General features: G+C 71.5%; 44 protein-coding genes (2 of these 44 only partly in view). 30 read left to right on the top strand and 14 right to left on the bottom strand.

Going from position 1 to position 57,671, the window contains the following annotated elements; translation table 11 throughout:
• A protein-coding gene (gene dinB / locus ACWD3H_RS14100) for a DNA polymerase IV (RefSeq protein ID WP_355550973.1) crosses the window boundary here: on the top strand, positions 1 to 353 show its end. It extends 868 nt beyond the left edge of the window; only the last 353 of its 1,221 coding nucleotides appear in the window; its start codon lies beyond the left edge, outside the window; the stop codon is at positions 351 to 353.
• Positions 354 to 500: 147 nt separating this feature from the next.
• The gene (locus ACWD3H_RS14095; RefSeq protein ID WP_030909878.1) at positions 501 to 902 is read left to right on the top strand and encodes a DUF3040 domain-containing protein; all 402 of its coding nucleotides are present in this window, start codon (positions 501 to 503) and stop codon (positions 900 to 902) included.
• 109 nt (positions 903 to 1,011) lie between these two features.
• On the opposite strand, the gene ACWD3H_RS14090 is transcribed toward ACWD3H_RS14095, so the two are convergent.
• From ACWD3H_RS14090 to ACWD3H_RS14080, 3 genes are read right to left on the bottom strand one after another with little or no spacing between them, the layout of a single operon-like run.
• Entirely contained in the window at positions 1,012 to 3,426 is a 2,415-nt protein-coding gene (locus tag ACWD3H_RS14090; protein ID WP_451955216.1) for a transglutaminase TgpA family protein, read from the bottom strand.
• Complete coding sequence (locus tag ACWD3H_RS14085; protein ID WP_451955215.1) at positions 3,423 to 4,679, bottom strand: DUF58 domain-containing protein; 1,257 nt, start codon at positions 4,677 to 4,679, stop codon at positions 3,423 to 3,425. The genes ACWD3H_RS14090 and ACWD3H_RS14085 overlap by 4 nt, the downstream gene beginning before the upstream one ends.
• On the bottom strand, positions 4,676 to 5,653 hold the full coding sequence (locus tag ACWD3H_RS14080) for an AAA family ATPase (protein ID WP_350924511.1): 978 nt from the start codon (positions 5,651 to 5,653) through the stop codon (positions 4,676 to 4,678). Before ACWD3H_RS14080 ends, ACWD3H_RS14085 begins: the two co-directional genes overlap by 4 nt.
• A gap of 491 nt (positions 5,654 to 6,144) precedes the next feature.
• Here ACWD3H_RS14080 and mraZ point away from each other — a divergent pair, with 491 nt between their 5' ends.
• The 18 genes from mraZ to ACWD3H_RS13990 all read left to right on the top strand — a co-directional run bounded on the left by mraZ (position 6,145) and on the right by ACWD3H_RS13990 (position 27,547).
• Positions 6,145 to 6,576 carry a division/cell wall cluster transcriptional repressor MraZ gene (gene mraZ, locus ACWD3H_RS14075; RefSeq protein ID WP_350924513.1) on the top strand — a complete coding sequence of 144 codons (432 nt, stop codon included), beginning with the start codon at positions 6,145 to 6,147 and terminating at the stop codon, positions 6,574 to 6,576.
• A 226-nt stretch (positions 6,577 to 6,802) separates the two neighbouring features.
• Complete coding sequence (gene rsmH / locus ACWD3H_RS14070; RefSeq protein WP_350924515.1) at positions 6,803 to 7,795, top strand: 16S rRNA (cytosine(1402)-N(4))-methyltransferase RsmH; 993 nt, start codon at positions 6,803 to 6,805, stop codon at positions 7,793 to 7,795.
• A gap of 58 nt (positions 7,796 to 7,853) precedes the next feature.
• Positions 7,854 to 8,297 carry a hypothetical protein gene (locus ACWD3H_RS14065; protein WP_355550944.1) on the top strand — a complete coding sequence of 148 codons (444 nt, stop codon included), beginning with the start codon at positions 7,854 to 7,856 and terminating at the stop codon, positions 8,295 to 8,297.
• Positions 8,298 to 9,397: 1,100 nt separating this feature from the next.
• Complete coding sequence (locus tag ACWD3H_RS14060; RefSeq protein ID WP_451955227.1) at positions 9,398 to 11,128, top strand: peptidoglycan D,D-transpeptidase FtsI family protein; 1,731 nt, start codon at positions 9,398 to 9,400, stop codon at positions 11,126 to 11,128.
• A gap of 40 nt (positions 11,129 to 11,168) precedes the next feature.
• The gene (locus tag ACWD3H_RS14055; protein WP_355550940.1) at positions 11,169 to 12,713 is read left to right on the top strand and encodes a UDP-N-acetylmuramoyl-L-alanyl-D-glutamate--2,6-diaminopimelate ligase; all 1,545 of its coding nucleotides are present in this window, start codon (positions 11,169 to 11,171) and stop codon (positions 12,711 to 12,713) included.
• Between the two features lie 12 nt (positions 12,714 to 12,725).
• Positions 12,726 to 14,297 carry a UDP-N-acetylmuramoyl-tripeptide--D-alanyl-D-alanine ligase gene (locus ACWD3H_RS14050; RefSeq protein ID WP_451955214.1) on the top strand — a complete coding sequence of 524 codons (1,572 nt, stop codon included), beginning with the start codon at positions 12,726 to 12,728 and terminating at the stop codon, positions 14,295 to 14,297.
• Positions 14,294 to 15,352, top strand: a complete 1,059-nt coding sequence (mraY, locus tag ACWD3H_RS14045; RefSeq protein ID WP_030909848.1) for a phospho-N-acetylmuramoyl-pentapeptide-transferase — start codon at positions 14,294 to 14,296, stop codon at positions 15,350 to 15,352. Before ACWD3H_RS14050 ends, mraY begins: the two co-directional genes overlap by 4 nt.
• Positions 15,334 to 16,755, top strand: coding sequence for a UDP-N-acetylmuramoyl-L-alanine--D-glutamate ligase (gene murD, locus ACWD3H_RS14040; RefSeq protein WP_451955213.1), 1,422 nt, complete (start codon positions 15,334 to 15,336; stop codon positions 16,753 to 16,755). Before mraY ends, murD begins: the two co-directional genes overlap by 19 nt.
• Positions 16,752 to 18,032 carry a putative lipid II flippase FtsW gene (gene ftsW / locus ACWD3H_RS14035; RefSeq protein ID WP_355619184.1) on the top strand — a complete coding sequence of 427 codons (1,281 nt, stop codon included), beginning with the start codon at positions 16,752 to 16,754 and terminating at the stop codon, positions 18,030 to 18,032. The genes murD and ftsW overlap by 4 nt, the downstream gene beginning before the upstream one ends.
• 14 nt (positions 18,033 to 18,046) lie before the next feature.
• Positions 18,047 to 19,135, top strand: a complete 1,089-nt coding sequence (gene murG, locus ACWD3H_RS14030; RefSeq protein ID WP_451955212.1) for an undecaprenyldiphospho-muramoylpentapeptide beta-N-acetylglucosaminyltransferase — start codon at positions 18,047 to 18,049, stop codon at positions 19,133 to 19,135.
• A 116-nt stretch (positions 19,136 to 19,251) separates the two neighbouring features.
• The gene (murC, locus tag ACWD3H_RS14025) at positions 19,252 to 20,658 is read left to right on the top strand and encodes a UDP-N-acetylmuramate--L-alanine ligase (RefSeq protein ID WP_355619190.1); all 1,407 of its coding nucleotides are present in this window, start codon (positions 19,252 to 19,254) and stop codon (positions 20,656 to 20,658) included.
• A 34-nt stretch (positions 20,659 to 20,692) separates the two neighbouring features.
• The gene (locus ACWD3H_RS14020; RefSeq protein WP_451955211.1) at positions 20,693 to 21,367 is read left to right on the top strand and encodes a cell division protein FtsQ/DivIB; all 675 of its coding nucleotides are present in this window, start codon (positions 20,693 to 20,695) and stop codon (positions 21,365 to 21,367) included.
• 225 nt (positions 21,368 to 21,592) lie between these two features.
• Positions 21,593 to 22,966 (top strand): cell division protein FtsZ, encoded by a 1,374-nt coding sequence (gene ftsZ / locus ACWD3H_RS14015; protein ID WP_350924537.1) that lies wholly within the window; start codon positions 21,593 to 21,595, stop codon positions 22,964 to 22,966.
• A 91-nt stretch (positions 22,967 to 23,057) separates the two neighbouring features.
• Positions 23,058 to 23,762 carry a YggS family pyridoxal phosphate-dependent enzyme gene (locus ACWD3H_RS14010; protein ID WP_451955210.1) on the top strand — a complete coding sequence of 235 codons (705 nt, stop codon included), beginning with the start codon at positions 23,058 to 23,060 and terminating at the stop codon, positions 23,760 to 23,762.
• A 119-nt stretch (positions 23,763 to 23,881) separates the two neighbouring features.
• Entirely contained in the window at positions 23,882 to 24,385 is a 504-nt protein-coding gene (locus tag ACWD3H_RS14005; protein WP_350924541.1) for a cell division protein SepF, read from the top strand.
• An 82-nt stretch (positions 24,386 to 24,467) separates the two neighbouring features.
• Positions 24,468 to 24,755 carry a YggT family protein gene (locus ACWD3H_RS14000; protein WP_030909817.1) on the top strand — a complete coding sequence of 96 codons (288 nt, stop codon included), beginning with the start codon at positions 24,468 to 24,470 and terminating at the stop codon, positions 24,753 to 24,755.
• Between the two features lie 49 nt (positions 24,756 to 24,804).
• On the top strand, positions 24,805 to 25,662 hold the full coding sequence (locus ACWD3H_RS13995) for a DivIVA domain-containing protein (protein ID WP_343980728.1): 858 nt from the start codon (positions 24,805 to 24,807) through the stop codon (positions 25,660 to 25,662).
• 43 nt (positions 25,663 to 25,705) lie between these two features.
• Positions 25,706 to 27,547 (top strand): hypothetical protein, encoded by a 1,842-nt coding sequence (locus ACWD3H_RS13990; RefSeq protein ID WP_451955209.1) that lies wholly within the window; start codon positions 25,706 to 25,708, stop codon positions 27,545 to 27,547.
• Positions 27,548 to 27,843: 296 nt separating this feature from the next.
• Here ACWD3H_RS13990 and ileS read toward each other — a convergent pair whose 3' ends face one another.
• A complete protein-coding gene (gene ileS / locus ACWD3H_RS13985; protein WP_451955208.1) occupies positions 27,844 to 31,002 on the bottom strand; it encodes an isoleucine--tRNA ligase in 3,159 nt (1,052 codons plus the stop codon).
• A 470-nt stretch (positions 31,003 to 31,472) separates the two neighbouring features.
• On the opposite strand from ileS, the gene ACWD3H_RS13980 reads away from it, so the two are divergent.
• From ACWD3H_RS13980 to ACWD3H_RS13970, 3 genes are read left to right on the top strand one after another with little or no spacing between them, the layout of a single operon-like run.
• Positions 31,473 to 31,880, top strand: coding sequence for a TraR/DksA family transcriptional regulator (locus ACWD3H_RS13980; RefSeq protein WP_386274343.1), 408 nt, complete (start codon positions 31,473 to 31,475; stop codon positions 31,878 to 31,880).
• Positions 31,844 to 32,470: a signal peptidase II gene (locus ACWD3H_RS13975; RefSeq protein WP_355550916.1), complete on the top strand. Its 627-nt coding sequence runs from the start codon at positions 31,844 to 31,846 to the stop codon at positions 32,468 to 32,470. The genes ACWD3H_RS13980 and ACWD3H_RS13975 overlap by 37 nt, the downstream gene beginning before the upstream one ends.
• A complete protein-coding gene (locus tag ACWD3H_RS13970) occupies positions 32,463 to 33,392 on the top strand; it encodes an RluA family pseudouridine synthase (RefSeq protein WP_350924550.1) in 930 nt (309 codons plus the stop codon). The genes ACWD3H_RS13975 and ACWD3H_RS13970 overlap by 8 nt, the downstream gene beginning before the upstream one ends.
• 95 nt (positions 33,393 to 33,487) lie before the next feature.
• On the opposite strand, the gene ACWD3H_RS13965 is transcribed toward ACWD3H_RS13970, so the two are convergent.
• The 6 genes from ACWD3H_RS13965 to ACWD3H_RS13940 are packed head-to-tail and all read right to left on the bottom strand — an operon-like array spanning position 33,488 to position 41,110.
• The gene (locus ACWD3H_RS13965) at positions 33,488 to 34,978 is read right to left on the bottom strand and encodes a protein kinase domain-containing protein (protein ID WP_451955207.1); all 1,491 of its coding nucleotides are present in this window, start codon (positions 34,976 to 34,978) and stop codon (positions 33,488 to 33,490) included.
• A 60-nt stretch (positions 34,979 to 35,038) separates the two neighbouring features.
• Positions 35,039 to 35,350 carry an AzlD domain-containing protein gene (locus tag ACWD3H_RS13960; RefSeq protein ID WP_350924554.1) on the bottom strand — a complete coding sequence of 104 codons (312 nt, stop codon included), beginning with the start codon at positions 35,348 to 35,350 and terminating at the stop codon, positions 35,039 to 35,041.
• Positions 35,347 to 36,027: an AzlC family ABC transporter permease gene (locus ACWD3H_RS13955; RefSeq protein ID WP_355550911.1), complete on the bottom strand. Its 681-nt coding sequence runs from the start codon at positions 36,025 to 36,027 to the stop codon at positions 35,347 to 35,349. Before ACWD3H_RS13955 ends, ACWD3H_RS13960 begins: the two co-directional genes overlap by 4 nt.
• A gap of 23 nt (positions 36,028 to 36,050) precedes the next feature.
• Positions 36,051 to 36,884 (bottom strand): AraC family ligand binding domain-containing protein, encoded by an 834-nt coding sequence (locus ACWD3H_RS13950; RefSeq protein WP_451955206.1) that lies wholly within the window; start codon positions 36,882 to 36,884, stop codon positions 36,051 to 36,053.
• On the bottom strand, positions 36,881 to 38,785 hold the full coding sequence (locus ACWD3H_RS13945; protein WP_451955205.1) for a protein kinase domain-containing protein: 1,905 nt from the start codon (positions 38,783 to 38,785) through the stop codon (positions 36,881 to 36,883). The genes ACWD3H_RS13950 and ACWD3H_RS13945 overlap by 4 nt, the downstream gene beginning before the upstream one ends.
• A gap of 51 nt (positions 38,786 to 38,836) precedes the next feature.
• Positions 38,837 to 41,110: a protein kinase domain-containing protein gene (locus ACWD3H_RS13940; RefSeq protein ID WP_451955204.1), complete on the bottom strand. Its 2,274-nt coding sequence runs from the start codon at positions 41,108 to 41,110 to the stop codon at positions 38,837 to 38,839.
• 461 nt (positions 41,111 to 41,571) lie between these two features.
• Between ACWD3H_RS13940 and ACWD3H_RS13935 the strand changes: the two genes are divergently transcribed.
• The 5 genes from ACWD3H_RS13935 (at position 41,572) to ACWD3H_RS13915 (ending at position 50,035) form a co-directional block, all read left to right on the top strand.
• The gene (locus ACWD3H_RS13935) at positions 41,572 to 42,504 is read left to right on the top strand and encodes a chorismate mutase (RefSeq protein ID WP_451955203.1); all 933 of its coding nucleotides are present in this window, start codon (positions 41,572 to 41,574) and stop codon (positions 42,502 to 42,504) included.
• Between the two features lie 97 nt (positions 42,505 to 42,601).
• Entirely contained in the window at positions 42,602 to 46,123 is a 3,522-nt protein-coding gene (gene dnaE / locus ACWD3H_RS13930; RefSeq protein WP_451955202.1) for a DNA polymerase III subunit alpha, read from the top strand.
• Between the two features lie 304 nt (positions 46,124 to 46,427).
• Positions 46,428 to 47,798 carry a galactose-binding domain-containing protein gene (locus tag ACWD3H_RS13925; protein ID WP_451955201.1) on the top strand — a complete coding sequence of 457 codons (1,371 nt, stop codon included), beginning with the start codon at positions 46,428 to 46,430 and terminating at the stop codon, positions 47,796 to 47,798.
• Positions 47,799 to 49,073 (top strand): MFS transporter, encoded by a 1,275-nt coding sequence (locus ACWD3H_RS13920; RefSeq protein ID WP_451955200.1) that lies wholly within the window; start codon positions 47,799 to 47,801, stop codon positions 49,071 to 49,073.
• A complete protein-coding gene (locus ACWD3H_RS13915) occupies positions 49,070 to 50,035 on the top strand; it encodes a TolB family protein (RefSeq protein ID WP_451955199.1) in 966 nt (321 codons plus the stop codon). Before ACWD3H_RS13920 ends, ACWD3H_RS13915 begins: the two co-directional genes overlap by 4 nt.
• A gap of 56 nt (positions 50,036 to 50,091) precedes the next feature.
• Here the strand turns inward: ACWD3H_RS13915 and ACWD3H_RS13910 are convergent, their stop codons facing one another.
• Both ACWD3H_RS13910 and murA read right to left on the bottom strand, forming a co-directional pair.
• Positions 50,092 to 52,374: a transglycosylase domain-containing protein gene (locus ACWD3H_RS13910; RefSeq protein ID WP_451955198.1), complete on the bottom strand. Its 2,283-nt coding sequence runs from the start codon at positions 52,372 to 52,374 to the stop codon at positions 50,092 to 50,094.
• 70 nt (positions 52,375 to 52,444) lie between these two features.
• Entirely contained in the window at positions 52,445 to 53,761 is a 1,317-nt protein-coding gene (murA, locus tag ACWD3H_RS13905) for a UDP-N-acetylglucosamine 1-carboxyvinyltransferase (RefSeq protein ID WP_355550895.1), read from the bottom strand.
• 99 nt (positions 53,762 to 53,860) lie between these two features.
• On the opposite strand from murA, the gene ACWD3H_RS13900 reads away from it, so the two are divergent.
• A complete protein-coding gene (locus tag ACWD3H_RS13900; protein ID WP_451955197.1) occupies positions 53,861 to 54,415 on the top strand; it encodes a hypothetical protein in 555 nt (184 codons plus the stop codon).
• Between the two features lie 15 nt (positions 54,416 to 54,430).
• On the opposite strand, the gene ACWD3H_RS13895 is transcribed toward ACWD3H_RS13900, so the two are convergent.
• On the bottom strand, positions 54,431 to 55,819 hold the full coding sequence (locus ACWD3H_RS13895) for an amidase (protein ID WP_451955196.1): 1,389 nt from the start codon (positions 55,817 to 55,819) through the stop codon (positions 54,431 to 54,433).
• A 157-nt stretch (positions 55,820 to 55,976) separates the two neighbouring features.
• Positions 55,977 to 56,477 carry a Cys-tRNA(Pro) deacylase gene (gene ybaK / locus ACWD3H_RS13890; protein WP_030919497.1) on the bottom strand — a complete coding sequence of 167 codons (501 nt, stop codon included), beginning with the start codon at positions 56,475 to 56,477 and terminating at the stop codon, positions 55,977 to 55,979.
• A 99-nt stretch (positions 56,478 to 56,576) separates the two neighbouring features.
• Here ybaK and hisD point away from each other — a divergent pair, with 99 nt between their 5' ends.
• A protein-coding gene (gene hisD / locus ACWD3H_RS13885; protein ID WP_355550888.1) for a histidinol dehydrogenase crosses the window boundary here: on the top strand, positions 56,577 to 57,671 show its 5' portion. It continues 213 nt past the right edge of the window; the window shows 1,095 of its 1,308 coding nt (coding positions 1-1,095); it begins with the start codon at positions 56,577 to 56,579; its stop codon lies off the right edge, out of view.

Below are 57,671 nucleotides of genomic sequence, written 5' to 3'. Positions count from 1 at the left end.
GGGGCAGCGTCGGCCGCACGGTCAGCGTCAAGCTCCGCCGCGCCGACTTCACCACCCTGTCCCGCTCCCGGAGCCTGCGCGAGCCCACAGACGTGGCCAAGATCCTGTACGACGTCGCCTGCGCCCTCTACACCGCCTCCGGCCTGGAGAACGTCCAGCTGAGGCTGGTCGGAGTCCGGGTGGAGAACCTCAGCCCGGCCGACGGGGCGAGCAGGCAGCTCGGCCTCGGAGAGCGTGAGACGGGCTGGCGGGAAGCCGAGCAGGCGATGGACAGGGCCGCCCGCAGATTCGGTCACAATGCGGTGCTCCCGGCCTCCCTTGTTCGCCCGCCGTTTGATGGAATAGAACCATGACGCGGCCTCCGGTTTGGACTACGTTGGACGTTTTCTTTCGTCTACGTCTACAGCCTCGTATTCTGGGGATAACCGACCGCGAGGTTCGGACACCCCGTGTCGTCCGTCACCGTCTTCCCCGTCCTGGGGCTGTCCTTGGGAGGCGCCGTGCCGCTCTCTGAGCACGAGCAGCGCTTGCTCGACCAGATCGAGCAGGCACTCTACGCCGAGGACCCGAAGTGGGCCAATACCGTCAGGATCAGTGATCCCCGCAGCCACTACAGGCGCCGCCTGGTGAAGGCCTCCATCGGCTTCATCCTGGGTGTCGTCCTGCTGATGGTCGGCGTTGTGATCATCAACATCCCGCTCGGCGTCGGCGGTTTCGTGGTCATGCTCGCCGCGTGTCTGTGGGGTCTGTCCAGCTGGAAGCGGATGAACGGGTTCGGTGAGGCCGGCGCGGCCGTACCGTCCGATCAGCCGCGAGGCAAGGGGGGACGCCGCAGTGGCTCCCGCCAGAGCTTCATGGAACGCATGGAGGAGCGCTGGCGCCGTCGTAACGACGAGCACTAGCCGCCGGGCTCGCCGCCGTTCGCGGCGGCGGATCTCCTCCCCGACCCCCTGACGACGAGGGCCGCTCCCGACTGGAAGCGGCCCCTGCCATCCGGTGAACCCGCCCTGCTCAGGCGCCCTTCCTGGCCGGCCTGCGGAGCCGGATGTTCTCCAGCCGGTCGAAGCCGTCCAGCACCCGCCCGCCGAGCCCCCGCATCCGCAGGAGCGTGGAGGGCGGCAGCAGCACAGCCCTGATCCGCCTGCCACGGGTCACGGTGGCGGCCAGCGCCCGCCGTACACTTCGCAGGTCCGCACGGAGCGTGCCGGTCTCACCCGGGGTCCTGGCGTAGAGCGTCCGCTCCACCGCCGAGGTGATCCTCCCCAGCGCGGCGGCGGCCTCCGGTTCGAACCCGTACTGCTCCGTCAGCCGCCTGGCCAGCGCGCGCGGGCTCTCACTCGGCTGCCGTGACATCCCGTAGTCGCACAGCGCGTCATCGAGTTCGGCCCAGGACGCCCTCACCGCCGACTCCCGCCGCTTGACCCTGAGTGCCGTGGCGCCGGTCGGATCCTCGTCGTCGGGGTCCCTGACCTGCCGGGTGTAGTACCTGCCGCGGCGGGCCCGCAGCTGCCAGCGGATCATCGCCGGAATCAGCGCGACCAGCAGAGCGATCACGACTCCGATGCCGATTCGCGCGGCCGGCGGCATGCCCTCGTCCAGTGCGATCGGCAGGCCGCCGGAGTCGAGGTCGAGCGTCCGGTCACGGCGGCCGGCCGCCGCCCCGCCGGTGGGGTCGGAGTCGCCGGGGTCCGCCGACGGGGCCGTGATCGGCTCGTCGGGGGTGGCCGACGTCACCTCGGGCCGGGTGTAGGAGGGCACCGTCGCGCTGCCCTGGCCCGCCCCGCCCGTCGGTGTGGGCTCGAAACGGAGCCATCCGGTTCCCTCGAAGTACAGCTCGGGCCAGGCGTGCGAGTCATGGGTGCGCACCTGCCACTGCCCGGACAGGTTGCCGCCTCCGGTGTAGCCGATGGCGACCCGGGAGGGGATGCCCAGGACGCGCGCCAGCACCGCCATGGAGGCGGCGAACTGCTCGCAGTAGCCGGTCCTGTTGCGGATCAGGAACTCCGTCAGCGCCGGGCCGTCGTGCCCCTGAGTGGACAGGTCGTAGGTGAACCCGCCCTTTTCCGTGAAGAACTCCTGCAGCTGGATCGCCTGCTCGTACTGGCTGGAGTCGCGCTTGGTCACCCGGGTGGCCAGTTCCCTGATCTCCCCGGGAAGGCTCTCCGGCAGTCCCAGGTACCGTTCCTTGATCGCCGGGGCCGCCGGATCCGCCGCCCTGAGCTTCTCCGCCGTGGGCTCGGGCTCGGCGGTGACCACCTGGTAGGTCAGGCCCTCGGCGGTGTTCCTGGTGGAGAAGACCATGAGCGTGTCGCGGTCGGGCCGCCAGTCGCCCTCCACCGTGACCCTGGACGCGGGGTAGGGCAGTGGCAGGAAACTCAGCCTCCTGACCTGCTCGCTCACCGTGATGTCGAGGGTCGCCGGCGTGACGGGCACGTCCACGTCCTGGCCGGGGGGCGGTGGCATGGGTGAGTCGGAGGTCCGGTCCTCGGGGCGGCCCCTGGGCTCCGACATCGTCCACTGCTCGCCGTCGAAGACGTCGAGGGAGTACATCCGCAGGTAGCGCGCCGCGCCGTCGCTGGCCGTGTAGGTCAGCACCGTGGAGTTCTCCGGCAGCGACAGCTGGCCGCGCAGGTTGACGATGGGGTTCGGGATGCTGATCGAGTTGCCGCCACCCTTGCCGTTGCCCACCCCGAACGAGAACAGCGGGTTGGGCTCCAGCGGAGGGAGCAGCAAGGGCAGCAGGACGGCCAGCACGATCGCGGTGAAACCGATGCGCCTGCCGGACAGCCGTAGCGTCCCGGCATCGGAGGAGGGCCGCGTGACGGTGAAGGAGGACGTCCGGCGCACCAGCACCGCCCGGCCCCAGTGGCTGACCCGCTCCCGTCCGTCGGCGACGAGCACGCCGAGATAGCCCAGGGCACCGATGATGAACGCCGGCCAGCTGATCGGCTCGGCGATCACCGCCGCCGGGACGGTGAACAGCGCCAGCAGCGGCAGCCCGGTGAGGGCCGCCCTGCGCAGCCGCGCGGCCAGCAGGTCGACGGTGATCGCGATCAGGCCGACGCCGCCGCAGGTGAGCAGGACGATTCCGTCGCTGTCCGGCACGGGGGCGGCGAACCGCTGGATGTCGGCGAAGCCCGTCGCCAGCAGCTCGGCCAGTGCCAGGACCGACTCCTTCGTGGGCACCACCCTCGCCCACGCCTCGTCGCCGGTGAACACCGTGGTCAGGTAGATCCAGACCGCGAGCACCTGGGCGGGCGGCACCAGCCAGCCGGGCAGCCTGTAGTGGCCGGCCAGCACGCCGATCCCGGTCACGACCAGGATCGCGCCGAGGCTGGTCCAGAACCAGGCGCCGCCCTGGAAGAGGGGATAGAGCGCGATCGCGACCGCTCCCGTGGCCACGCCCGACGCGATGGGAAGTCTCATGCGTTGCCCCTGCTCGCCAAGGATCGCCCGCGCTGCGCGGCGTCCTGCCACACGCTCGCGACGGAGGCGCCGGCGGCCAGTCGCACGACGCGCCAGCCCGTCCCCGTCAACACCGCCCGCGCCGCCTGGAAGTCCTCGTTCTCGCCGAGTTCGGGATGCTCCCATCCCGCCACGTCCAGCATCACGGCCACGCCGGTCATGTTGCCGTGCCTGACCCTGGCCAGCTCCTGGGCCTGGTCGAGGTCCATCTTGCCGAGCACGGCCACGATCAGCCCGTCGCCGCCGCCCTGGCGCAGCGCGCCGACGCCGTACTCCAGCGACCGCGCCGGGCTGGCCCGTACCATGGCCAGGGTGTCCAGCAGCGACAGGCTCAGCCCGCTGTCGGTGAGGTGCTCGGCCCCCTGGTCGGTGACCAGGCGCAGGCCGAGACCCTCATGGGCCAGGTGCACGCCGATGGAGGCGGCGGCCGAGACCGCGGTCTCGAACGACGAGCGCGGGCCCTCACCCCGGTGGGCGTACCGCCGGGTGTCCAGCAGCAGCGCACCTCTGCTCTGCCACTGCTGCTCCTCGCGCCGGACCATCAGCTCGCCGTGCCTGGCGGTCGAGCGCCAGTGCACCCGCCGCAGGTCGTCGCCCTGCCGGTACTCGCGCGGGGCGACGTCGTCGTCCCCCGCCGCCGCGACGCTTCTGGTACGGCTGTCACCGCCGCCCGTCCACTCGCCGACCAGACGGACCTGGGGCAGCGCCACCACCTGGGGCGTCACCATCAGCGTGTCGCTGATGGTGAACGACCTGGTCAGCTCGACCAGGCCGAAGGGATCGCTGATCCGGATGGAGAGCGGGCCGATGGTGAAGCGGCCGCGCAGGTCGGAGCGGACCCGGTAGTCGATCTCCCGGATACCCTGCGGCTCCACCCGGTCCAGCACGAACCTGGGCCGGGCGCCGAGGGCGTAGGGAACGGTGTCCTCGACCATCAGCAGACCGGTCGGCAGCCGGGTGACGTTCTCCAGCCGCAGCGTCACGGTGGCCTCGCTGCCCACCTCGGTCCTGGGCGGATCCAGACGGCGCGCGCAGCTCAGCCGGTAGCGGGTGCGGGCGACCACCATGGCCGCCAGCAGCGGCAGCGAGACGATCAGCACGCCGATCCTGAGCAGGTCGTGCTCGCCGAGGAGGAAGGCGCACAGCAGCGCCGCGACGCCGGACGCGATGAAGGACCGGCCGCGGGCGGTGAGCGCCTTGAGGCCGGAGGTCACCGGGCCTGGGCCTCGGGAACGGGAACCCGGCGGACCAGGTCGGCGATCACCTGCTCGGGCGGGCGGCGCTGCCCCTGAGCCTCGATGCTGGGCAGCAGCCGGTGCGCCAGCACGGGGATGGACAGCTCCTGCAGGTCGTCGGGAATGACGTAGTCGCGGCCGGCGAGCGCCGCGTGCGCCCGCGAGGCCCTGACCAGTTGCAGGGTCGAGCGAGGAGAGGCGCCCAGCCTCAGGTCGGGGGACTGGCGGGTGGCGGTCACCAGGTCGATCGCGTACTTCTTGATCGGCTGGGAGACGTAGACCCCGCGCACCGCCTCGATCAGCGCCCGCACCTCTTCGGTGGTGGCCACCGGCTCCAGCTTGTCCAGCGGGGAGGCGGCGCCGTGCACGTCGAGCATCTCCAGCTCCGCGGAGGGGGCCGGGTAGCCCATCGCGATCCTGGCGGTGAACCGGTCGCGCTGAGCCTCGGGCAGGGGGTAGGTGCCCTCCATCTCGATCGGGTTCTGTGTCGCGATCACCATGAAGGGGGAGTCCAGCCGGTAGGTCGCCCCGTCGACCGTGACCTGCTGCTCCTCCATGCACTCCAGCAGCGCCGACTGGGTCTTCGGGGAGGCACGGTTGATCTCGTCGCCCACCACGATGTTGGCGAAGACCGGGCCCGGCTTGAACTCGAACTCCCTGGTCTGCTGGTTGTAGGCGCTCACCCCGGTGATGTCGCTCGGCAACAGGTCGGGGGTGAACTGCACGCGGCGCACCGGGCAGTCGATGGAGCGCGCCAATGCCTTGGCGAGCATGGTCTTGCCGACTCCGGGCACGTCCTCGATGAGCAGGTGGCCCTCGGCGAGTAGTACGGTCAAGGTCAGGCGGATGACGTCACTTTTGCCTTCGATCACCGATTCGATCGACTGGCGGATCCGGTGCGCGGTGACAACAAGATCATCGAGCTGAGGTGAGACGTCATGAGTTACTGCCACCAGGCCTCCATGAGGATGCGGCGGTTGTGCGCCGGGGGTTGCCGTTGCGGAATCTTTGCGATCCCGTTACTCATTCTGTTTACGACCCTACGGCGCCGCGCGTTCCAACGGCGACCTTATGTGGTCATCAAGGATGATTTCGGGTGATCAGCCACAGTGTGCGCCATGATCGTCGCGTTCCTGTGCGAGTGACGTGTCGATCCTGTGACGGGCATGGTGCTGTTTCACCTTCCATCATTCTTCACCGCCTTACAGTCCATTTCATGATCTTTGGACTATTTGGCAATCTTCCCGACACGCCCATGACGTATGACGGGCCGCTTACCCCCTCCACTCCGCACCACCCCATTTGAACTGGGGAAATGTCGACGAAACCTGCCGTGAAGAGGCGCGGAATCAGTTGACGGTGGAGAGAAGTGGAGTATGGTGGTGCGCAGTGGAGGGCAAGGCCGCGACGCCTGGTTTTCCGCTGGGCACGGGAGGTGGAGCCGATGTTCCTCGGCACTCACCACCCGCGTCTCGATGAGAAGGGACGGCTGTTCCTGCCGGCGAAGTACCGTGAGGAGCTGGCGGAGGGTCTGGTGATCACCAAAGGCCAGGAGCGTTGCCTCTACGTCTTTCCCGTAGAGGAGTTCCAGCGCATAACCGAGGCTCTGCGCAACGCGCCGGTGACCGCCAAGGCGGTCCGTGACTACAGTCGTGTCCTCTTCGCCAGCGCATCCGACGAGGTCGCCGACAAGCAGGGACGGATCACCGTTCCGCAGGCTCTGCGCGAATACGCCAGCCTGCGCCGTGACTGCGTGGTCATCGGAGCCAACACCCGGCTGGAGATCTGGGACGCGCACGCCTGGAGCGCCTATCTGGCCGACCAAGAGCAGGCTTTCGCCGATCTGTCGGAGGAGGTGCTGCCAGGGATTTTGTGACTCCACGGTCGACTCATCGGTAAAACGTCGTTCGGCGAGGTCTCCACCCGCAACCACCTGCCCGTCAGCTGATGCACCTTCCCCGGTGTCAGGTGACGGACGGATACGCGGGTGCGGATGGGGACCTGGCCGGACGGCCCCGGGGGTGGGGGCCAGTTTCAAGACACCGGTGAGCGTCCGCCGCGCGTCCATGGGACGGGGCGGGAAATAAGGAGGGTTGCGCTTCATGCGCGCCGAGAACCACAGCCATGATCTCCAGGCGCCGGGGGGACACGTCCCGGTCATGCTCGACCGGGTGCTGGAGTTGCTCGCTCCGGCGCTGGCCCGCCCCGCCCCGGTGCTCGTCGACGCCAACCTCGGACTCGGCGGCCATGCCGAGGCGCTGCTCGCCGCACACCCCTCGCTCCACCTGATCGGGATCGACCGCGACCCCACCGCCATCGAGCGCTCCACGGCCAGGCTCGCGCCGTACGCGAACCGGATCACGCTGGTGCGCGCGGTCTCCGACGAGCTCTCCGAGGTGCTGGCCGACGCCGGCCACCCCCGGGTCGACGCGGCCCTGTTCGACCTGGGGGTCTCCTCCCCGCAACTGGACGAGGCCGAGCGTGGTTTCGCCTACTCCTACGACGCGCCGCTGGACATGCGGATGGACCGTGACGAGGAGCTCACGGCCGAGATCGTGGTCAACACCTATCCGGCCGCCGAGCTGATCCGGATCCTGCGGGATTACGGAGAAGAACGATTCGCCCCGCGTGTCGCGCATCTAATCCTCAAGGAAAGGGCCAGGGAGGCCATAACGTCTACCAAGCGGCTTGCGGAGATCGTCCGGACGGCGATCCCCGCCGCTACGCGCAGGACCGGGGGCAACCCCGCTAAAAGGACTTTTCAGGCGTTGCGGATCGAGGTGAACGCGGAGTTGACGGCGCTGGAACGCGCGCTCCCAGCCGCGCTCGACGCATTGACGCTGGGCGGGCGCGTCGTCGTGCTCGCGTACCACTCCCTCGAGGACCGGCTGACAAAGCAGGTCATCACCGCGCGGACCAGGGACACCGGCCCTGTTGGCCTCCCTGTCCCGCTGCCGGCTCACCAGCCGCGGTTCGCGCTCCTGACGAGGGGAGCCGAGCTTCCGAGCGAAGAGGAGGTGGCCCGCAACCCGCGGGCGGCCTCTGCCCGGTGTCGGGCGGCAGAGAGGATCCGTGAGGCAGTTGACGAGGAGTGAGACAGACGTCCGACGTGCCGCGCCCAGCCGTGCCGTGCCCGGTCGCGGCGCGCGTCCCGTGCGTGTCCCCCGCGCGATGCCGCAGGGGCGCCGCAGCGGTCCGGTCAGGCCCGTCTCCGGTCCGGCCGCGCCGGCCCAGGCGGCTCCCGCGGCCCGTCGCGCGCGGGCGCCGAGGGCTCCCTTCCTGCTGCTCGTGGTCGGCCTGCTCTGCGGCGGCCTGGTCAGCCTGCTGCTGCTGAACGCCGTGCTCGCCAAGGACTCCTTCCGGGCCAACGGGCTGCGCAAGGAGATCAGTGGGCTGCGCATCGAGAAAGAGGCGAAGCAGAGCGAGAACATGCGGAGGGAGATGCCCGACGCGGTCGCGAAGAACAACGAGTACCAGGGGCTTGGGCCCGACTGGGACACCGCGCGCGTCATCACCCCCGACAAACCCGCCAGCAGTGCCGCCAGCGACGGTCAGACGCCCGCAGGGCAGGAGCGAGTGCCGGGCACGGGCCGGTGAGAGAGAGCGGCGGACGAGGGCCCGGACAGGGCCGCGGCGGCTCCTCGGGCGGATCGGCGGGAAACTCCGGCCGCCGGTCTCCCGGCGGCCCCGGCCGGACGGGCGGTCCCGGCGGAGCCTCGGACGTCCCCGGCAAGCCCGGTTCCGACGGCACCGGGCCTTCCGGGCCTTCCGGTGCTCCCGGTGTCCCCGACAGCCCCGGCGGGCCCGCCTCCCCGGGCAGGCCCCCGGCGTCCGGCAGGTCCGGCTCGTCGAGATCGTCCGGTTCCGCTGGTGCCGGCCGTGCGGGTTCCGCCGGCCGGGGGCAGGGCGTCGACGGGCCGGGTAGGCCCGGTTCCTCGGGCAGGTCGTCCGGTTCCGGTCGCGCGGGCTCTTCGGGCAGACCGTCCACCACGGGCTCCGGCCGGGCGGGTTCTCCGGCCAGGGGACAGGGAGACGAGAAGGCGTCCGGTGCGGCCAGGGGGCGATCCTCCGCCGAAGGACCCGGTAAGGGCCAGGGGGCAGGGCGGACCGGCAGGTCGGGCTCCGCCGCGAGGCCGTCCGCCTCGGGCGGCTCCGGCCGGGCCTCCACCTCCGGCGGTCCCGGCAGGACGGGCTCGCCCGGCAGGCCGGCGGCCTCGGAGGGCACCGGCAGACCTGGCGGATCCGATAAATCTGATAAATCCGATAGGCCCGCCAGGTCCGGCTCTCCGGCGAGGCCGCCGGCCGCGGGCACGTCCGGCAGATCCGGCTCTCCGGGGCGGCAGGGTGCCACCGGCAGGCAGGGGCCCGGTGCGAGGCCGCCCGTCCCCGGCGCGCCCGGCCGGCCGGGCGCGCGTCCGGGCAGGGGCGCCTCCGGGGCCCCGGACGTCCCCTCCGCGCTCCGGGCGACGGGTGGCTCCGGCAGGCCCGGCGGCCCCTCGGCGCCGCGCAGGCCCACCGGTTCCGAGACCGCGCGTGGACCGGTGCGGTCCGCACGACCCCAGGAGTCACCGGGCCCGCCGGGCCGGGCGAGGCCCGCGCCGAGGCGCGGGGACGAGCGGCCCCAGGAGCAGGAGTACACGCGCGCGATGGGACGCGGTGGCGGCAGGCCACCGCGGCCTCCGGCGCGCCCGTCCGCGGTGCTGCGCCTGGGCAACCCCCGCAGGCGGATCGGCATCGGCCTGATGGCGATGACCTTCGTGCTGTCCATCTTCGCGGGGCGGCTCATCCAGCTTCAGGGCCTCGACTCGAAGGTCTACACCGCCGAGGCGGCCAAGCAGCGCGTACAGGGTGAGAAGCTGCCCGCGAGAAGGGGCTCGATCACCGACGTCAACGGACACGAGCTCGCGCTGACCCTGGAGGCGCGCGAGATCTTCGTGGACCCCTCTCAGGTGGTCGCCGCGCAGCGCGACCGGGTGGCCACGGTCCTGGCCAAGGAGTTGAACGAGGCCAAGGATCCGATCGCCGCCAAGCTGGCCGACGGCACCAGCCACTACGAGCAGATCGCCGCTGCCGTCGATCCCGCGCTCGCCCAGCGGATCATGGCGTACGAGTTCAAGGGCGTCGGCAGCAAGCACCGCTACCGGCGTGACTACCCGGGCGGTGACCTGGCGGGCAGCCTGCTGGGTTTCGTCGGTACCGACGGCACAGGACTGGCCGGGCTGGAGAGCACCTACGACAAGCTGCTCGCGGGCCGGGACGGCGAGCAGATCATCGAGACGGGCGCCAAGGGGCAGCGCATCCCGATGACCCGCAGCACCCTGCGGGCGCCGGTCGAGGGCAGGGACGTGCGGCTGACCATCAACCGCGACGTCCAGTGGGCCGCGCAGAAGGCGATCAGCGAGCAGGTCAAGGCCACCGGGTCGCGCACCGGCAGCGCCATCGTGATGGACGTGCAGACCGGTCAGTTGATCGCCATGGCGAACGCGCCGGAGCTCGACCTGAGGAACTGGAAGGACTCCCCGGTGGAGGACCGGGTCAACCGGTCGGTCACGGACGTGTTCGAACCGGGCAGCACCAACAAGGTCATCACCGCCGCGGCGGCGCTGGAGTCGGGGGCCGTGCGGCCGGACACCCTGTTCACCGTCCCCGACCAGATCAGGTGTGCCGACCGGGTGCTGAAGGACTCCCACCCGCACGCCACCGAGCGCCTGACCTTCTCGGGCGTCGTGGCGACCTCCAGCAACGTGGGCACGATCCTGGCCACCCAGAAGATCGGCGACGAGAAGCTCCACTCGATGCTCCAGCGCTTCGGTTTCGGCGCGAAACCCGGCACCGGGCTGCCGGGGGAGGAGGCGGGGCTCCTGCCCGACTGGAAGGACTGGTCGGGCAGCCAGCGCTGCACGATCGCCTACGGCCAGGGCATCTCGGTGACCGCGATCCAGACGGCGAGCGTCTACCAGACCATCGCCAACGGCGGGGTGCGCGTCACCCCGCAGATCGTGGCCGGTACGACCGGCGAGAACGGCGCGTTCACGCCGTCCGCGCCGGGTGAGCGGACCCGGGTGGTCGGTGAGCGTACGGCGCGGGAGATCGCCGCCATGCTGGAGGCCGCCGTGAGCGAGGAGGGCACCGGCAACCTCGCCGCGATCGACGGCTACCGGGTGGCGGGCAAGACGGGCACCGCGATGCGCTATGACACCAGATGCCAGGGCTACTGCGGATATACCGCGACGTTCGTTGGTTTTGCTCCCGTGGACAAGCCCCGCCTGGTCGTCCTGGCGGTGCTCCAGGATCCCCAGCAGGGCCACTACGGTGGGGAGATCGCCGCCCCGGTCTTCAAGCAGCTGATGACGTTCGCGTTGAAGAGCGGGAAGATTCCCCCGACCGGAACCCGGCCCTCCCCGGTGCGGATACGCGCAGGGAGGTGACGAGTGAAGGTACGCTCTCGCCGTGCATCCCCCGTCGTCCATGCGACCCTCAACCAGTTCACCCCGTCCGCTCTCCGGGCTGGCGAGCCTCATCGGCGCGCCCTCGGGCACGTCACGAGCGCCGCTGGCCGCGGTGTCCGGGATCACCATCGACTCGCGCCAGGTGTGTCGTGGAGATCTCTACGTCGCGCTGCCGGGGGCCACGGCCCACGGGGCCGACTTCTCCGCGCAGGCCCTCGCCGCGGGTGCCGCCGCGATCCTGACCGACGAGGCGGGCAGGCAGGCCGCGGTCGCGACCGGCCTGCCGGTCCTCGTAGTGCCCAACCCGCGCCGCCTGCTGGGACAGGTCTCCGCCTGGGTGTACGGCAATCCCGCGGCGGACGTGATGGTCATCGGCGTCACCGGCACCAGTGGCAAGTCCACCACCACTTTCCTGCTGGAGGCCGGACTACGGGCCGCAGGACACCGGCCGGGGCTGATCGGGGGCGTGGAGATCCACGTCGGTGAGCTGCGTTTCGCGCCGAAGCTCACCACGCCGGAGGCCAGCGACCTGCAGGGCCTGTTCGCCCTGATGCGCGAGCAGGGCGTCACCGCCGCGGCCATGGAGGTCTCCAGCCACGCGCTGGCGCTGGGCCGGGTCGACGAGGTGTCCTACGACGTGGCGCTGTTCACCAACCTGTCGCAGGACCACCTCGACTTCCACCGGGATCTCGACGACTACTTCGCGACGAAGGCCCGGTTGTTCACCCCCGAGATGAGCAGGGTGGGCGTCGTCAACATCGACGACGCCCACGGGCGGGAGCTCCTCGGCACCGCGAAGATCCCGATGACCACCTTCTCCGCCGAGGGCGCCGTGGAGGCCGACTGGCGGGCCGTGGACGTGCGGCTGGGACCCGAGGGCAGCAGTTTCAAGATCGTGGGCCCCGGCGGCGTCGAGGAGGCCGCGACGATCGCCCTGCCCGGCCCCTTCAACGTGGCCAACGCCCTGGGCGCCGTCGTCGCACTGGTGGAGGCCGGTGTGCCGCTGCGAACCGCGGTGGCGGGCATAGGTACGCTGGCAGGAGTTCCGGGCCGGATGGAGCGGGTTCCCGGCGGGGAGGACTTCCAGGCCATCGTCGACTACTCGCACAAGCCCGGCGCGGTCGAGTCGGTCCTGTGCTCGCTGCGCGAGGTCACCGCGGGCAGGCTCATTGTGGTCCTTGGCTGCGGGGGTGACCGTGACCGTGGTAAACGCCCAATGATGGGAGAAGCCGCCGCAAGGCTGGCAGATGTGGCTATTCTCACCAGCGACAACCCCCGCTCTGAGGATCCCCTGCGGATCCTCGCGGAGATGATGGACGGAGTTCTCGGTGTGTCCCAGGACGGACGCGCACATGTGATCATTGAGCCTGATCGTGCCGCGGCCATCGACCTGGCCATTGGCCGGGCGGGTTTCGGTGACGTCGTCGTCGTGGCCGGCAAGGGTCACGAGCAGGGCCAGTACATCGGCGACCAGGTGCTTCCTTTCGATGACAGGCAGGTCGTGGCCGACGCGATCGTCAGGCGCCGGAACCGCACCGGGCGCCGAAGCACGTATGGAGAGTAGGGAAGACGCATCATGATCCCGTTGCCGCTGGCCAGAATCGCCGAGATCACCTCGGGGGCCCTCGCGGGCATGGCCGACCCACGCGCGGTGGTGCGCGGCCCGGTCGTCATCGACTCCCGCGCCGTCGAACCGGGGTCGCTGTTCGTCGCGATCAAGGGTGACCGGGTCGACGGGCACGACTTCGCCGCCCAGGCCATCGAGGCCGGGGCGGTCGCCGTGCTGGCCTCCCGGCCAGTCGACGTCCCCGCCGTCATCGTCGGCGACACCGTGACGGCCATGACCGGCCTGGCCACCGCCGTCTGCGCCGAACTGCCGGCGACCACGGTCATCGGCATCACCGGCTCGGCGGGCAAGACCACCACCAAGGACCTGCTGGCCAGGCTCACCGCCAGGATCGGTCCAACGGTCGCCCCCGTCGAATCGTTCAACAACGAGATCGGCCACCCGCTGACCGTGCTGAAGGCCGACGAGGACACCCGCTACCTGGTGCTCGAGCTCAGCGCGCGCGAAGCCGGGCACATCACCCACCTGACTCGTATCGCCCCGCCGAGGATCGGCGTGGTCCTCAACGTCGGCACCGCCCACCTGGGCGTCTTCGGGGGCAAGGAGGAGATCGCCAGGGCCAAGGGCGAACTGGTCGAGGCGCTGCCCGCCGACGGCGTGGCCGTGCTCAACATCGACGACCCGCTGGTGGCCGCCATGGCCGGACGCACCGGTGCCCGCGTCACCTGGTACGGCCGGGCCTCCGGCGCCGACGTGCGGGCCGAGAACGTGACCGTCGACGACCGGGGGCGCGCCTCCTTCACGCTGCGCACCCCGTCCGGCGCCGCCCCGGTCGGCCTCCGCCTGTACGGCGAGCACGCGGTGGAGAACGCGCTGGCGGCCGCGGCGGCCGCCTACGAGCTCGGCCTGCCGGTCGCCACCATCGCCGAGGAGCTGTCGGAGGCCGAGCCCCGCAGCCGCTGGCGGATGGAGGTCACCGACCGCGAGGACGGGGTGACCGTGATCAACGACGCCTACAACGCCAACCCCGACTCCATGCGCGCCGCCTTCGGCGCCCTGGACGCGCTCGCGGGCGATCGCCGCCGCTTCGCGGTCATCGCCTCCCTGCGCGAGCTGGGCGAGGACGGTCCCGCGCTCAACGAGGAGCTGGGCCGGCTGGCCGGGGGCGCGGGTCTCGCCGGCCTGTTCGTCGTCGGCCCCGACGCCGACCCGATCCTGGCCGGGGCGGAGGCCGCCGTACGGGAGGCCGCGGGCCGCGTACCGGCGGCCGGCGCCCCGGCCGCGTATGCCGGACCGACCTCGCACGCGGAGGCCTCGCGCGCCGTGGGCGGCCCGCCGGGCGCGGGAGAGCCGCCGGGCACCGGCTCGGCGGCCCGCCTCTCGCCCGTCGTCGCCTTCGGTGACACCCCGGCGGCCGGGGTCCAGGGCGCCATCCGGGTCTCGCACGCCGCCGACGCGGCACAGGCGGGCGCGGAGCTGTCGGCGCTGCTGGCCCCCGGTGACGTCGTGCTCGTCAAGGGACCGCGCGCCGCGGGCCTCGAGCGGGTGGCCGCGGCGCTGCTCGGGGGTGATCGCCGATGAGGGAGATCCTCGTCGCGGCGGCGATCAGCCTGCTGCTGTCCATGCTGGGCACGCCGCTGGCGATCCGGCTGTTCTCCCGGCGCGGCTACGGGCAGAGCATCAGGGAGGAGGGCCCCTCCGGCCACCACGACAAGCGCGGCACCCCCACCATGGGCGGCACCGTGATCGTGATCGCCGCGCTGGTCGGCTTCGCCTGCGCCCACCTCTACAGCTTCACGCCGCCCACGGTCTCCGCGGTCCTGGTGCTGTTCCTGATGACGGGCCTGGGCGCGGTCGGCTTCCTGGACGACTTCATCAAGATCTACAAGCAGCGCAGCCTGGGCCTGCGCAGCGGTGCCAAGGCGCTGGGCCAGCTCATCGTCGGCGCGGTCTTCGCGGTCCTGGTGACCCGTTTCCCCAACGCCTACCTGATCACCCCGGCCGAGACGCGCCTGTCGTTCCTGAGGGACTTCGGCCCCTCCATCGGGCTCATCGGGTTCATCATCTGGGTGCTAATCATGATCGTGGGCTTCTCCAACGCGGTGAACCTCACCGACGGTCTCGACGGCCTGGCCAGCGGTGCCACCGGTGTGGTGCTGGCCTCGTACGTGCTGATCGGCAACTGGCAGCTGCGCAACAGCTGCACCACCCAGCTCGGGCCCAACTGCTACTGGGTCCGCGACCCGCTGGACCTGGCCGTGGTCGCCGCGGCGGTGCTCGGCGCGCTGGTCGGCTTCCTGTGGTGGAACGCCCCACCCGCGAAGATCTTCATGGGTGACACCGGCTCGCTGGCCCTGGGCGGCGTGCTCGCCGGGTTGGCCATCACCACCAGGACCCAGCTCCTGCTGATCATCCTCGCCGGGATGTGCGTGCTGATCACCATGTCGGTGATCATCCAGGTGGGCTCCTTCAAGATGACCGGTAAACGGGTCTTCAGGATGGCCCCGCTCCAGCACCACTTCGAGCTGAAGGGCTGGGCCGAGACGACCATCGTGGTCCGCTTCTGGCTGATCGCCGCCCTGTGCGCGGCCGCCGGGCTGGGGATCTTCTACGTGGAATGGATGCCCAGGCTGTGAGTGGGAAAGGCCATGTGATCTGCGTCGCCGGGCTGGGGGTCTCGGGCACGGCCGTGGCCCGCACGATGGCCGCGAGGGGCGAGAAGGTGGTCGTCCTGGAGGGCAGGGACGGCGAGCGGGCCAGGGCGCTCGCGGGCGAGCTCGCCGAGCTCGGTGTCGAGGTCCGCTTCGGTGAGCCCGCGGAGCCCCCGGAGGGCACCTCGCTGATCGTCACCACGGGCTGGCCGCCGCACCACCCGCTGCTCGCCGCGGCCGCGGCGGCGGGGATCGAGGTGATCGGCGAGGTCGAGCTGGCCTGGCGGCTCCGCCCGGGCGGAGCCGCTCCCTGGCTGGCGCTGACCGGTACCAACGGCAAGACCACCGTGGTCCGGATGCTCACCTCGATGCTCCTGGCCGCCGGGCACCGGGCGCTCGCCGTCGGCAACGTCGGCACCCCGGTGGTGGAGGCGGTCGCCGGAGCCGGCGACGTGCTGGCGGTGGAGTTGTCCAGCTTCCAGCTGCACCGCTCGCCCAGCATCGTCCCGTACGCGGCCGCGGTGCTCAACGTGGCGCCGGACCACCTCGACTGGCACGGCTCCATGGAGGAGTACGCCCGGGTCAAGGGGGAGATCTTCGCCAGGGCCGGGATCGTCGTGTACAACGCCGATGACGAGTGGGCGACCCGTCTCGCCGCGCCGTACGAGGGCACGGCGGTACGCAGCGTGGGCTTCACCCTCGGCGTGCCCTCACCGGGCCGGCTCGGCGTGGTCGAGGACCTGCTGGTGGACCGGGCGTTCGTGGCCGATCCCGCGGCCAACGCGGAGGAACTCGCCTCGTTCGACGACGTCCGCCCGTTCGCGCCGCACAACGTGGCCAACGCGCTCGCCGCCGCGGCACTGGCCAGGGCCTACGGGGTTAGCGCCGCCGCGGTGCGCGAGGGCCTGCTGGCCTTCGTGCCCGACCCCCACCGGATCGCGCACGTGGCCAGGGTCGCCGAGGTCGACTACGTGGACGACTCCAAGGCCACCAACCCGCACGCCGCCGCCGCCTCGCTGGCCGCCTACCCGTCGATCGTCTGGGTGGCGGGCGGGCAGCTCAAGGGCGCGGACGTCGGCGAGCTGGTACGTTGCGCCGCGCCCCGCCTGCGCGGTGCGGTCCTCCTGGGCGCCGACCGCGAACGAATTCGCGAGGCTCTGGCGCGACACGCCGGGAATGTTCCGGTGGTGGAGGTGGCCGGGCAAGACACTGGGGTCATGGACCGTGTCGTCACCGAAGCCGCCAGGCTCGCCGCCCCCGGAGACACCGTGCTGCTGGCCCCGGCCGGCGCCTCCTGGGACATGTTCTCCGGTTATCCCGCACGAGGGGAGGCGTTCGCCCGAGCCGTGCACCGTCTCGCCGCAGGGCACGACGGGGGACGGGCGTGAGCGCGACGGCGCAGGAGAGCGCCCCCCGGGGGCAGGACGGCTTCCGTGAGCACCTGCTCGCCTTCCGCGAGCTGCTCAACCGGCCGTTGACCTCGTACTACCTGATCCTGGGGTGCAGCGCCCTGCTGCTCGTCCTCGGCCTGATGATGGTGCTGTCGGCATCCAGCATCGAGGCGCTGCAGGAGAAGGGAGATCCCTTCTACTGGTTCTTCAAGCAGTCGGTCTCGGCCGGGATCGCCCTTCCGCTGATGTGGATCTGCGCCCAGCTGCCGCCCCGGTTCTTCAGGCTCGCCGGCTACCCGCTGATGGCGCTGTCGATCCTCGGGCTGGTGCTGGTGCTGTTCGTCGGCACCTCCCAGCTCGGCGCCCAGCGCTGGATCGACCTCGGCCCCATCTACCTGCAGCCGTCCGAGCCCGCCAAGCTCGGGCTGACGATCTGGGGGGCCGACCTGCTGGCCCGCAGGGCGCGCAACGGCCTGATCGAGTGGCGCAGCCTGTTCATCCCGCTGATGCCGGGCACCGCGATCCTGGCCGTCATGGTCATGATGGGGCGCGACCTCGGCACCACGCTGGTGCTGATGATGATCTTCCTGTCGCTGCTCTGGGTGGTGGGCGCGCCGCTGAGGCTGTTCGGCGGGATCCTCGCGGTGGCGGTGCTCGCGACCATCGTCATGATCAGCACCGAGGGCTACCGCTCGGCACGGATCGCGGGTTGGCTCGACCCGTGGGGCAACGCCCAGGGGGCCGGCTTCCAGGCCGTGCAGGGGCAGATCGCGATGGGCAGCGGCGGCTGGTTCGGGCTGGGCCTGGGGTCCAGCAGGCAGAAGTGGAGCTGGATCCCGCACGCGGAGAGCGACTTCATCTTCTCCATCCTCGGCGAGGAGCTCGGACTGATGGGCACGCTCGTCGTGGTGGCCCTGTTCGGGCTGCTGGGTTACGCGGGGCTGCGGGTGGCCACCCGGGTCAAGGACCCGTTCGTCCGGCTCGCCTCCGCCGCCGCGGTCGCCTGGATCGCCGGTCAGGCGATCGTCAACATCGGCGCCGTCATCGGCGTGCTGCCCATCACCGGTATCCCGTTGCCGCTGGTCTCCTACGGTGGGTCGGCCCTGTTGCCCACCCTGGCCGCCCTCGGCATGCTCCTGTCGTTCGCCAAGCACGAACCCGGCGCCCGCGAGGCTCTCGCGGCCCATGGCCCCGGACCGGTGGCGCGGGGCCTAAGCTGGCTTGGCCTGGGTGGTCCGGCCAGGAAACGACGGCCGGGCCGTGGAAGACGATAAGCGAAAGGACCGACATGAGGGTGGTCCTCGCCGGCGGCGGGACGGCCGGTCATATCGAACCGGCGCTGGCTCTGGCCGACGCGCTGCGCCAACTCGACCCCAACATCGGGATCACCTGCCTCGGCACCGAGCGAGGTCTGGAGACCAGGCTGGTTCCGGCCAGGGGGTATGAACTGCAACTGGTGCCCGCGGTGCCGCTGCCCCGGACACTGACACCCCAGCTGCTGAGCGTGCCGGGCCGTCTGGCGGGCGCCATCAACGCGGCCGCCGCCATCATGGACCGGGTCCAGGCCGACGTCCTGGTCGGCTTCGGCGGCTATGTGGCGACCCCCGCCTACCTGGCGGCGCGGCGGCGCGGCGTGCCGATCGTGGTCCACGAGGCCAACCCGCGCCCCGGCCTGGCCAACCGGCTGGGCGCGCGCCTCACCGACCACGTGTTCACCGGCCACCCGGACACGCCGCTGAACCACGCCGAGTACATCGGCATCCCCCTGCGCCGTGAGATCGTCAACCTCGACCGGCTGTCCATGGGCGACAAGGCCAGGTCCTGGTTCGGTCTGGAGGCCGACCTGCCCACGCTGCTGGTCACCGGCGGCTCCCAGGGGGCCCGCTCGCTCAACCAGGCGGCCCTGGCCGCCGCCCCCGTGCTGCGCCGGGCCGGAGTGCAGGTGCTGCACGTCATCGGCCCGAAGAACACGCTGGAGGAGGAACCGCCGCCCGGCGACCCGCAGTACGTCGTGCTGCAGTACGTCGACCGGATGGACCTGGCCTATGCCGCCGCCGACTTCGCCCTGTGCCGCAGCGGCGCGATGACCTGCGCCGAGCTGACGGCGGTGGGCCTGCCGGCCGCGTACATCCCGCTGCCGCACGGCAACGGCGAGCAGCGGCTCAACGCCACGCCGATCGTGCAGGGCGGCGGCGGCCTGATGATCGACGACGCCGAGCTGTCAGCGGAGTGGATCATTCAGAACGTGCTGCCCATCCTGTCCGACCCCGAACGTGTGGTCACCATGTCCGAGGCGGCGTCTCAGATGGGCAGGAAGGACGCCGACGTGACGCTGGCGCACAGGGTGCTGCAGGCCGCGGTGCGAGGGAGAGGCTGAATGGGCGCGGAGCGGATCCGACGCGGTGAGCGCGGGGCTGCCCGCGCTCGCCTCCGGCGAGAGGGCAGGGCGGGCCGAGGGCGTCCGCGCGGCGAACGAGGAGGGGTGAGCGGCCGATGAGCCTGGTCAAGCTGGTGGATCCGGTTGCGGCCGGAGACCTGGGACGGGTCCACTTCATCGGGATCGGCGGTTCTGGGATGTCCGGAATCGCGCGCATCCTGCTTAAACGGGGCGTGCAGGTCTCGGGCAGCGACGCGCGAGGGTCGGACATGGCGACCGAGCTGCGGGAGCTGGGGGCCAGGGTGCACATCGGCCACGCCGCCTCGCACATCAAGCAGGTCGACACCGTCGTGGTCTCCACCGCGATCCGCGACTCCAACCCCGAGCTGGGCGAGGCGCTCCGCCAGGGCCTGCGGGTCATCCCCAGGGCCGCCGCGCTGGCCTCCGTCATGGCGGGCAGGACCGGCGTCGCGCTGGCCGGCACCCACGGCAAGACCACCACGACCTCGATGCTCACCGTGGCGCTGCAGAAGTGCGGCGCCGACCCCTCGTACTGTGTGGGCGGGCAGCTGGTGACGACGGGGCTGGGCGCCGACGAGGGCTCGGGCGGGGTGTTCGTCGCCGAGGCCGACGAGAGCGACGGCTCCTTTCTCATGCTGGCCCCCGACATCGCCGTGGTGACCAACGTCGAGCCGGACCATCTGGACAACTACGGCGACCCGCGTGCGGTTCACGATAGCTTCGCCCGGTTCGTGGAGCGGGTGGCCGACACCATGGTCGTCTGCGCCGACGATCCCGGCTCCGCCGCGCTGGTCCCGATCGCCCGCGCCCGCGGCCTGAAGGTGATCACGTACGGTGCGGCGGAGGACGCCGACCTGCGGGTGGGCGGGATCTCTCCCGAGGGGCTGGGCATCACCTTCACGGTCCACGGGCACGGGGAGGTCAGGCTCGCGGTCCCGGGCCGTCACAACGCGCTCAACGCGGCCGCGGTCATCGCGGTGGCGGGGGAGCTGGGTGTCTCCTTTGGTGAGATCCGTGATGGTCTGGCGGCCTTCACCGGCGCCAAGCGCCGTTTCGAGGCCAAGGGTGAGGCGGGCGGGGTGGCGGTCTTCGACAGCTACGCCCACCACCCGACCGAGTTGGCCGCCGACCTGCGCGCGGCGCGGGACGTGGTGGCGTCCTTCTCGGGAGACGGCAGGGTCATCGCGGTCTTCCAGCCGCACCTGTACTCGCGCACCAGGTTCTTCGCCGACGAGTTCGGCATCGCGCTCGGGCTGGCCGACGAGGCCATCGTCCTGGACGTCTACGGCGCCCGCGAGGATCCCGAGCCCGGCGTGTCGGGGGCGCTGGTGGCGGGCAAGGTGCCGCTGCCCGCGGAGCGGGTGGCCTACGCCCCCCAGCGGGACGGCGTGCCCGCCCTGGTCGCGAGCCTGGCCAGGCCGGGGGACATCGTCCTGACCATGGGCGCGGGCGACGTGACCGAGCTGGGTCCCAGGATCGTGGCGGAGCTGGCCGCGCGGTGACCCATGCCAGCGGGCGCGGGTCGCCGGAGGGGGAGTGGCATTGAACGGCGTGTGGCGGTCGGCCTTCCTGGCCCTGCTCACCGCGGGAGTGGTGGGCATCGCCGCGTGGCTGGTGTTCTTCTCCCCGGTGCTCGGGGTGCGGGAGATCCAGGTGGTGGGCAACGCGGGCCTGTCCACCGAGGAGATCCGGCGGGCGGCGCAGGTGGCCGGCGGCAAGCCCCTCGCCACGGTCGACCTGGCCGAGGTGGAGGACCGGATCGGCCAGATCACCCAGATCGAGTCGGTGACGGTCAGCCGCGCCTGGCCGGGGACCCTGCGGGTGAAGGTCGTGGAGCGCAGGCCGGTGGCGGTGGTGCCGGTCGGCGACAGGTCGGCGCTGATGGACCGGCACGGGATGGTCACCGAGGTCAAGGACGTCGCGCCCCCGACACTGCCGGTGCTGCGGGTGGACCGGCCGGGGCCGGGCGACCCGGCGACCGCGGCGGCGCTCACGGTCATCGCCGCGCTGCCGGAGAATCTGGCCCGCCGGGTCGCGGAGGTGCTCGCACCGTCGGCTGAGACGGTCTCGCTGCGGCTGAAGGACGGCCGCGCGATCGTGTGGGGCGGCGGCGACCGCCCCGCGGACAAGGCCCGGATCCTTGTTACGCTGCTCAGACGTCCGGCCGACACCTATGACGTCAGTTCGCCTGACGTCGTGACGGTTAAGTGATCTCATCGGATGGCGGACGTTCCCGGAAAAGGACGGCCCGCGACACGCTGGACGTGCTTGCGGCGCGGTTAGTTGACCCGCCAGGAGCGTAACTCCTACTGTCCGTATCACTCCTCAGGTTGACATAAAGCTAAATCTCAACTTGAGGGTGAGGGTTTTGGAAACGACGGCACGGGCCCCGTGCCGCATGAAATTGCAAGTCAACGAGCGGAAAGGCCCCTCGTCGTGGCAGCACCGCAGAACTACCTCGCGGTCATCAAGGTTGTAGGAATCGGCGGAGGCGGAGTCAACGCCGTCAACCGGATGATCGAGGAGGGACTCAAGGGCGTCGAGTTCATCGCCATCAATACCGACGCCCAGGCGCTGCTGATGAGTGACGCCGACGTCAAGCTCGACGTCGGGCGCGAGCTCACTCGCGGCCTCGGCGCGGGAGCCAACCCCGAAGTCGGGCGCAAGGCGGCCGAGGACCACCGTGAGGAGATCGAAGAGGTCCTCAAGGGCGCCGACATGGTTTTCGTCACGGCCGGTGAGGGCGGTGGCACGGGCACCGGAGGCGCCCCGGTGGTGGCCAACATCGCCCGCACCCTGGGCGCGCTGACCATCGGTGTCGTGACCCGGCCCTTCAGCTTCGAGGGGCGGCGCAGGGCGATGCAGGCCGACGCCGGCATCGAGACCCTCCGTGAGGAGGTCGACACCCTCATCGTGATCCCGAACGACCGGCTGCTGTCGATCTCCGACCGGCAGGTGAGCGTGCTGGACGCCTTCAAGGCGGCGGACCAGGTGCTGCTCTCCGGTGTCCAGGGCATCACCGACCTGATCACCACGCCCGGACTGATCAACCTCGACTTCGCCGACGTGAAGTCGGTCATGTCCGGTGCCGGCTCGGCCCTGATGGGCATCGGCCACGCGCGCGGCGACGACCGTTCGGTCGCGGCGGCCGAGATGGCCGTGTCCAGCCCGCTGCTGGAGGCCAGCATCGACGGCGCGCACGGCGTGCTGCTCTCGATCGCCGGCGGCTCCGACCTCGGCCTGTTCGAGATCAACGAGGCGGCCCAGCTCGTCTCCACCGCCGCGGCGCCGGACGCCAACATCATCTTCGGTACGGTCATCGACGACGCCCTCGGCGACGAGGTGCGCGTCACCGTGATCGCGGCCGGCTTCGACGAGCCCGCTCCCGAGCCCAAGCAACTCCCGCAGCCGGCGTCCCGCCCGCAGCCCGCCTCGCGTCCCGCCCCGCCGCCCTCGGCGGCCGCCCCGGTCCGCCCGCTGGCGCCCACGGTCAAGGCGGAGCCCCGCCCTGAGCCCCGTCCGGAGCCCAGGGTGGAGCACCTGCCGCCCTCGCCGGTGCGGCAGGTCGTCACCCCGCCGGCGGAGCCGACGCCCCCGCCCCAGCAGATCCACCCGGTACAGCCGGTGGAGCACTCCGAGCCGCACCGCGTGGAGGAGCCGCACTCCCCTCCGCTGTCGATCCCGCGCCCGGCCCCTGAGCCCTCGCAGCCGACGCCGATCTCCGCGAGGGTCACCGACCCTGCCCGGCGGCGACCGGTGATCTTCGAGGAGCAGGAAGAGGAACTGGACGTTCCCGACTTCCTGAAGTGACATCGCTCACGGTGGGGGTGGGTGCAGAGCCACCCGGCCGTGCTGGGAAGAATGGGCTCCGCCGGTTTGTCAGTGTCCGAGCGGCGGAGATGTGACGGAAACAACACGACGCGATGAGATCGCGGCCGGGCTGGCCCGGGTCGAGGCGGAGATCGCCGAAGCCTGCCGGGCCGCCGGCCGCAGCCGCGAGGAGCTGACGCTCATCGCGGTGAGCAAGACCTACCCCGCCTCCGACGTGCGGCTGCTGGCCGGACTCGGGATCGGTGACGTCGGGGAGAACCGCGACCAGGAGGCTTCGGTCAAGGCGCGAGAGTGCGCCGACCTCGGCCTGCGATGGCACTTCGTCGGCCAGTTGCAGACCAACAAGGTCCGCTCGGTGGTCGGCTACGCGGACGTCGTCCACTCGGTCGACCGCCCGCGCCTGGTCACCGCCCTCAGCAGGGAGGCGCTCGGGGTGGGGCGCCGGATCACCTGCCTGGTACAGGTGGCGCTCGACGGTGACCCCGCCAGGGGCGGCGTGGTACCACAGCAGGCCGAGGCGCTGGCGGACGCCGTCGCCGGAGCGCCGGGGCTTGAGCTGGGCGGGGTGATGGCGGTCGCGCCGCTGGGGGAGGAGCCGGGCAGGGCGTTCGCGAGGCTGAGGGAGATCGCGCGGTCCGTCCAGGACGCCCACCCGGGCGCCGACGTCATCTCGGCGGGGATGAGCGGGGATATGTCCCAGGCCATTGCCAACGGTGCGACACACCTGCGTGTTGGTACGGCGTTGCTCGGTCGCAGGAAGCCCTTCGTCAGGTAATGTCCCTTCAAGTGGACCTTGGCGTCCGCGTATCCGGACAGCGGTCGAACGGTGGTGAGCTCAGGGCGGTCGGGCTGGCCCCTCGGGCACATCGAAGTAAGACGGAGGAAGAAGTAGCGATGGCCGGCGCGATGCGCAAGATGGCGGTCTACCTCGGTCTTGTTGAGGACGACCGCTACGAGAGATACGACAGCTACCCCGACGACGAGTACGAGGAGTTCGACGACACGCGCCGGGAGGGCGACGAGCGTCCTGGCACGGTCCACGACCTCTCGGACGACACCGACCCAGGCGTACCCGCTCCGAGGCCCGCGACGGCCGTCCTGGAGCGCCGCACGACCGATCTGGCGCGCATCACCACCCTTCATCCCCGCACGTACAACGAGGCGCGGACCATCGGTGAGCACTTCCGTGACGGCACTCCCGTCATCATGAACCTGACCGAGATGGTTGACAGTGACGCAAAGCGGCTCGTTGATTTCGCGGCAGGTCTCGTCTTTGGCCTACATGGCAGCATTGAACGTGTTACCAACAAGGTGTTCTTGTTGTCCCCAGCCAATGTCGAGGTGACCGCCGAGGACAAGGCTCGAATCGCGGAACGCGGATTCTTCAACCAGAGCTAGAGTTCCACTATGAACAGTGACCGGCCCGACGGGTCCCGATGGGACGAAGGACGGCAGAGCGGAGTGGAGGCGAGGGCGGACCGTGGGGATCGTTAGCGGGATCTTGGTCTTCGTCCTGTCCATCTACCTCGTGCTGCTGATCGGCAGAATGATCTTTGAGACGGTGCAGGCGTTCGCACGTCAGTGGCGCCCCACAGGCATCGTCCTGGTGCTGGCGGAAGCCGTATACACGGTGACCGACCCACCTCTCAAGTTCCTCCGCCGTTTCATTCCACCACTCCGGTTGGGTACGGTGGCCTTTGACCTAAGCTTCACAGTGCTGTTCATTGTGGTCTTGGTCTTGATCCAACTCGTGTCCGCGCTTCGTTGATCGGGTACCGTCCCCCCGGACAGACTCCAAGCGCGCCAAGGAGACCGAAATGCCGCTGACTCCCGCCGATGTGCGGAACAAGCAATTCAGTACGACCCGCCTTCGGCCGGGTTACGACGAGGAAGAGGTAGATGCCTTCCTCGATGAGGTCGAGTCCGAGTTGGACCGTCTCATTCAGGAGAACGAGGAGCTCCGCGCCAAGCTGGCGGAGTGCCTGCGGGGCAAGGTCCCCGGCGGGATGGGCATGGCCATGGCGCCCGCCCCCATCGCCGAGCCCAAGCCCGAGATGATGATGCAGCAGCCGGAGCCGATGCGCGCTCCCGAGCCGGTGCAGCATCAGCAGCCCGTTCCCGTCGGAATGGGAATGCCTCCGGCCGAGGACAACATGGACACCGCGGCCCGCGTGCTCGCCCTCGCGCAGCAGACCGCGGACCAGGCCATCGCCGACGCCCGCCGGGAGGCGGACGAGACGGTGACCCGGGCGCGCCGCGAGGCCGACGACATCCTCGGCAAGGCACGTCGCCAGGCCGAGCAGGTCATCGGTGACGCACGTGCCCGAGCCGAGACGCTGGAGCGCGACGCGCAGGAGCGGCACCGCCAGGCCATGGGCTCGCTGGTGCAGACCCGTGACGAGCTCGAGCGCAAGGTCGAGGAGCTCCGCAGCTTCGAGCGCGAGTACCGTAGCCGCCTGAAACTGTATCTGGAGAACCAGCTGGCCGAGCTCAACGTGGCTGCCGAGGGCAGCGGCGGGTTCCCGATCGTGAGCGGGCCTCCGGCCATGTCCCACGCGGTGGCCCCGGGTGGTCAGCCGACGCTCCAGGGCGCGCCCAACCCGTTCGGCGGCGACCCGTCGCAGCATTCGGGCGCCTTCCAGGGCGTTGACGGTCCTCACAACGACCGCCGCTAAGGTGTCGGGTCACCCCTTTTGACCCGCATCCGGGAGTCTTTCTGTGATCCTTATCAGCGCCGGTTTGGTACTCACGGCCATCGTCCTGCTCATCGTGGGGATCGTGCTGGCCAAACCGTTTCTGGTCATGTGGTCGATCGCGGTCAGCGTGCTGTCCGCCGTCTTCCTGGTGATCGGGGCGTTGTTGCGGCGCCACGAGCTGTTCCCCGGCGGGCAGGCCGGGGCCGCTCCGCCCCTTCCCGAGAAGGGACCGATGCCGGCCGGGTCCGTCCCCGCGCCGCACGGTGTGCCGAACCAGCCTCCCGTGCCACCGCACATGATGGCGCAGCACGGGATGCGGCAGCAGACGCCCGTGGCCCCGACCCAGCCGCGACGAGGCCCGGTGGCCGGGCCGGCCACCGCCACCGTCGCGAGGCGGGGCGCCCTGGACGCCGAGGCGATCGTGCTGGTCATCCCCGGCCGCAAGCGCTATCACGTCGCGGGGTGCCGCCAGCTGGCCGGCAGGGATCATGAGGAGCTCACCCACGAGGAGGCTCGTGAGGAGGGCTTCACGCCCTGTACCACCTGCCTGCCGGAACCCGCCGCCGGAAGCAGGCCGCACCAGACCCCGCCCGGGGTGCGGGAGCCCGCCGAGCCCCTGAGCGCCTCCCCGGAGTCCGGCCCCGCGGGCAGCGCCGCTGAGCCCGGCCCGCACGAGGCCACCGCCAGGTTCACCGCCCCGTACCGTCCCGCGCGGCCCGCGGCCCCCGCCGGAGGGCAGCAGGCCCCCGGAGCACGGCCCGAGTCCCCGCCAAGGCCGGAGAACCCCGCCGCCAGGCGGGAGAGCGCCGTGTCCCGGCAGGAGCCCCCGCGCTCCCCGCAGGAGCCCGTCGTCCCGGTCGCCCGGCCCTACATTCAGTCCTCCGAGCCGCAGGTACGGCCCCAGGAGCCGGTGAGTCCCCCGCTCCGCGCGGCGGAGTCCCCGACCCCCTCGGTGCCGATCCGGCTGCCGAAGGTCCCCGAGATCCCGCATGCCGAGTCCGAGGCCACCAGCTGGTTCAGCCGTGACATGGTCGCCCAGGCGTCCAAGCCGGAGACCCCGGTGGCTCCGGCCAGGCCCGAGCCCGAGGCGGCGGAGCCCGCCAGGCCCGGACCGGCCGTGGGCGGCGCCTCCGCGAGCCGGGGAGAGGCGCCTGAGAGCGCCAAGCCGGAAACCGGCGAGGCCGAGCGCACCGGCCCCGGGAACGTCGAGCCCGAGCCCGCTGCGCCCGAGGCCACGGCGTCCAAGGCCACGGCGTCCAAGGCCACGGCGTCCGAGCCGGCCGCGTCCGAGAGCGGCGCGTCCGGGGCCGCCAAGGCCGGGGCACAGGCCAAGGCCGAAGCCGGGCCTTCGGCGCCCGGGCCCCGCCCAGGGGCCGAGACCGCCGGGCGAGACTCCGCCCCGTCGGAGCCGTCCCCCTCGGGCAAGCCCGGAGCCGCCGACTCAGGCTCCGCGGAGCCTGAGAGGCCCGAGGAGCCGGGACCCCGAGAGGCATCGGATTCCGGGCGCCGGGCCACCGCCGATGGCACGACAGCTGAGCCGGTGGAGCCGGCCGAGACCGCACCCGGGCGCGCCGGGCAGGTAGCGGCCGACTCCACCTCGGTGGAGCCCGCAGCCGGTCCCTCTCCCAAGGACCGTGACGCCAAGGACCGTGACGCCGAGGGCGACCCCGGGGCCGAGGAGCAGAAGGCGGGCGACGGGACCGTCATGGTCATCATCGGCACCCGTCGCTTTCATGACCCCGCCTGCCCTCTGATCAAGGGCGCGGGCGACAGCGGCACCGAGGTCATCTCCCTGGTCGAGGCCGAGGGAGCCGGCCTGATCAACTGCTCGATCTGCCTGAACGACCACCGGGGCCAGAGCTGACACCTGGCGTGACCACCGCCCGCCTCGCTCACCGTTCACCACGAGGAGGCGGGCGTGTCTCGGTGCCCGCGGACCGCCGCTGCCGTGCGGTGACGCTCCTCTCCGGGCCGCGGCGGACGCCGAGCGTCACCTGAGGCGCCGGGCCGGCCGCCCCTTCCGTGCAGTGACGGTTCCTTCCGGTCGGTGACGGACGCGGAGCACCACCTGAGGCGCCGGGCCGGTCGCTCTCGGTGTGCACCGGAACGGCCGGGCTCTCCGGGAGCCCGGCCGTCCCGTGACGCCGGAACGCTCCGCCGTCAGGCCGTGGCCGTCGCGCGGCGGAGCTGGAAGGTCAGGCCCAGCTCGGCGTCGCTGTGGGTGGGAAGGCCGTCGGCGCCGCCCTCGGTGAGGGAGACGGCGAGGACCTCGTCGGCCACCGCACGGCCCTGGGTCCGCAGGGCCTCGGCCAGGTCGGTGTCACCGGTGGACCACCACACGTCGATCCGGTCGGAGATCGACAGGCCGGTGGACTTGCGGGTGTCCTGGAGCAGGCGGATGACGTCGCGGATCAGGCCAGAGCGGCGCAGCTCGTCGGTGATGGTCAGGTCGAGGGCGACGGTCTCGCCGGAGGCGGCCTCCACCGCCCAGCCGGACCTGGGCTGCTCGGTGACGATCACGTCGTCGACGCCGATCTCCACCGCTCCCAGCTCTCCCGCGTCGACCAAGACCGGCGAGCCGGTGCGGAGCGCGCGGGCGAGCTCCGCGGGCTCGGCGGCGGTGACGGCCGCGGCGACCAGCTTGGTCTGCGAGCCGAACCGCTTGCCCAGCGCCCGGAAGTTGGGCTTGACCGTGAAGGAGACCAGGTCCGCCCCGATCCCGGACAGGTCCTCCAGGCCCTTGACGTTGAGCTCGTCGGCGATCAGTTCGCGCAGCTCGGGCGGGAGCGTGGCCCAGCCGGGGGCGCCGACCAGGGCACGGCCGAGCGGCTGGCGGGTCTTCACCCCGCTGGAGGCGCGGGCCGAGCGGCCCAGCTCCACCAGGCGGCGGACCAGGGCCATCCGCTCCGACAGCTCCTCATCCAGCAGCTCGCCGTTGACCTCGGGCCAGCCGGCCAGGTGGACCGAGACGGGGGCGTCGGTGTCGCGGAGCACGTCCCAGACGTAGTCGGTGGTGAACGGCACCACCGGTGCCATCAGCCGGGTGACGGTCTCCAGGCACTCGTAGAGCGTGGCGAACGCCGCGGTGTCACCGGCCCAGAAGCGGCGGCGGGAGCGTCGCACATACCAGTTGGACAGGTCGTCGAGGAACTCCGAGAGCCGCCGCCCGACGCGGGCGGTGTCGAAGACGTCCATCGACGCGGTGACCTCGGCCACCGTCCGGTGCAGCTCGGCGAGGGCCCAGCGGTCGATCAACGGGCGCTCGGCGTACGCGGGAGCCTCGGCGAGCCTGGAGGGCGACCAGGACTCGGCGTTGGCGTACAGGGTGAAGAAGGAGGTGGTGTTCCAGTAGGTGAGCAGGACCTTGCGGACGATCTCCTCAAGGGCGCCGTGCCCGACCCTGCGGGCCGCCCACGGTGAGCCGGAGCAGGCCATGTACCAGCGCAGCGCGTCGGCGCCGTGCTGGTCCATCAGCGGCATCGGCTGGAGCACGTTGCCCAGGTGCTTGCTCATCTTGCGGCCGTCCTCGGCCAGGATCAGGCCGAGGCAGAGCACGTTCTCGTACGAGGACCGGTCGAAGACGAGCGTGCCGACCGCCATCAGCGAGTAGAACCAGCCGCGGGTCTGGTCGGTGGCCTCGCAGATGAACTGCGCCGGATAGGCCTTCTCGAGCATCTCCTCGTTGCGGTACGGCGCCCCCCACTGGGCGAACGGCATCGAGCCCGAGTCGTACCAGGCGTCGATCACGTCGGGCACCCGCCGGGCCTCGGCCCCGCAGGTGGGGCAGGGCAGTGTGACGTCGTCCACGTAGGGGCGGTGCGGGTCGAGCGCGGAGACGTCCCGGCCGGACAGCCGGCTCAGCTCCTCCAGCGAGCCGACGCACGTGACGTGCGACTCGTCGGCGGTGCAGATCCACAGCGGCAGCGGGGTGCCCCAGTAACGCGAGCGCGACAGCGACCAGTCGACGTTGTTGCGCAGCCACTCGCCGAAGCGGCCCCACTTGATCGTCTCGGGGTACCAGTTGGTCTTCTCGTTCTCGGCGAGGAGCCGGTCCTTGATCGCGGTGGTGCGGATGTACCAGGCGGGCAGGGCGTAGTAGAGCAGCGCGGTGTGGCAGCGCCAGCAGTGCGGGTAGCTGTGCTCGAAGTGGCTGCCCCGATAGAGCAGGCCGCGCGCCCGCAGGTCGGCGGTGAGCCCCTCGTCGGCGTCCTTGAAGAACTGGCCCCCGACCTGGGGCACGCTGTCGAGGAACCGGCCGTCGGGGCCGATCGGGTTGACCACGGGCAGCCCGTACCGCTTGCAGGTCGTCATGTCGTCGGCGCCGAAGGCGGGTGCCTGGTGAACCAGGCCGGTACCGTCCTCGGTGGTGACGTAGTAGCCGAGCACCACGTAGTGCGCGCCGGGGATGTCGACCAGGTCGAAGGGGCGCGAGTAGGTGGTGTGCTCCAGGTCGGCGCCCTGGAAGGAGGCCAGGACCTCGGCCCCCTCGCCCAGCGCGGAGACGACCAGCGGCTCGGCCACCACCAGGACCTCGTCGGACCCCGCGGGGCGCGCCGCGACGTAGGTCACGTCGGGGTGCAGGGCCACGGCGGTGTTGGAGACCAGCGTCCAGGGCGTGGTGGTCCAGATCAGCAGCGAGGCGCCGAGGTCGGCCAGCGGTCCCGAGGTGGCGGGCATGCGGACGTAGACCGACGGGCTGGTGACGGTCTCGTAGCCGCCGGGCTGGCCCAGCTCGTGGTCGGACAGGCCGGTGCCGCAGCGGGGACAGTACGGGGTGATGCGGAAGTCGCGGGAGAGCAGGTCCTTGTCGAAGATGACCTTGAGTGACCACCAGACGGACTCCACGTAGGCCGGGTCCATCGTGCGGTAGGCCTGGGACAGGTCGATCCAGTACCCCATCCGCTCGGTCATCTCCTCGAAGGCGTCCACATGCCGCAGCACCGACTCGCGGCACTTGGCGTTGAACTCGGCGACGCCGTACGCCTCGATGTCCTTCTTGCCGGAGAGACCGAGGGATTTCTCGACGGCGACCTCGACGGGGAGCCCGTGGCAGTCCCAGCCCGCCTTGCGGGGCACGCTGTAGCCCCGCATCGACTTGTAGCGGGGGAAGACGTCCTTGAAGACGCGGGCCTCGACGTGGTGGACGCCCGGCATGCCGTTGGCGGTGGGCGGGCCCTCGTAGAAGACCCAGGTGGGGCCGCCGGTGTTCTGCTCGACCGAGCGCTCGAAGATCTTGCCGTCCCGCCAGCGGTCGAGCACCTCGTGCTCAAGCGCGGGAAGATCGACCTGCGCAGGAAGAGAGCGGAAATAGGCGGACATGATGGGCTGGACCTCCACGCTGGAATCGGCTGTGGCGTGGAGGGACGAGGCTGTTGGGCCCCGCGGTACCACCCTCCTTGGCCTTCGCGTGCGAGAAGGCCCTCTTCCTTTGGTCTGCTGCCGGGTCTACTGGGCCGTCACGGCCGTTCTTCCGGCGGCTCCGGGGTGATCTTCCCTCAGCGCCTCGCCCCGGGCTCGCACCGTCCCCGGGTCGCTCGTGCGAGGGGGTGCGGAGGTTGCTGTCCCCATCAACGCCGTGCAGGCTCACACGATAACGCACCCGCCTGCCGGAAGCTTCCCCATATCAGAGGCGGCTGGGGGGAATCAGGGGGAAGCGACCGGATGTTACTGGATTGGCAAACATTGCGGCGGGTCGTTTGTCGTTCTGTTATGAGGGACCTAAGCTGCCCGCACCGTTTACCACATTGGATACGGTCCGATCTAGCAAGGAGGTCGCCATGGCCGCGACCGTGCGCGCAGACAACAGCGCGGCAGCGCCGTCATCCGACGGTGCCGTCGTCACCTGGTCGGCCGAGGAACTCGCGGAGGTCCGCGGGCGACTGGTCGCGGAGAGCCGCGAGCTCACCAAGGAGATCGCCAAGGCCGAGATCGAGATCGCGTCAAGCGACGTTACCGACGGTGCGGGCGACGACCAGGCCGACGCCGGAGCGCGGACGTATGAACGTGAGCGCGAAATCGCCCTTACCCTGAACTCGCGCGACCTGGTCGCGCAGAACGAGCGAGCGATCGCCCGGATCGACGCGGGGACCTACGGAGTGTGCGAATCGTGCCATCAGCCGATCGGAAAGGAGCGCCTTCAGGCGTTTCCGAGGGCGACGCTGTGCGTGGCCTGCAAGCAGCGGGAGGAGCGCCGCTGACCGGCGACACCGAGAACGGGGCGGCCCCCGCCGCCCCGCTCGCGGCGCGGCGGATCGCCGTGCTCGCGGTGATCGTCCCCATCGTCTACGCCCTCGACCTCGCCACGAAGACCCTCGTACTGAAGACCCTGGAGGGCAGGGAACCCATCGTGGTCATCCCCGGCGTGCTCCAGTTCCGGGTGATCTTCAATTCCGGGGCCGCCTTCGGCCTCGGCACCGGGATGACGATCGTCTTCACCTGTGTCGCGGCCGCCGTCGTGGTGGCGATCCTGCGTACCGCGCGCAACCTGCGCAGCCTACCCTGGGCGATCACGCTGAGCCTGCTGCTCGGCGGGGCGCTCGGCAACCTCACCGACCGGATCTTCCGCTGGCCCTCGGGCTTCGGCTCCGGCAGGCCCGCACCGCTGCAGGGACACGTGGTCGACTTCGTGGAGACCTTCCCCGGCCACTTCCCGGTCTGGAACATCGCCGACTCGGCGATCGTCTGCGGCGGCATCCTGGCGGTCTTCCTCGCCTGGCGGGGCTACCAGATCGACGGCACGCGCGACACGGGAGCCGAGAAGGAAGCGAAGGAGAACGGCAATGGCTGACCGGCGGAGTCTCCCCGTCCCCGACGGGCTGGAGGGCGAGCGTCTCGACGCCGCCCTGTCACGCCTGTTCGGCCTCTCCCGCACCCGGGCGGCCGAGCTGATCGTCGCCGGTGACGTGCTGGTGGACGGCTCGACCGCGGCCAAGTCCGACCGGCTCCACGGGGGCGCCTGGCTGGAGGTCACCCTCCCGCCGCCGCCCACCGCGCCGATGCCGGTGGCGGAACCCGTGCCCGGCATGCACATCGTGTACGAGGACGACGACATCGTCGTCGTCAACAAGCCCGTCGGCGTGGCCGCCCATCCGACCACCGGCTGGACCGGACCCACCGTGATCGGGGGCCTGCTCGGCGCCGGCCACCGGGTGGCCACCAGCGGCGCGGCCGAGCGCCAGGGCATCGTGCACCGGCTGGACGCCAACACCACCGGCGCGATGGTCGTCGCCAAGAGCGAGCACGCCTACTCCCACCTGAAGCGGGCCTTCAAGGAGCGCACCGTCGACAAGCGCTACCACGCGCTGGTCCAGGGCCACCCCGACCCGCACCGCGGCACCGTGGACGCGCCGATCGACCGCCACCCCGTCGGGGACGGCCGCTGGGCGGTCGTGGCGGGGGGCAAGGAGTCGGTCACCCACTACGACACGATCGAGGCGTTCCGCGCGGCTTCGCTGCTGGACATCAAGCTGGAGACGGGCCGGACCCACCAGATCCGGGTCCACATGTCGGCGCTGCGCCACCCGTGCGTCGGCGACATGCTGTACGGGGCCGACCCGACCCTGGCCGCGCGGCTGGGAGTGAGCCGGCAGTGGCTGCACGCGGTCTCCCTGGCCTTCGAGCATCCCACCACCGGCGAGTGGGTCTCCTTCACCACCGCCTACCCCGACGACCTGGCCCACGCCCTGAAGGTCGTCGCCGCCGAGTCCTAGCGCGGCCCGCCGGTCCCCGCGGCGGGCGTGCCTTCGCGCCGGTGGCCCTGCCGGCGCGTCCGGCCGTTGCCGGGTTCACCGTTTCCGGTGGTTTCTCAGGCCCTGCCCCGGGCGCTCGCGCCGAGGGCGACCGCCCCGGCCTCGGGGGCGATCTGGTCGGGGGAGTCGCCCTGCTGCCCCCGGCCCGGCGCGTCGCCCGAGCCCTCCTCGGCTCCCTCGCCCCCGTCGTCCCGTCCTCCCTGGTCGTCCTCTCCCCGGTCGCCCGAGGAGGGCTCCTCGGGCTGCTCGGAACCGTCCTGCGACGGCTTGCCTGACGGTTTCCCCGAAGGCTCACCCGTCGGCTCGTCCGACGGTCTGTCCCGAGGGGCGGGGTCGCCGTCCCCCGACCTCTCGGGGGCCGGGCGGGTGGGGGCACCGCCGTCTCCGGCGCCGTCGTCCCTGGCGGGGGCGTTTCGCGCGGGGGCCTTCGCCCGCTCGGGCTCGGCGGTCGGCGTACCCTCCCCGGAGGGCACACTCGCCGGGGCCGGCGGCCTCGCGGGGGTCTGGTCGAAGGAGTTGGCGGCGACCCAGGCCATCCCAGCCGAGGTCAGGGCGACGGCGAGCGCCATCGCGACCATCGCCGCGATCGCCGGGCGCCGTTGCCTCCCCGGGGCGGCCACCGGGCCGGGCTCGGGCACCGGTCGCCCGGCTCCGGCAGGGGCGGTGGGCGCGCCCACCGGCACGGGGATCGCCGAGGGCAGTTCGATCGGCATGGTCGGCTGCGGGGTGGTCCCGTTCACCAGCGAGGTCAGGTGGACCTGCACCTCCTGGGCCGACATGCGTCGCGCGGGATCCTTGCGGAGCAGACCGAAGATCACGGGAGCGAGCGGTCCGGCGAACCGCAGCGGCGGGGGTTCCTGGTGCATGACGGCGCTGAGCGTCGCCAGCGGGTGGGCGCGCTCGAAGGGGGAGCGTCCCTCGACCGCCATGTGCAGCGTCACGCCGAGTGACCACAGGTCGGAGGCGAACTCGGCGGAGCCGCCGCTCGCCCGCTCAGGCGCGATGAACGCCGGGGTACCGATGAGCGAGCCGGTCCTGGTGATCGACGAGTCGCCCTCCAGGACGGCGATGCCGAAGTCGGTGAGCACGGCCCGCCCGTCCTTGGAGAGCAGGACGTTGTCCGGCTTCACGTCCCGGTGCAGGACGCCCGCGTGATGGGCGGCGAGCAGCGCGCCCAGCACCTCCAGCCCGATCCGCGCCACCCGCGCCGGCGGCAGCGGCCCGTCCTCCCTGATCACCGCTCCGAGCGTGCGGGAGTCGACCAGTTGCATGACGATCCAGGGGCGCCCGTGCTCCTCGATCACGTCGTACACCGTGGCGACCCCCGGATGCCCGATCCGCCCGGCGGCCCGGGCCTCCCTGAGCGTCCGCATGGTGAAGACCTCGCGCTCGGGACCGGTGAGGTCGGGGGAGGGGATGACCTCCTTGACCGCCACATCGCGGCCCAGCACCTCGTCCTGTGCTCGCCAGACCGTCCCCATGCCTCCTCGGCCGATACGTTCGAGCAGGCGGTAGCGGGCTCCGATGATCCCCTGAGAATCGGTCATGCGCCGACGCCTACCCAGGATTAATCCCGACATTCAGGATTAGCTACGCAGGTCACCTTCTCAGTTCAGCAGGTGGCGCAGCGCGGCGGTGACGACGGCCGCCACCGCGAGGACCACCAGGAACGGGGCGCGCAGCAGCAGCGCCACCACGGCCGCGCCCATCCCCGCGGTGCGCGGCCAGTCCAGATGCAGCGCCTGCCCGTGCCCGAAGGTCTGCACCGCGATCAGCGCCGCCAGCAGGGCCACCGGGACCAGCGTCGCGAAGCGCTGCACCCCGGGGTGGTCGAGGATCCGGCGCGGTGCCGACAGCCCGGCGAGCTTCAGCGCGTAGCAGGCCGCGCAGGTGGCGACGATCGCCCACCAGAGGGTCACCTGGGCCTCCTCAGGATCACCGCGAGCACGGCCACGGAGGCGAGCAGTACGGGCACACCCGGCGGGGTGAACGGGGTCGCGGCCAGCGCGATCACCGCGCCGCCGCCCGCGATCAGCCGCAGCGCACGGGCCTCGGGGCCGCTCCCGGTGAGCCGGGGCCACAGGATGGCCAGGAACGTCGCGGGACCGACCGCGTCCAGGCCGAACACCGCGGGGTCGGCCACCCAGGAGGTGCCCAGCGCGCCGAGGAGGGTGGTGGCGTTCCAGGTCAGGTAGAGGGTGACGAAGGTGACCAGGAACGCCGTCCTGGACGACTCCTCGTCCGGCTGGGCCAGGGCGACCGCGGTCGTCTCGTCGATCACGCCCTGGGCCGTCAGCGGCCTGCGCCAGCCCCGGATGTCGAGCACGCCGGCCATGCGCAGGCCGTACAGGCTGTTGCGGGCGCCCAGCAGCATCGCGCCGGCCGTGCCCGCGACCAGGTTGCCGCCGCCCGCGACGACTCCGACGAGGGCGAACTGCGAGGCACCGGTGAAGGCGAACAGGCTCAGCACGCTCGCCTGCGTGACGCTCAGCCCCGCGGTGACCGCCGCGGCGCCGAAGGCGACCCCGGACAGCCCGACGGCGATCCCCACGCCCAGTCCGTCCCTTGTCGCGGAGGAGCGAGTGGTTGTATCCATGGAAAGGGAGCTTATGTCTGGTTTTAACTTCCGGTCTTGTACGTTCCTGCACGCTGGTACGCGGCGGGGGGAACGCCCACCATCCGTTTGAAGTGCCTGCTCAGGTGGGCCTGGTCGGTGAACCCCACATCCCCGGCGACCTGCGCGGGAGGTGTACCCGCCTGGAGCAGCCGCCGGGCACGCATGATCCGCAACGTGTTCAGGTAGGCGTGCGGGGGCAGCCCGGTGGCCGCCTTGAAGGCCCGGATCAGCGCGAACGGCCTGGCGTCGACGGCCCGCGCCAGGTCCTCGATCGTGGGCGGGTCGACGAGCCGCTCGTGCAGGATCTCCCGGGCGCGTCGCACCGCCGGGTCCTGGTCGCAGGAGCGCGCCTCCAGAAGAGGGCGGGTGGCGTGCCGCCGGAGCAGGGCGGCGAAGGCGGTGCGGGCCAGCGTCGAGGAGGCGAGGTCGTCGCCGTGCTCCGCGGCCTGGTGCGCGGCCCGCAGCAGCTCGACGGTGGGCTGGTGATAGGTGACGGTCTCGGGGAAGCAGGGAGTGCCGCGGCCGGTCATCACCTCGGCGGCGATCTCGGAGACGAACTCGACGGACGGGTAGAGGACCCGGTAGCTCCATCCCTCGGGGACGCCCGCGTGGCCGTCGTGCGCCTCCTGGGGGTTGAGCGTGCTCAGGCTGCCCGCGCCCGCGCGGTGGCGGGCGCCCCGGTAGCCGAACTCCTCCACTCCGGAAAGGACCAGCGCGATCGCGTAGCCTTCGTGCGCGTGCGGGGCGAAGCGGTGGGTCACGTATCTGGCCTTGAGCAGGTCCACCCCGGGCAGTCCCGGGCTGCGCCAGAAGCGCGCCCTCTCCGGCTCGCTCATGAGCGGAAGGTCCTGGTGAACGTGTCGAAGAGGGAGCGGTCCCACTCCGACTCCGGGCTCTCCCAGTAGATCGCGTACGGCCGGTCGGCGAGGGTGCGGAAGCCCCGGTCCAGGACGTGCGTGCGGACCCCGTCCTTGAGGTAGGTGAACTCCCAGTCGGCGGCGGGCACCCCCCGGTATCTCAGCGAGGTGATGCCGATCCGCTGGTAGCCCGGCCAGACATTGTCGGCCTTGCCGGCCCGCTCCACCTTCTGCCAGTGCCTGAGCGGGTCCTTCTCCGGGTCGTCCGTCGACTCGATCCACAGCAGAGCACTCGACCCGGGGGCGCGGAACTCCACCCGGTCGCGGCCGGAGAACCGCTTGACCTGCCATCCCCTGGGCACCGCGACGGAGAAGCCCATCGGGTCGCGGTGCAGCCGCCAGCCCGCGGGGATCGTCCGGCTCGGCCGCGGGGTCACCGTCGGGGTCACCGTCGGGGTCACCGTCGGGGTGGCAGCCCGGGGCGTCTCGGGCGGGGTGCCGCCGGTGATCGGGGCCGTGGCCGTCGGCAGGCCGGGACCGGTGTCGGCCGTGGTGTTCTGGGCCCGCACGACCAGCCACCCGCCGACCCCGACCGCCACCACGAGCACGGGGATTCCGGCCAGGAGCGCCAGCCGTCCCGCTCCGGTCCGCCGCGCGGGCTCGCCTCCGGTGCCGGTGGGCTGTTCCCGCACCGGCCAGGAGCCCGGATGCGGCTGCTCGTAGCCGTACGCCCCCTGGTCGGGGTGTGTGTGCTCGGGATGTGTGTGTCCGGCCGGGTACGGGGGGTGCTCGGGGTGCGTGTGCGCGGGTGGGTACGGGGGCTGCTCGGGGGCACCCGGAGGGTTTCGGTAACCCGGCTGCCAACCGCTCCGCGCCGTGTCCGGGTGCGGCTGTCCCGCGTACCGGGGGTCGGCGTGTGACGGGCCGGCATATGACGGGCCGGCGTATGACGGGCCGGTGTGCGGCGGGTTGGGGTGAGCTCCGGGGGAGCCGTGCGGCTGCTGTCCGGGATACGGCTCCCATCCCGAGAGGGGGCCCGCGGCAGGTCCCGAGGGGCCCCGGGAGGACGCGGGACCAGAGGAGGCGCGGTTGAGCAGGGCCTCGGCCTGGTCGGGCACCATCCGGGCGGCCGGATCCCTGGCCATCAGGCCGAGGATCGCCATCGCCAGGGGGCCCGGGTGGGTCATGGGGCTCGGCTCGCCGTGCAGGACGGCCATCATGGTGGCGGCGGCCGTGGGCCGCTCGAACGGGGGCCGGCCCTCGACCGCCGCGTACAGCGTCGCCCCGAGCGACCACAGGTCCGACTCGGGGGTGGCGGGCAGCCCGTGCAGCCGCTCGGGGGGCAGGAACGCGGGTGTGCCGACCATCCCGCCGGTGCGGGTGATGCCGGTCTCCTGCGTCATGGAGGCGATGCCGAAGTCGGTCAGCACCACCCGGCCGTCGTCGGCCAGCAGCACGTTCTCCGGCTTGACGTCGCGGTGCAGCACCCCCGCGGCGTGTGCGGCCCGCAGCGCGCCCAGCACGTGCAGTCCCACCGAGGCCACCCGCTCGGGCGGGAGGGGGCCGTGGGCGCGGACGACCTCCCCCAGCGACCGGGACCTGACCAGCTGCATGACGATCCAGGGACGCCCCTCCTCCTCGACCACGTCGTGCACGATGATCACGGATGGGTGGTCGAGGCGTCCGGCGGTCCTGGCCTCGCGGATCGTGCGCCGGTTCAGGTCGGCGCGGGCGGCCTCGTCGACCCCCCGGTGACGGACCTCCTTGACGGCCACGACCCGGTCGAGGAGCTCGTCATGGGCTCGCCAGACGATGCCCATGCCGCCCTCGCCGAGGTGTTCGAGCAACTGGTAGCGGCCCGCCACCTTTCGCTCCGCCATCTCCCCCGCCTCCCTCCGAGCCCCACGAATCGTAGCCGGTAGGGATCCGCCCTACTTTTTCGAGGAGAAGGTCGCGGCGAACCCCTCGAAGTAGTGCAGGTTCTTCTTCCAGTCCTTGGCCAGGGTGTGCCAGTAGATGGCGTACCCCCGGCCGCCCTTGGTGACGAACCCCCGGTTGAGCACCCGGGCCTTGCCCGAACTCATCTGCCAGGTGAACTCCCAGTCGGCGGCCTTCACCATGTAGTCGACCTTCTCGATCTTGATCCGCTTGTAGCCGGGGAAGTTGCCGCGGCTGTACCCCTCCTGGTTCTCCCAGTCCCGCTTGGGGTCGGGGCCCGCCCGGTCGACGTACTCGACGAAGACGAAGCTGGTCCGGTCGGGGCCGCGGAACCACACCTGCTGGCCGGGCCGTTTGTCCACGCTCCACCCCTTGGGCAGGCCGATCGAGAAGCCGTTGGCATCCTTGTGCATCCGCCAGCCGGAGGGCAGGGCGGACTTCTTCTCGGTCTTGGTGGGGCTCGGGCTGGGCGGGGGAGAGGACGCCGGCTCGGGTGAGCCCTGCGGGGTCGCCTTGGCATCGCCGCTCGGGACGCTCGGCGCGCTTGAGGTGCCCGGCTTCCCCGAGCCGGCCCGCGTGGCCTCCTCGTTCTCGCGGCTGCGCATGCCGAGCCAGCCGGCGACCCCGCCGACGACCAGCAGCGCGGGCAGCAGCACCAGCAGCCCCCGCTTCAGCTGGGAGCCGCCGCGCTTCTGCGAGGTCAGCGTGGCCGCCTCGTGGTCATGGCCGGCGTAGGAGGGGGCCGAGGGCTCTCGCCACTGGGCGGGTGCGGGCTCGCTCGCGGGCTCTGCTCTGGGCGAGGGCTCGCGGCCCACCGGCGGGAAGGGGTTGGGCCGCGAGACGGGGACGGGCCTCCGGCGCGCGAATCCCTGCTCGGCCGCGGCGGGAGGGGCGCCCTCGCGGCTCGCGGCGGGTCTCTCCTCGGCCACGGCGGGCGGGGGCGTGGCACGAGACGCGGCGGCGGGCTTCGCCTCCGGGGCCGGTGCCGGCTCGGAAGCGATGCCGGAGCTCGCGGCGGCGGACCTCGCCGCCGCAGCCGCGCCGGCCGCGGCCGCCGCTCCGGCGGCCCTGGCGCCGGAGGGTGCCCTGCTGGTGGGCCGGTTCGCCTCGGAGTCGTCCGCGGCCTCCGGAGCGGGACCGCTCCCGGCGCCGGGGGCGGCCTTGGCACCGGGCTTCGCCCCCGGCGCCGCCTTCGCGGTCTTCGCCTTCGCCCCGGCGCCCGGCTCCCGCCGTACGTCTCCGGCGGGCGGCTCCGCGGTGGCCTTCGGCGGCTCCTCGCCCCGCGCGGGCGCCACCTCGTCCCCGGACTCGGCGGGTACGGAGTCCAGCTTCGCGCCGGTCTGGGGGAGGGCGCCGGCCTGGAAGCGGGCTCCGGGATCGGTGTCGGCCGCCGGGCTCACGGCGGGCATGACGGCGGTCCTGGCGGGCCGGTCACGGTTGCCCGCCCCCTCGGCCACCCTGCGCAGCAGCCGCTCCGCCTCCTTGTAGGGCATGCGCAGCGCCGGGTCCTTGCGGAGCAGCCCCTCCAGGATCGGGGCCAGCGGCCCGGCGTGGACCGGGGGCTCGGGCTCGTCGTTCAGGACGGCGTGCATGGTCGGCAGCGCACCGCCCCGGTCGTGCGGGGGCTTGCCCTCGACGGCGGCGTACAGGGTCGCGCCGAGCGACCACAGGTCCGACTCGCGCTGCGCGCTGCCGCCCTTGATGCGTTCGGGAGGGATGAACGCGGGGGTGCCCGCGATGCCGGTCATGGTCAGCGCGGTCTCGGCTTCGAGCGTCGCGATGCCGAAGTCGGTCAGCACCACCCGGCCGTCGTCGGCCAGCAGCACGTTCTCCGGCTTGACGTCGCGGTGCAGCACTCCCTGGGCGTGGGCGGCGCGCAGTGCCTCCAGCACCTGCAGGCCGATCTCCGCCACCCGCTGCGGCGGCAGCGGCCCGTCCTGCCTCAGCACCTTGCCGAGGGAGCGCGACTCCACCAGCTGCATGACGATCCAGGGACGCCCGTCCTCCTCGACGACGTCGTGGACGACCACCACGTTCGGGTGGGTCAGGCGCCCGGCGGCACGTGCCTCGCGCTTGGTGCGCCGGTTGAAGTCCTCCTGGTTGTCCTCGCCGAGCATGTCGGCGTAGCGGACCTCCTTGATCGCGACCTCGCGGTCCAGAAGCTCGTCATGGGCCCGCCACACGATGCCCATGCCACCCCGGCCGATGGCTTCGAGCAGGTGGTAACGGGAGGCGATACGGCGCCCCTCGGGCTGTGCTTCGGCCATCAACCGGCTTACCTCCTTCGGAACCCCCGAATACTCTCATAGCCCAGTAAAGTGATCGACTCACTCGCCGGGGAAAAGTCCATATCCTGAGATGCGCTGTCCAGTACGTGACGGGTGTCCAGCAGATGACCTAAGATTGGCCCCATGACCTGTTGTTTCGCGTTTACCGGCCCGGCTCCGGAGAGCCGGTCGTGACAGCGTGATCTAGCCTCTGTCCCGCGGATCTTACCGTGGCGAGGGTCGGTCGGGCGGCCCCTCGCAAGGCGGAGCAGTGAGCCGCGGTGACCGACGGCAACGCGGTGGGCAGGAGACAGGCAGGAGATCCGAGGGACAGGGCCTGGCGACCAGCCGGAGCCGCACCGGGCGGAGACGCGAGGTCTCTGCCTTTTTCATTTCGAACACCTCTTTCCGAACGGCCGCCGGCCCGCGGGACGCGCGCCGGCCGAGCATGGGGGAGCCTCATGTCGACCACCGCACCTCTGGAACGCGCAGCGGTAGGGCTGGGTGCGCTCACGGTGGGGGCCGGACCGGCCGTGGTGATAGGCGGCTCCGGTGCGGACGCCCGCTGGATCAGCCTGCGGGACCGGCACGGTGGGGTCCCCGCCGCCGAGTCCGTGGTGGCGGCCCGCGCCGAGGGGGCGGGGCCGCTCCTGGTGGAGCCGTCCTCGGCGGGAGACCTGCCGGTGATCGCCGAGAGTGCGGACGGCGTGGTGGTCGGCGCGGCCTGGATGCGAGATTCGGAGCTGGTACGCGCCACGGCCAGGCTCGGCCTGCCGGTGCTCGTCCAGCGGGCCTCCTCCGCGACGCTGGAGGAGTGGCTGGCGGTCGCCGGCCACTGCGTGGCGGAGGGCAACGACCAGATCATGCTCTGCGAGAGCGGCCGCGCCCACCCGGGCGGCGCCACCTTCGACCTCGCCCTGATGCGCGCCGCGCGGACGAGGTCGGGCCGCCCCGTCCTGGCCGACCTCGGCGCGGACCCCGCGCTGGCCGCCGCCGCGATCGCCGCCGGCGCCGACGGCCTCCTGCTGGACCCCGGCGCCACCGAGCAGGACGCGCTGGCCGCGCTGGAGGCCACCAGGATCGTCGGTGCCGTCACCCGCAGGGAGGTCCCCGACTCGGTGCCCGCCGCCCGCGACGCCATTGACCGCGTCGACGCCGCCCTCGCCGTCCTGCTGGAACGCCGTGCCGAGCTCGCCGGAACCATCCAGCGCCTCAAGCCCGTCGGAGGCTTCGCCGGTCGCGACGCCGCCCGCGAGCGCCAGGTGGTCGCCGAGATGGCCCGCCGCGCCCCCGTCCTGGGCGAGGCCCGGCTCGCCCCCATCATGAACGCCGTCATCGAGGCGGGCCTGCACCTCGCCGAGGAACGCCGCTCGGCGCCCGCCGAGCGAGACTGAGAGGGAGAGACGACCCGGAGCACACGGGTCACTTTGGGAACTCGGATTTGGATACGCTTTCCCCGCCGACGGTGCGACTAGGGGAGGACGGGGCCGCATGTCAGACTCGTTTGTGCATCTGCACGTTCACACGGAGTACTCCATGTTGGATGGAGCCGCCCGTTTGAAGCAAATGTTCAAGCAGGTCGGCGACCTGGGCATGCCCGCCATCGCGATCACCGACCACGGCAACATGCACGGGGCCTACGACTTCTACAAGCAGGCGACCGGGGCGGGGATCAAGCCGATCATCGGCATCGAGGCCTACGTCGCCCCGGCCTCCCGGCACCAGAAGAAGCCGGTGCTGTGGGGCGAGCCGCACCAGAAGCGCGACGACGTCTCGGCGGGTGGCTACTACACCCACATGACCATCTGGGCGAAGAACGCCAAGGGTCTGAGCAACCTGATGAAGCTCTCCTCACGCGCCTACACCGAGGGCTTCGTCCGTAAGTGGGCGCGGATGGACGCGGAGATCCTCGCCGAGCACGCCGAGGGGCTGATGGCCACCACCGGCTGCCCGTCGGGTGAGGTGCAGACCCGCCTGCGCCTGGGGCAGTACGACGAGGCGGTCGCGGCGGCGGCCAGGTTCCAGGAGCTGTTCGGCAAGGAGAACTACTACCTGGAGATCATGGATCATGGGCTCGACATCGAGCGCAGGGTCCGGGACGGCCTGACCCGCATCTCGCGCGAGCTGGGCATCCCGCCGCTGGTGACCAACGACTCCCACTACACCTACGAGTCGGACGCGACCTCCCACGACGCGCTGCTGTGCATCCAGACCGGCAAGCAGCTGTCCGACCCCGACCGCTTCCGTTTCGACGGCAGCGGCTACTACATCAAGAACGCCGACGAGATGCGCGCGGTCGACTCCTCGGACCTGTGGGCCGAGGGCTGCCGCAACACCCTGCTGGTCGCCGAGAAGGTCGACCCGAGCGGCATGTTCGGTTTCAAGAACCTGATGCCGACCTTCCCCCTGCCCGAGGGGGAGAGTGAGGAGAGCTGGTTCCGCAAGGAGATCTGGCGGGGCATGGAGCGGCGCTTCCCCGAGGGCGTCGACGCCGAGCACCGCACGCAGATCGAGTTCGAGATGGGCGTCATCCTGCAGATGGGGTTCCCCTCCTACTTCCTCGTGGTCGCCGACTTCATCATGTGGGCCAAGAACAACGGCATCCGGGTCGGCCCCGGCCGCGGCTCGGCCGCCGGCTCGCTGGCCGCGTACGCGCTGGGCATCACCGACCTCGACCCGCTGCCGCACGGGCTGATCTTCGAGCGGTTCCTCAACCCCGACCGCGTCTCCATGCCCGACGTCGACATCGACTTCGACGAGCGCAGGCGCGGCGACGTGATCCGGTACGTGACGGAGAAGTACGGGGCCGACAAGGTCGCCATGATCGCCACCTTCGGCACCATCAAGGCGAAGGCTGCCATCAAGGACGCGGCCCGCGTCCTGGGCCACCCGTACGCGCTGGGCGACAAGGTCTCCAAGGCGTTCCCGCCCGCGGTGATGGGCAAGGACATCCCGCTCTCCGGCATCTTCGACAAAGATCATCCGCGCTACAACGAGGCCGGCGAGCTGCGCAGGCTGTACGAGGAGGACGTCGACGTCAAGTCGGCGATGGACCTCGGCAAGGGCCTGGAGGGCCTGATCCGGCAGACCGGCGTGCACGCCGCCGGGGTCATCATGTCGGCGGAGGTGCTGACCGACTACATCCCGATCATGCGCCGCGACTCCGACGGTGTGATCATCACGCAGTTCGACTACCCGACCTGCGAGACGCTCGGCCTGCTGAAGATGGACTTCCTGGGCCTGCGCAACCTCACGATCATCGACGACTGCCTGAAGATGATCGAGGCCAACACCGGCGAGCAGATCGACCTGCTCAAGCTGCCGCTGGACGACCGCAAGACCTACGAGCTGCTCGGCAGGGGCGACACCCTGGGGGTGTTCCAGCTGGACGGCGGCGGCATGCGGTCGCTGCTGCGGCTGATGAAGCCCGACAACTTCGAGGACATCTCCGCCGTCGGCGCGCTGTACCGGCCTGGCCCGATGGGCGCCAACTCCCACACCAACTACGCGCTGCGCAAGAACGGCCAGCAGGAGATCGTCCCGATCCACCCGGAGTTCGAGGAGTCGCTGCAGGAGATCCTCGGCACCACGTACGGCCTGATCGTCTATCAGGAGCAGGTCATGGCCATCGCGCAGAAGGTCGCCGGGTTCTCGCTCGGCAAGGCCGACCTGCTGCGCCGCGCGATGGGCAAGAAGAAGAAGGCGGAGCTGGACAAGCAGTTCGAGTCGTTCGAGCAGGGCATGAAGGACAACGGCTACTCCGCGGCCGCGATCAAGACGCTCTGGGACATCCTGCTGCCCTTCTCCGACTACGCCTTCAACAAGGCGCACAGCGCCGCCTACGGCCTGGTCTCCTACTGGACCGCCTACCTCAAGGCCAACTACCCGGCCGAGTACATGGCCGGGCTGCTGACCTCGGTCAAGGACGACAAGGACAAGTCGGCCCTCTATCTCAACGAGTGCCGCCGGATGGGCATCAAGGTGCTGCCGCCGGACGTCAACGACTCCGACTTCGACTTCACGCCGCGCGGCACCGACGTCCGGTTCGGCCTGTCGGCCATCCGCAACGTCGGCGGCAACGTGGTCGACGGGATCATCGCCGCGCGCAAGGAGAAGAGCCGCTTCGCCGACTTCAAGGACTTCCTGCGTAAGGTCCCCATGGTCGTCTGCAACAAGCGGGTCATCGAGTCGCTGATCAAGGCCGGCGCCTTCGACTCGTTCGGGCACGTGCGCAAGGGCCTGGTGATGGTCCACGAGCAGGCGGTCGACAGCATCATCGGCATCAAGAAGAACGAGGCCCAGGGGCAGGACTCCCTGTTCGGCGCGGTCGAGGGCGCCGAGGACCAGACCTTCGACGTGCAGATCCCGGTGGGCGAGTGGGACAAGAACACGCTGCTGCAGTTCGAGCGGGAGATGCTCGGCCTGTACGTCTCCGACCACCCGCTCTTCGGCGTGGAGCACATCCTCGCCTCCGGCGCCGACTGCTCGATCGCCTCGCTCCAGGACGAGCACCGTCCCGACGGCCAGGTCGTCACCGTCGGCGGCATCCTGAGCGGCCTGCAGCGCAAGGTCACCAAGAAGGGCGACACCTGGGTGCTGACCCAGTTGGAGGACCTGGAGGGTGCCATCGAGGTGATGATCTTCCCCTCGGCCTACCAGCTCTGCGCGACCGTGCTCGCCGAGGATGCCATCGTCTTCGTCAAGGGCCGCCTGGACAAGCGTGAGGACGTCGGAAAGATCATCGCCATGGAGGTGACGGCTCCGGACCTGACCCGTGAGGCCGGTGGTCCCCTGGCGGTCAGCCTCGCCCTGACCCGCTGCACCCCGCCGGTGGTCGGCCGCCTCAAGGAGGTGCTGACCGCCCATCCGGGCACCACCGAGGTGCACCTGCAGGTGCACAACGGCCCCAAGACCACCATCATGCGCCTCGACGACCGCCTGCGGGTGTCGCCTTCACCGGCCCTGATGGGCGATTTGAAGCAGTTGCTCGGCCCCGCCTGCCTGGGGGCGTGAGAGCGGGCACCGAGTCGCCTCCGCGGTACGCCGCTTCCGGATGCGGCGTGGTCCGCCCGGAAGCGGGAACGCCGTCGGCGACGCGTGCTTTTCCGGTGCGCGAGGTTTCAGGTTAGGAAACCTTCCTAACTTCCGTTGACAGTCTCCCCGACGGCTTGTCACTATGCCGGAGAGTGGCTTGGCGCGGCGTCCCGGAGGGGACGTGACGCGCTCAGTGAGGGATTGTGCTGCCCCGGCCGCGTTGTGCACGGCGCCGCGACGGGCGCCGTGATCATCGTCTCTAGCCCCCACAGGAGACAAGCCCGTGTCATCAAGCACGCCTCACTCCGTCCCCCACCGCCTCCTTCTCACCCTCTCGGCGGTCACCGTCCTCCTGGCCGGGGTCCTGGTCGCCACCGGCCGCGCCGAAGCCGCCGAGACCCTGCTGTCGCAGGGCAGGCCCGCCTCCTCCTCGTCCAAGGAGGGCTCCTCCTACAGCTCGGGCAAGGCGGTCGACGGCAACCTCACCTCGACTCGCTGGGCCTCCCTGGAGGGCAGCGATCCCCAGTGGATCCGCGTCGATCTGGGGGTGATCTCCTCGATCTCCCGGGTCAAGCTGTTCTGGGAGGCCGCCTACGGCAAGGCGTACACGATCCAGGTCTCCGACGACGCCGCGAACTGGACCACCGTCTACTCCACGAGCAGCGGTGACGGCGGCCAGGACGACCTGACCGGCCTGTCGGGCTCCGGGCGCTACGTCCGCATGTACGGCACCGTCAGGGGCACCTCCTACGGCTACTCCCTGTACGAGTTCCAGGTGTTCGGCGGCGGTACCTCCACGCCCAGCCCCACTCCGACAGCGACCCCGACAGCGACCCCGACGGTGACCCCGGGCGACACCTTCGTCGTCGCGGCCGCCGGTGACATCGCAGCCCAGTGCACCGCGAGCTCCAGTTCCTGCGCCCACCCCAAGACGGCGGCACAGGTCCAGGCGATGAACCCCGAGTTCGTCATCACCATGGGCGACAACCAGTACGACGACGCCCGGCTCTCGGACTTCCAGAACTACTACGACAAGACGTGGGGCAGGTTCAAGAGCAAGACGCGCCCCGCCGTAGGCAACCACGAGACCTACGACCCGGCCGGAACCTACGCGGGATACAAGGGCTACTTCGGCTCCATCGCCACCCCGCAGGGCAAGACCTACTACAGCTACGACCGGGGCAACTGGCACTTCATCGCCCTTGACTCCAACTACTTCGACCAGACGGCCCAGATCAACTGGCTCAAGGCCGACCTGGCCGCGAACACCAAGGGCTGTATCGCCGCCTACTGGCACCACCCGCTGTTCAGCTCCGGCGAGCACGGCAACGACCCGGTCGGCAAGCCGGTCTGGAAGATCCTCTATGACGCCGGAGCCGACCTGGTGCTCAACGGCCACGATCACCACTACGAACGGTTCGCCCCGCAGAACCCCGACGCCCAGGCCGACCCCAAGGGCATGGTGGAGATCCTCGGGGGCATGGGCGGCGCCTCACCGTACGGGATCACGAACGTCCAGCCCAACAGCCAGAAGCGGCTGGTGGACATCTACGGCGTAGTCAAGATGACCTTCGCCCCCGCCGCGTTCTCCTGGCAGCTGATCGGTACCGACGGTTCGGTCAAGGACACCGGCCCCACCTACGCCTGCCACTAGATGTACGTCTCGGCAAGCCGGACCGCGGACGGAGCACGTCCGCGGCCCCGGCTCTCCTGGACCGTCCCCGGGAACGTGCTCGCGCTCGGGGCGGTCAGCCTGGTCACCGACATCTCCTCGGAGATGGTCACGGCCGTGCTGCCGCTCTACCTGACGCTCTTCCTCGGTCTCAGCCCGCTGCAGTTCGGCCTGCTCGACGGGCTCTCCTTCGGCGTGACGGCGCTGGTCCGCCTCGCCGGGGGCAACCTCGCCGACCGGTGGCAGCGGCGCAAACTCATCGCCGGAATCGGATACGGGCTGTCCGCGCTCTGCAAGCCGGCCCTGCTGGCGGCGGGCGGCTCGGTCGCGGCGCTGGGCGCGGTGATCGCCGTCGACAGGACCGGCAAGGGACTGCGCACGGCCCCGCGTGACGCGCTGATCTCGCTGAGCGCCCCGGCCGGCAAGCTCGGTCAGGCGTTCGGCGTGCACCGGGCCATGGACACCGTCGGCGCGCTGCTTGGCCCGCTGGTGGCGTTCGCCGTCCTGACGGGCACCGGCGGGGCCTACGACGTGGTGTTCGTGGTCAGCTTCTGTGTGGCCGTGCTCGGCGTGCTGCTGCTGGTCATGTACGTCCGTGACCGGCGCACGCCGCTGCCCGCCCCGCTGCCCGCCCCGCGCCCGGCCACCTCGCCGCGCGCCGCGCTGGGGCTGCTGCGCGACGCGGCGTTCCGGCGGGTCTGCGTGGTGGCCGCGGTCCTCGGCCTGGTCACCGTCGGCGACGCGTTCGTCTACCTGCTGCTGCAGAAGCGCGGCGGGATCGACACGGTGTACTTCCCGCTGTTGTCGATCGGCACGGCCGCCGTCTACCTGCTGCTGGCCGTGCCCGTCGGGCGGCTCGCGGACCGGCTGGGCCGGGTGCCGGTCTTCCTGGCCGGGCACGTCGCCCTGATCGCCGCCTACCTCGTGCTGCTCGGACCGGGATGGCTCGTCGCGGTGCTGATCCTGCACGGGACCTTCTACGCCGCGACCGACGGCGTGCTGATGGCCGTGGCCGGGCCGATGCTCCCCGAGCACCTGCGTACGAGCGGCCTGGCCCTGCTCCAGACCGGTCAGGCGACGACCCGGTTGCTGTCATCCGTCCTGTTCGGCGCCGTCTGGACGATGTGGGGAAGCACCCAGGGACTGGCCGTCATGGCGGCCGGCCTCGCGGCCTGTGTGCTCGGCGCCTGGTTCGCGATGAGGAGGTACACGGTGAGAACGGCAGTGGCGCCACCCCGGGTGGGGAGGCGGACGTGACCCCGATCCGGCGCCTGCCGGTGCTGCTCGCCGCGGTGGCGGTCCTCGGCGGCACGGCGGCCGGCTACGCGGCCTGGGCCACGCGCCGCGACCCCGTCCAGGTCTCGGCACCGGTGGCGGACGGCGGAGTGCTCCGTCCCGGGCAGCTGATGTTCCGTACGGCCGCCGGCCAGGTCGCCGGGGTGCCGCTCGGTGCCCCCTCGGCCCTCCCCACCGCCGCGGGTCCGGCCTGTAACCGGTTCTCCACGGCGGGTGGCACCTCGATCTGCCTGGTCGCCAAGCCTGGGGCACTGGTCAGCACGGACGCGGTGATCCTCGACCGCTCCATGCGGGAGACCCGGCGGATCAGGCTGGCCGGGATCCCGAACCGGGCGAGGATGTCGCAGAGCGGCCGGATGGCGTCGTGGACCGTGTTCGTCACCGGCGACTCCTACAACGAGGGCGGCTTCTCCACTTGGACGGGGATCCTCGACACCCGCACCGGCTACGTTGTCACCAACATGGAGGACATCCCGCTGACCCTGAACGGCCGCCGTCACCACGCGGTCGACGTGAACTACTGGGGGGTGACCTTCGCCGCCGACGACAACCGGTTCTACGCGACCCTCGCCACCGGCGGGAAGACCTATCTCGTCGAGGGCGACTACGCCGACTGGCGGGTGCGGGCGCTCAGGGAGAACGCCGAGTGCCCGTCGCTGTCTCCCGACGGGACCCGGCTGGTGTTCAAGAAGCGGGTCTCCGCCGACCCGCGCCGGATGTGGCGGCTCCACATGCTGGAGCTGTCGACGATGCGGGAGACGCCGCTGGCCGAGACCGCGAGCGTTGACGACCAGGTGGCCTGGCTCGACGGGCGCACTGTGATGTACGCCAAGGGCCCGGACGTCTGGTCGGTCCCCGCCGACGGATCCGGTGCCCCGGCCCCGCTGGTGAGAGGGGCGTCGTCCCCGGTCGTGGTCCGGTGACCACGGACCGGCCAGGCCCAGGTCGTCCGGTCGCCGCCGGACGACCTGGGCCGGTCCTACCACGCGTTGCCGGGCGGCAGGCCGCCTCCTCTTCCGCCATCGCGAACTCCCGGACCCGCGGCCCGGTGGAAACCGCGGGCCCGGGGGAAACCGCGGTTCCGGGGGAAGCCGCGAGCCCGGCGGGGCCCGTCCGCGTGGGCCTCCTCGCCGCGACGCCCGCCGTCACGGCGCTTGGCCTTCTCGGCCTCCTCGGCCTCCTTCAGGCCCGGGGTGAACCCGCCGCCGAAACGGCCCATGTCCGGGTGGTGGAAGGAACGCGGCGAGACGTCCCGCAGGGCGGCGGACATGGACGACACCCAGATCGGCCCCGGCAGGGAGGCCCCCTGGACCGCTCCGTAGTACTCGCCGCCGATCTCGACGTCGCGCAGCGGGTAGCGGTAGGAGCCGCGGATGTCGCCCACGCTGACCGCCGCGGCCAGGTCGGGGGTGTAGCCGGCGAACCAGGCCGACGTGTAGCCGTTGTTGGTGCCGGTCTTGCCCGCCGCCGGGCGGCCGATGCTCTGGCCGGTCATGGTGCCTTTGGTGAACACCCCGGACAGCAGGTAGTTGACCGCGTCGGCCACGTCGCGCTCGATCGCCTGCGCGCAGCTGGGTGGGACGCGGAAGTGCCTGCCGTTCCGCTCGACGATCTCGACGATGGCCAGCGGGCGGCAGTAGCGGCCCCGCGCCCCGAACGCGGCGAACGCCGCCGCCACAGTCACCGGGTCCATCTCGTTCACCCCCAGGGTGAAGGTCGGCACCTCCCGCAGCGGGGCGCCGTCGGCGCGGGCGATGCCCATCGCCTTGGCGGTCCTGACGACCGGGCACAGGCCCACCCGCTGCTCCAGCATCATGTAGAAGATGTTCACCGACTTCCAGGTACCGGTGGACAGGCTCTGCGGGCCGCCGTTGCCCTCGCCGCTCGCGTTGAAGATCTCCGCGCCGGGGTCGTTGACCTTGCGGCCCAGGCAGTTCTTGAAACCGCTGTCGGGCACGAAGCTGCCGGGTGTCATGAAACCCTGGTCGAACCGCCAGCCCTGGCTGAGCGCGGTCGCCAGGGTGAACACCTTGAACGTCGACCCCGCCTGGAATCCCTGGCCGCCTCCGTGCGCGGTGTCGGCGACCAGGTTGTAGGTGGTGCGGGGGCCGTTGTTCTTGCCGCCGGTGTTGAGGCCGTACTTCTTGCTCGCCGCCATGGCCCGGATCCGCCCGGTGCCAGGCTGGATCATGGCCTCGGCGGCGACCTCGGTGTCCTTGCCGCCGACGCGCGCGGCGATGGCGCGTTCCGCGGCCCGCTGGGCCCTCGGCGCCAGGGTGGTGCGGAGCACCAGGCCGCCCCTGGCCAGGCGGCGCTCCCGCTCCGCGCGGGTGTGGCCGAAGACCGGGTTGGTCAGCAGCTCCCTGTGCACGTACAGGCAGAAGTAGGGATAGACGCTCCCGTCGCAGCCGCCGGGCTGCGGCTGCAGCCGGAGGTTCAGCGGCCGTCTCATGGCGGCCTCCGCCCGGGGCCGGGGGACGTACGACAGCTGGGCCATCCGCTCCAGGACGATGTCCCTGCGCTCTCGCAGTTTCTTCCTGCGCGCCGCGTCCAGCGACGGGTCCGTGATGTACGGGGTGCGGACCGCGCCGGCCAGTGTCGCCGCCTGCGCCAGGGTCAGCCGGGAGGCCGCGACCGAGAAGAACCGCTGGGCGGCGGCCTCCACCCCGAAGGCCCCCGCGCCGAAGTAGGCGATGTTGAGGTAGCGCTCCAGGATCTCGGCCTTGGTGTACTTCTTCTCCATCGCCAGCGCGTACCGCAGCTCGGTGATCTTGCGCTGGATGCTGGGCGCGCGGGCCTGGGCGCGCTCGGTCTCGGTCTCGGAGTTCTCGACCAGGATGTTCTTCACCAGCTGCTGGGTGAGCGAGGAGCCGCCCTGGCGCACCCCGCCCGCCCTGGTGTTGGTCACCAGGGCGCGCAGGGTGCCCTTGATGTCCAGGCCCGCGTGCTCGTAGAAGCGCGAGTCCTCGATCGCCACGATCGCCTCACGCATGACGGGGGCGACCTGGTCGAGCCGTACGACGGTCCGGTTCTCCGTGTAGAACTGGGCGAACCGCTTGCCGTTCCGGTCCAGGAGCACGGTGCGCTGGGCGAGCGGGTTCTCCCGAGGGCTCGGCGGCAGGTCCGTCAGGGTTCTCGTGACGTTGTTGACGGTGACCCCCACCGTGCCGACCAGCGGCAGCGCGGCCAGGGCGGCCAGCAGCCCGCCGAGCACCCCGCAGGCCGCAAGGACGCGCAGGCACGCGCCGGGTCCGCGTCTCACCTCTGGGTGCGATGTCACACAAGGTAACGTGCAACCGGATGATCACCCATAAACACCCGGTTGCCAATCCTTACCCGTCCTGCACCTTTTCTCGACTGATCTTCAGCCCGAGAGAGGCGAACTGCTCGAACGGCCGGTGGTAGCCCCGCTCGATGTGATGCACCCCGCGCAGCGTGGAGACGCCCTCCGCGGCGGCCGCGGCCAGCACGGCGGAGAACCCGGCCCGGATGTCGGGCAGCGTCACGTCGGCGCCGCTCAGCCTGGACACGCCGCGCACGACCGCCGAGTGCTTGGCGTTGGTGTCGTGGTAGCGGCAGGCCGGGCCGCCCAGGCAGACGTCGAACACCTCGATCTCGCAGCCCATCTTCTGCAGTGCGGGCACGTAGACCAGGCGGTTCTCGAACACGGTCTCGTGCAGCACCGACATGCCCTGGGCCTGGGTGAACAGCACCATCAGGGGCGTCTGCCAGTCGGTCATGAACCCCGGGTGCGTGTCGGTCTGCACCGCCGCGGCCCGCAGCCCGTGCGGCGCCGACGCCGACAGGTAGTCGTCGGTGATGTCGACCTCGGCGCCCATCCTGGCCAGGGTGGTGATCGCGGTGACCAGCCGGTCCTGCGGGCAGCCGTGCACCCGTACCTGGCCGCCGGTGATCAGACCGGCCGCCAGGTAGGAGAACGCCTCGATGCGGTCGCCGTTGAGCCAGGTGGAGGCGCCGTGCAGGTGCTCCACCCCCTCGATCACGATGCGCCGGTCCGGGCTCAGCTCTATGCGCGCGCCCATGCGCTGCAGGAACAGGGCGAGCTCCACCACCTCGGGCTCCATCGCCGCGCCCTTCAGCACGGTCTTGCCCTCGGCCAGCACCGCGGACATCAGGATCGTCTCGGTGGCGCCGACGCTGGGGTAGGGCAGTTCGAGCCGGGTGCCGCGCAGCCGTTTGGCCTTGGCGTACACGCCGGTGTCGCTCACCTCGACCTCGGCGCCCATCGCGCGCAGCGCCTCGACGTGGAAGTCGACGGGCCGGCGGCCGATCGGGTCGCCGCCGACCAGCGGCACGAACGCCTCGCCCGCCAGGTGCAGCAGCGGGCCCAGCATCAGGATCGGGATCCGGTTGAGGCCGGTGAACGCCGCCGGGACGTGCGGGTTGATCTGCTCCCCGGGAGAGACGGTGATCTCCCCGGAGCTGATCTCCACGTCGATGCCGAGCGCCCTCAGCATCTGCGCGGTGATCCCCACCTCGCCCACGTCCGGGGCGTTCTGGATCGTGCTCTCACCGGTGCCCAGCATCGCGGCGACCATGTGCTTGGAGACGCCGTTCTTGGAACCGCGGACCTCGACGTCACCGCGGAGCGGCCCGGAGGGTTCGATCAACCATGCCTCTTCGTTCACCCCGTAAGCGTAACGGGACTCGGCGGGAACCCCGGGTGGCGCCGGGCGGGCGGATGGGTAACATCGGGCACATCTGCACAGAGGGTGAGGGGGGCCGTGGTGCGCGCTGTGCGTGACTTCGTGATCACCGTGCTGGTGCTCGCCCTGGCCGGAGTCGTCGCCGGGATCCTGTGGTCGCTGGCCGCGCCGCGACCCCCGTACGTCGTGACGGGCAAGGGTCCGCTGCTGGCCGATCCCTCCACGCAGGCGCTGATCGCCGCCGACGGCTGGTTCGCCGTCATCACGGGCGTGCTCGGGCTGGTCTGCGGGGTCATCGGCTACGGCGTGTCGCGCGGGGGGCGCCCGCTGCCGGTGGTGGTGGGCCTGGCCGCGGGCGGCCTGCTCGGCGCGCACCTCGCGCTGCTGGTCGGCGAGGCGGCCAACCTCGGCGCGGTGAGCGTCGCCGCCTCGGGGAGCTCCGCGGGAAGCTCGCTGGTCCCGGGGCCGCTGGCGCTGACCGCCAGGGGCGTGCTGTACGCGTGGCCGACCCTGGCCGCCGGCGCCTTCTTCGTCCTGGAGGGCGTCGCGGGCTACCGCGACTCGCCGCTGCGCCATCCGTTCGGCGGGGACGACCCCTACGGGCCGTTGCCGTCGCATGACATCGACGGCCGGTAGGCGCGGCGGTCGCGGTCAGCGGGGCGGCCTGCGCGCGCCGTACCCGGTGGCGCGCTCGAAGGCGTGGGCCAGCCGGAGCACCGCCATGTCGGCGAAGGGGCGCCCGATGATCTGCACGCCCACCGGCAGCCCGTCCGAGGTGAACCCGCACGGCACCGACGCCGCCGGGGCGTGCAGCACGCTGATCCAGTAGGCCGAGCGCATCCACGCCAGGTAGTCGGGCAGCGCCTGCCCGTTGATCTCCGAGACGTACGGGGCGTCCACCGGGAACGGCGGCACCTGGCTGACCGGGGCGATCAGGAAGTCGTAGGTGCCGAAGAAGGACTCCATCCGCCGGTAGAGCCTGCTGCGCAGCCGCTCGGCGCGGGCCAGGTCGGCCCCGGTCACCTCGCGGCCCCGCTCGACGTTCCAGCGCACGTTCGCCCCCAGGCGCTCCTGCGGCAGGTCGCCGTAGCAGAGCGCGTAGTACCACGCCCGGTAGATCCGGAAGGCGTCCTCGGCGTCCGACAGGTCCAGCTCCACCCGCTCCACCCGCGCGCCCAGCTCCGCGAGCGCGGCCGGGGCGGCCGCGGTGACCTTGGCGGTCTCCGCGTCGACGGGCAGCCCGCCCAGGTCCGGGCTCCAGGCCACGCGCAGCCCGGTCGCCTCCAGCTCCAGCGGCCCGGCGAAGACGGTGCCGCTCTCGACGATCGACAGGGGGGAGGAGGTGTCGAACCCGGCGACCGCGCTCATCAGCAGCGCCAGGTCCCCGGCGGTACGGGCCATCGGCCCCGGCACGCCGAGGGTGAACCAGGCCGCGACGGCCGACGGCGCCGGCACCCGCCCGGGGGTGGGCCGCAGCCCCGCCACGTTGCAGAAGGAGGCGGGGTTGCGCAGCGAGCCGCCCATGTCGGAGCCGTCGGCCAGCGCCACCATGCCGGTGGCCAGCGCGGCGGCGGCCCCGCCGCTGCTGCCCCCGGCCGACCTGGTCAGGTCGTAGGGGTTGCGGGTGACGCCGAAGATCTCGTTCACGGTGTGTGAGCCGGTGCCGAACTCCGGGGTGTTGGTCTTGCCGACCGTGATCGCCCCGGCCTCGCGCATCCGCCGCACGATCGGCGCGTCGGTGTCGGGGACGTGGTCGGCGAAGAGCGGCGAGCCGTACGTGGTGCGGATCCCCGCGGTGTCGGCCAGGTCCTTGTGCGCGACCGGCAGCCCGTGCAGCGGTCCCCGCCAGTGGCCGCGGGCCAGATCCCGGTCGGCCTCCTCCGCCTCCCGCCTGGCGCGCTCGGCGGTCAGCGTGACGATCGCGTTGACCTCCGGGTTGACCTCCTCGATCCGCCGCAGGTGCGCCTCGAGCAGCTCGACCGCGCTGACCTGCCTGGTGCGCAGCAGTTCGAGCATCTCGGTAGCGGTCAGGTAGTGCATCTGTCCCCCGATCGGTACGGCCTGTCGCAGACGAGTCTGGCCGAACGCCGTCGTGTGCCGCCTCGGCAACCTTCGACAGGACGGCCCGGGGACCTCCGGCCCACCTTGTGCGGCGGGCCGGGGTTTCGCCGGCTCTTCTCGGGCCGGAATCCCTCCGCTAGCCGCTCTTGCCGATGGGCGCGGTGACGGCCCCGGTGAGGCGTACCAGCTCCGAGGGGGAGGTCTCGATCTGCAGCCCGCGCCGGCCGGCGGAGAAGTAGATCGTCGGAAAGTCCAGCGCGGAGGCGTCGACCACGGTCGGCAGGCGCTTGCGCTGTCCCAGCGGGCTGATGCCGCCGACCACATAGCCGGTCACCCGTTCCACCTTGGCCGCGTCGGCCATCGCGGCCCGCTTGCTCCTCAGCGCCGCCGCGAACGCCTTGAGATCGAGTTTGCCCGCCACCGGCACCACCGCGACGGCCAGCCCGCCCTCCACCTCGGCCACCAGGGTCTTGAAGATCTGCCCGTACGGTACGCCGAGGGCGTCGGCCGCCTCCTCGCCGTAGGCCTGCGCGTTCGCGTCGTGCTCGTAGGGGTGCAGGGTGAAGTCGGCTCCCGCCTGGGTCAGGGCCACGGTCGCGGGGGTTCCCTGGCCGCCCTTGCTCTTGCTCTTGCTCACGGGGAAAGCGTAGCGGCTGGTTAAAATCTACATAGTAAAGGCGCTGTCCGGATAATGGACGCGACGATACCGGGTGGCGGACCTCCGTAGACTGAACGGGTGATTTCGCGTACCGATCTGCGAGGACCTCTTCCCGAGGACCTTCGCGATGTGCTGCCCCGTGCCGACCTCGACGTCGAGGCCGCCCTGGAGAAGGTGCGGCCCATCTGCGACGACGTGCATCATCGTGGGGTCGCCGCGGTGCGGGAGCTGACCGCCAGGTTCGACGGCGTCGAACTGGAGTCCACCCGGGTGTCGGCCGAGGCGATCTCCGAGGCGCTGGAGAGGCTCGACCCGAAGGTCAGGGCGGCCCTGGAGGAGTCGATCCGCCGCGCCCGCCTCGTCCACCGTGACCAGCGGCGCACCGACGTCACCACCCAGGTCGTGCCGGGCGGCACCGTCACCGAGCGCTGGGTGCCCGTCGACCGCGTGGGGCTGTACGTCCCCGGTGGCCGGGCGGTCTACCCCTCCAGCGTGGTCATGAACGTCGTCCCCGCGCAGGAGGCGGGGGTGGCCTCCCTGGCGGTCTCCTCGCCCGCGCAGCGCGAATTCGACGGCCTGCCGCACCCGGCCATCCTGGCGGCGTGCGCGCTGCTCGGCGTGGACGAGGTCTACGCGGTCGGCGGCGCCCAGGCGGTGGCGATGTTCGCCTACGGCACCGAGGAGTGCCCGCCGGTCACCATGGTCACCGGCCCTGGCAACATCTGGGTCGCCGCGGCCAAGCGCCTGCTCAAGGGCCGTATCGGCATCGACTCCGAGGCGGGTCCGACCGAGATCGCGATCCTCGCCGACTCCACGGCCAACCCGGTGCACGTCGCCGCCGACCTGATCAGCCAGGCCGAGCACGACACGATCGCCGCCGCCGTGCTCGTCACCGACTCGGAGGAGCTGGCCGAGGCCGTCGAGCGGGAGCTGCCCCGGCAGGTCGCCGCCACCAAGCACACCGAGCGGATCACCGAGGCGCTCTCCGGGCGCCAGTCCGGCATCCTGCTGGTCGACGACATGGAGGCGGGGCTGCGCGTCGTCGACGCCTACGCCGCCGAGCACCTGGAGATCCACGCCGCGGAGGCGTCCGCGCTGGCCGCCCGGGTCCGCAACGCCGGGGCGATCTTCGTCGGGGCGTACGCGCCGGTCTCGCTGGGCGACTACATGGCC

Source organism: Streptosporangium sp. NPDC002607, assembly GCF_053592655.1.
Note: the sequence above shows the minus strand (reverse complement) of the source record. Positions and strands in the feature narration are given on the sequence as shown.

Bases quoted from the DNA above. Each gene is read 5' to 3' on its own strand.
- ACWD3H_RS14090 (WP_451955216.1), bottom strand. From the start codon at position 3,426: ATGAGACTTCCCATCGCGTCGGGCGTGGCCACGGGAGCGGTCGCGATC.
- mraZ (WP_350924513.1), top strand. From the start codon at position 6,145: ATGTTCCTCGGCACTCACCACCCGCGTCTCGATGAGAAGGGACGGCTG.
- rsmH (WP_350924515.1), top strand. From the start codon at position 6,803: ATGCGCGCCGAGAACCACAGCCATGATCTCCAGGCGCCGGGGGGACAC.
- ACWD3H_RS14055 (WP_355550940.1), top strand. From the start codon at position 11,169: ATGCGACCCTCAACCAGTTCACCCCGTCCGCTCTCCGGGCTGGCGAGC.
- ACWD3H_RS14050 (WP_451955214.1), top strand. From the start codon at position 12,726: ATGATCCCGTTGCCGCTGGCCAGAATCGCCGAGATCACCTCGGGGGCC.
- mraY (WP_030909848.1), top strand. From the start codon at position 14,294: ATGAGGGAGATCCTCGTCGCGGCGGCGATCAGCCTGCTGCTGTCCATG.
- murD (WP_451955213.1), top strand. From the start codon at position 15,334: ATGGATGCCCAGGCTGTGAGTGGGAAAGGCCATGTGATCTGCGTCGCC.
- murG (WP_451955212.1), top strand. From the start codon at position 18,047: ATGAGGGTGGTCCTCGCCGGCGGCGGGACGGCCGGTCATATCGAACCG.
- murC (WP_355619190.1), top strand. From the start codon at position 19,252: ATGAGCCTGGTCAAGCTGGTGGATCCGGTTGCGGCCGGAGACCTGGGA.
- ACWD3H_RS14005 (WP_350924541.1), top strand. From the start codon at position 23,882: ATGGCCGGCGCGATGCGCAAGATGGCGGTCTACCTCGGTCTTGTTGAG.
- ACWD3H_RS13995 (WP_343980728.1), top strand. From the start codon at position 24,805: ATGCCGCTGACTCCCGCCGATGTGCGGAACAAGCAATTCAGTACGACC.
- ileS (WP_451955208.1), bottom strand. From the start codon at position 31,002: ATGTCCGCCTATTTCCGCTCTCTTCCTGCGCAGGTCGATCTTCCCGCG.
- ACWD3H_RS13970 (WP_350924550.1), top strand. From the start codon at position 32,463: ATGGCTGACCGGCGGAGTCTCCCCGTCCCCGACGGGCTGGAGGGCGAG.
- ACWD3H_RS13965 (WP_451955207.1), bottom strand. From the start codon at position 34,978: ATGACCGATTCTCAGGGGATCATCGGAGCCCGCTACCGCCTGCTCGAA.
- ACWD3H_RS13955 (WP_355550911.1), bottom strand. From the start codon at position 36,027: ATGGATACAACCACTCGCTCCTCCGCGACAAGGGACGGACTGGGCGTG.
- ACWD3H_RS13950 (WP_451955206.1), bottom strand. From the start codon at position 36,884: ATGAGCGAGCCGGAGAGGGCGCGCTTCTGGCGCAGCCCGGGACTGCCC.
- ACWD3H_RS13945 (WP_451955205.1), bottom strand. From the start codon at position 38,785: ATGGCGGAGCGAAAGGTGGCGGGCCGCTACCAGTTGCTCGAACACCTC.
- ACWD3H_RS13940 (WP_451955204.1), bottom strand. From the start codon at position 41,110: ATGGCCGAAGCACAGCCCGAGGGGCGCCGTATCGCCTCCCGTTACCAC.
- ACWD3H_RS13935 (WP_451955203.1), top strand. From the start codon at position 41,572: ATGTCGACCACCGCACCTCTGGAACGCGCAGCGGTAGGGCTGGGTGCG.
- dnaE (WP_451955202.1), top strand. From the start codon at position 42,602: ATGTCAGACTCGTTTGTGCATCTGCACGTTCACACGGAGTACTCCATG.
- ACWD3H_RS13920 (WP_451955200.1), top strand. From the start codon at position 47,799: ATGTACGTCTCGGCAAGCCGGACCGCGGACGGAGCACGTCCGCGGCCC.
- ACWD3H_RS13895 (WP_451955196.1), bottom strand. From the start codon at position 55,819: ATGCACTACCTGACCGCTACCGAGATGCTCGAACTGCTGCGCACCAGG.